Here is a 57,671-nt window from a genome sequence, read left to right on the forward strand (position 1 = left end):
CTTCGGGTGGCTACCAGGGCAACCGCGACGGCGAGAGCCGCGGCGGATACCAGGGTGATCGCTCGAGTGGTGGTTACCAGGGCAACCGCGACAGCCGCCCCTCGACCGGATACCAAGGAAACCGCTCTTCGGGTGGCTACCAGGGCAACCGCGACGGCGAGAGCCGCGGCGGATACCAGGGCAACCGCTCTTCCGGTGGATACCAGGGTGATCGCTCCAGCGGTGGTTACCAGGGCAACCGTGACAGCCGTCCGTCCTACGGAGACCGCGACAGCCGCCCCTCGACCGGCTACCAAGGAAACCGCTCTTCGGGTGGTTACCAGGGCAACCGTGACGGCGAGAGCCGCGGCGGATACCAGGGCAACCGCTCTTCCGGTGGATACCAGGGTGATCGCTCCAGCGGTGGTTACCAGGGCAACCGTGACAGCCGTCCGTCCTACGGAGACCGCGACAGCCGCCCCTCGACCGGCTACCAGGGCAACCGCTCCTCCGGCGGATACCAGGGAAACCGCGAAGGCGGCGACAACCGTGCAGCCTCGACCAGCGGTGGCGGCTTCCGCAGCCGCACCGACCGTCGTAGCTATGACGGATTCGACGGCCCGAAGCGCGATCAGCGGTAATACCTGGGCTGAGCTGCGGCTCGACAACTGAACACTGAGAACCTTCCGGCTGTGCCGGAAGCTGTATCGAGACGGATGCAGGTCACTGCAATTAAAGTGATCTGCATCCGTGTTTTGTATGCACGGTCTGATGTTCACGCGCGTCGCGGCCGCACCGTTTTCGGCTGCGCACAGCGCAGGATTTCACAGCCGCGGACCGAGAGGGAAAGCTGTAAGCATGTCAACCACTAGCACCGAATCACCCCGAGCTCAGATCGGCGTCACCGGCCTGGCCGTCATGGGTTCGAATATTGCCCGCAATTTCGCCCGCCACGGTCACACCGTTGCCCTGCACAACCGCAGCATCGCGAAGACCGATGCCCTGATCGCCGAGCATGGTTCCGAGGGCGATTTCGTGCGCACCGAGACCGTCGAGGAGTTTGTTGCCGCACTTCAGAAGCCGCGACGCGTCCTGATCATGGTCAAGGCCGGCGCCCCGACCGATGCTGTCATCGAAGAGCTCGCAAACGCCATGGAGCCCGGCGACATCATCATCGACGGTGGCAACTCGCTCTACACCGACACGATCCGTCGTGAAGCGGCGATCCGCGCCCGCGGACTGCACTTCGTCGGCGCCGGTATCTCCGGTGGCGAAGAAGGCGCACTCAACGGTCCGTCGATCATGCCGGGCGGCCCGAAGGAGTCCTACGAGGCTCTCGGCCCGCTTCTCGAGTCCATCTCCGCTCACGTCGACGGCACCCCGTGCTGCACCCACATCGGCCCCGACGGCAGCGGTCACTTCGTCAAGATGGTGCACAACGGCATCGAGTACGCCGACATGCAGCTCATCGGCGAGGCGTACAACCTCTTCCGCGACGCTCTGGGCTACGACGCCGGTCAGGTTGCCGACGTCTTCACCGAGTGGAACAAGGGCACCCTCGAGTCCTACCTGATCGAGATCACCGCCGAGGTGCTCCGCCAGGTCGACGCCGAGACGGGCAAGCCGTTGGTCGACGTCATCGTCGACGCTGCCGAGCAGAAGGGCACGGGCCGCTGGACGGTCAAGTCCGCTCTGGATCTGGGCGTGCCGGTCACCGGTATCGCCGAAGCCGTGTTTGCTCGCGCACTGTCCGGTAGCCGCAATCAGCGCGCTGCAGCTCAGGCGCAGGGTCTGGCTGCCGGCTCTCTCGGCGACAAGCCTGCTGACGCCGAGCAGTTTGCCGCCGACATCCAGGCCGCGCTGTACGCGTCGAAGATCGTGGCGTACGCGCAGGGCTTCGATCAGATCGCTGCCGGCAGCGCCGAGTACGACTGGAACCTCAAGCCTGCCGACCTGGCGACGATCTGGCGCGGTGGCTGCATCATCCGTGCGCAGTTCCTCAACCGCATCAAGGACGCGTTCGACGCCGATCCGAGCCTGCCGAGCTTGATTCTGGCGCCGTACTTCCGCGAGGCCATCGAGGCAGGCATCGACAGCTGGCGCCGCGTGGTCGCCACCGCGACGATGCTCGGCATTCCGGTACCTGCGTTCGCGTCCTCGCTGTCGTACTACGACGGTCTCCGCGCGGAGCGTCTGCCGGCCGCCCTGACTCAGGGTCAGCGCGACTTCTTCGGCGCGCACACCTACGAGCGCATCGACAAGCCGGGCAAGTTCCACACACTGTGGAGCGGTGACCGCAGCGAAATCGAGGCCTGATTCACAGCGGGTATCGGTAGATGCGGTCATCTGCGTCTACCGATACCCGGTAGCCTGGACAAATGCAGGAATCGACGATCGACTCGCCCACCTCGACCGAAGGGCGTTCGTTCGTCGACCTCGGAATCCCCGCCGTGATGGTGCACGCGTTGCGCCGAAGCGGCATCGATGCCCCCTTCCCCATTCAGTCGGCAACCATCCCCGATGTTCTTGCCGGTCGGGATGTACTCGGGCGCGGTGCGACGGGTTCCGGAAAGACTCTGGCCTTCGGGCTTCCGATGCTGGTGCGCCTCAAGGGTGGGGCGAGCAAGCGGAATCGTCCGCGCGGTTTGGTGCTCGCTCCCACCCGTGAGCTGGCGATCCAGATCCACAAGGCACTCGACGACGCCGCTACCGAGATCGGTTTGCGTGTGGCAAATGCGGTCGGGGGCGTTCCGATCAAGCGTCAGGCCGACATCCTTGCCCGCGGCGTCGATCTGCTGATCGCGACCCCCGGGCGCCTACTCGACCTACTCGACCAGAAGTCGGTGATTCTCGACGACGTCCTGATCACGACCATCGACGAAGCCGACCACATGGCAGACATGGGTTTCATCGACGAGGTTGCGAAGATTCTCGACACGACTCCGAAAGACGGTCAGCGTCTTCTCTTTTCGGCGACACTCGACGGCAAGGTCGACGATCTGGTCGCGGGTTACCTGCGCAATCCGGCGTCGCACTCGACTGCTCCCCCGGTTGCGACCGTCTCGACCATGGAGCATCACCTGCTTTTCGTCGACCGCGACGACAAGAGATCCGTTGTCGCACATATCGCTTCGCGCGCGGGGCGGACCATCATGTTCGTCAAGACCAAGCACGGTGTGGATCGTCTTGCGCAGCAACTGCATTTGATCGGCGTCTCGGCCGGGGCTCTGCACGGCGGCAAGACGCAGAACAATCGGACCAAGACCCTCGCGTCGTTCTCCGACGGGACAACACCGGTCCTGGTCGCCACCGATGTCGCCGCGCGCGGAATCCATGTCGACGACGTGACGCTCGTCGTTCACGTCGATCCCCCGGCCGAGGCGAAGGACTACCTGCACCGGGCCGGCCGGACGGCACGCGCCGGGGAATCAGGCGTCGTCGTCACCATCGTCACCGACGAAGAACGTGACTCGGTCGAGAAGTTGACCAAGCAGGCAGGCATCAAGGTTCACGGTGTGCGGGTTCGTCCTGACGATCTTGAACTCACGCGCATCACCGGTGCGATGGAGCCGACGGGAATTCCGGTCGAGGCTCCCGATACGACGGTTGCCGTCAAGCACACCGCCAAGCGTGGCCGTCAGGAACACGACACTGCAGGCCGGACCGCTGCCGGAGGCCGGATGAAGAAGGACGGCGACAAGCGCGCCGCCTCCTCGCGGCGCGTCACCGATCCGAAGAGTGTGAAGAAGATCCGTGCGGACGGCACTCCGGTCCCGACCCGTTCGGAGCGTCTGGCGTCCAAGGGCTTGACCCCGCGTCGCGGCGCACCCGGCGCAGGAAAGCCGTCTGCCGGAAATCGGGCGGGCAAGCGCGCACACTGAGGGAATGGGTGATCTTCCACTGATCTCGGTTCTCTGCGCACTTCTCGCTGCACTGCTCTTCGCGTGCGCTTCGGTCGCTCAGCAACGGGCGGCGTCCGCGGTTCCCGAGGGCGAGGCGTTGGTGGCGTCGTTGATTCGCAGTCCTCGGTGGTGGGCCGGGTTGATCGGTGACGGCGGCGGGTACGTCATGCAGGCCGTTGCACTGTCGTTGGGTTCGGTGTTGGTGGTGCAGCCGCTGATCGTGACCTCGTTGCTGTTCGCGCTGCCTCTCTCGGCCAAATTCTCGGGAATCCGCATCACCCGTTCCGCGTGGTCACTGGCGATCATGCTCGCGATTTCCTTGGCGATCTTCCTCGTCGTCGGCGATCCCACCGAGGGAGACAGCAATGCTCCATGGTCGGATTGGGCTGTGCCCCTGACGATTACGGTCGCAGTGGCCGTGGCCGCAACTGTCGGCGGCTTGTCCAAACTCGACGGCGGCTGGCGCGCACTGCTTCTCGGCTCTGCGGCAGGCATCTTCTACGGCGTCGCCGTCGCATTCACCAAGTACGTCACCGACCTACTCGGCCACGGCGTCGTCGGGGTGATTTCGGCATGGCAGACGTGGGCGCTGATCGCCTCGGGCGCAATCGGGGTCTACCTGCAACAGCGCGCGTTCCAGGTCGGGCCGCTGTCGGCGTCGCTACCCGCCCTGACGATCGGCGAGCCGATCGCGGCCATCTTCCTGGGGATGACAGTGCTCGACGAACGCCTTCGCGTCGACGGTCCCGGAATTGCTCTCATCGGGTGCGCCGTCGCCGTCATGATCATGACCACGATCGCCCTCTCCCGCTCACAAGCGCGCGATACCGAGGGCGCTACGGCGGAATCGACGGTAGGCTCGTGAAACGTGCAGTTCCTCGAAGGGCAACGCCCCCCATACGACCTGACCTACGACGACGTCTTCCTCGTCCCTAACCGGACCGAGGTCACCTCTCGATTCGACGTCGATCTCAATTCTTCCGACGGATCCGGAACGACCATTCCCGTCGTGGTCGCCAATATGACCGCAGTCGCCGGCCGCCGCATGGCGGAGACTGTCGCCCGCCGCGGCGGACTGGTCATCATTCCGCAGGACGTCCCCACCGAAGCTGTCGCCGAGACCGTGGCGTTCGTCAAGAGCCGCCACCTCGTCGCCGATACGCCGGTCACGCTGAGTCCGGACGACGCCGTCTCCGATGCGCTGGCGCTGCTTCCCAAGCGCGCTCACGGCGCGGTCGTGGTGGTCGAGGACGGTAAGCCTCTCGGTGTCGTCACCGAGGCTGCCTGCGCGGATGTCGATCGGTTCACTCGCCTCCGTACCGTCGCGATCACCGACTTCGTCACGGCCCCGGTCACCGCCACACCGCGTGAGGTCTTCGAACTGCTCGAAACCAAGCATGATCCGCTGGCGGTCATCGTCAACGAAGACGGGACTCTTGCCGGCGTCCTCACCCGCACCGGCGCGATCCGTGCCGGCATCTACGACCCCGCAGTCGACGAGCGCGGCGCACTCCGGGTCGCTGCGGCGGTCGGTGTGAACGGTGACGTGGGCGCCAAGGCCAAGGCACTCGTCGACGCCGGTGCCGACGTGATCGTCGTGGACACGGCTCACGGTCACCAGCAGAGAATGATCGATGCACTCACCACCCTCAAGGCGCTCGATCTCGGCGTCCCGTTGGTCGCAGGCAACGTGGTCTCCGCACAGGGAACCCGTGATCTGATCGCCGCAGGCGCGGACATCGTCAAGGTCGGCGTCGGACCCGGAGCCATGTGCACGACTCGCATGATGACCGGCGTCGGACGCCCGCAGTTCTCGGCCGTCGCGGAATGTGCTGCAGCGGCACGTGAGCTCGGCAAGCACGTCTGGGCCGACGGCGGCGTTCGACACCCCCGCGACGTTGCACTCGCCCTCGCGGCGGGCGCGTCGAACGTCATGATCGGCTCGTGGTTCGCCGGCACATACGAGTCCCCCGGCGATCTCAAAGTCGATCAGGCGGGCAACGCGTACAAGGAGAGCTTCGGTATGGCCTCCAAGCGCGCTGTTGCCGCTCGCACAGCCACCGAAACGGCTTTCGATCGCGCCCGTAAGGGATTGTTCGAGGAAGGCATCTCCAGTTCGCGGATGCGTCTCGATCCCGAGCGCCCCGGAGTCGAGGACCTGATCGATCAGATCTGTTCCGGCGTGCGCAGTACCTGCACGTACGCGGGTGCGCGCTCTCTCGAGGAGCTGCACGAGAAGGCCGTTCTGGGCGTGCAGTCCGCCGCCGGATTTGCCGAAGGACGGCCGCTTCCGTCTGGTTGGTGAACCACGTTCTGTGACTGTCGGCGGGTGCTCGGGTCCCTACTCCTGGGCACCCGCCGGTATCATTGGATCCGTAAACAGAAAACAAAACTCGGTCGGGTGCCCTTCGGCGACCCGACCGAGCCCGCTACAGCCGAGAACTACTCGGCTCTGACGAAAGGAACCCGGTGCCCGAGGCACCCACACACTTACCCGGCGCTACACCCGTCGTTTTATCCGAGGAATCTTCTGATTCCGCCGGTTCGGAGGGCTCCTCTAGCGAGCCGGGAGACAAACCCGGCGGCCCCCGTGCACATCTCAGGTGGCGATGACACATGGACATCGTTTTCACCATTCTCAGCCTGGTCGGCTTCATCGCGCTGACTGCAGGCACCGCCCTCTTCGTGGCGGCCGAATTCTCACTGACCGCGCTCGAACGCAGCACCGTCGACGAAGCTGCTCGTGGCGGCGACCGACGCTCGCGGCAGGTTCAACACGCGCACAAGACTCTTTCGTTCCAGCTCTCCGGCGCTCAGCTGGGCATCACGATCACAACCCTGATCACCGGTTACCTGGCCGAGCCGGTCCTGGCACGGTTCATCACACCGGTCACGAAGGCCGTCGGGCTCAGTGAATCCGCGGCCTCGACAACGTCTTTGATCCTGGCGCTCGTGATCGCGACCTCGTTCTCCATGATCTTCGGTGAGCTCGTACCGAAGAACCTCGCAATCTCCAAGCCGATGCCCACCGCCCGCGCGACTGCGGGCCTGCAAGCAGGGTTCTCGCTGATCTTCCGGTGGGCCATCAACGGCCTCAACGGAACCGCCAACTGGATCGTGCGACGCCTGGGCATCGAACCCGCGGAGGAATTGCGCTCCGCGCGATCACCGCAGGAACTCGGGTCCCTCGTGCGGACGTCCGCGCAGCGCGGGTCCATCGACAAGGGCACGGCGATGCTCGTCGACCGTTCACTGCAGTTCGGTGACCGCACGGCAGAAGAGCTGATGACTCCGCGAGTGAAGATCGAATCGCTGGAACTCTCGGACACCGTCGCAGACCTGATCGTGACGGCGTCGCGGACCGGCTATTCGCGCTTCCCGGTCGTTCGCGGCGATCTCGACGACACGGTCGGCGTCGTACACATCAAGCACGCGTTCACCGTTCCGGCCGAGCGCAGGCGCACGACGCGCGTCGACAGTCTGGCTCAACGTGTTCCCGTCGTGCCGTCGAGCCTGGACGGAGACACCGTCATGGAGCGAATCCGCTCGGACGGTATGCAGGTTGCGCTCGTCGTCGACGAGTACGGCGGAACTGCCGGCATCGTCACGATGGAAGACCTCATCGAGGAAATCGTCGGCGATGTGCGCGACGAACACGACGAACCCGAACTCGACGTGCAGCGCGTCGGCGACGGATGGTCGTGCTCCGGCCTCCTGCGCATCGACGAGGTCACTTCGGCTACCGGGTACACCGCTCCCGAAGGCGACTACGACACGCTCGGCGGTTTGGTGCTCACCGAACTGGGCCGCATCCCCGACGAGGGTGACGAGGTGGAATTGCCCGACGTCGACTCGTCCGGTGATTCGCGCGGAAAGTGGATTGCACGAGTGACCGGCATGGACGGCCGCCGTATCGACCGGGTGACCATCACGCCGGTCCCCGCTTACGTCGAACCCGAATCCGCAGACGACAGCAAGAAGGAGTCCGACGATGAATAACCTCTTCGGTGTACTCCTCACCGTCGTGCTGCTCGCCGGCAATGCATTCTTCGTCGGTGCGGAGTTCGCACTGATCTCCGCACGACGTGACCGTCTCGAAGCACTGGTCGCGCAAGGCAAGAAGCGGGCGCTCACAGTCATCAAGGCCGGTGAGAACCTCTCGCTCATGCTTGCGGCGGCTCAGCTGGGCATCACGATCTGCTCGATCCTCCTCGGTAAGGTCGCCGAGCCCGCCATTGCGCACCTCCTCGAGGTGCCGATGGAAGCCGTCGGCCTGCCCGACGGATTGCTGCACCCGATCTCGTTTGCCATCGCGCTGTCGCTCGTCGTCGTGCTGCACATCCTGCTCGGCGAGATGGTGCCCAAGAACATCGCGTTGGCCGGCCCCGAGAAGACGGCCATGCTGCTCGTTCCCGTGCATCTGGCGTTCATCAAGATCGCTCGCCCGATCATCGCGTTCTACAACCTGTGCGCGAACGGAGTGCTCAAGCTCCTGCGCGTCGAACCCAAGGACGAACTCGACGTCACGGTCTCGGCGGTGGAGTTGTCCGCGATGATCGGTGAATCGCGATCCGAAGGTCTGATCGACGCCGAAGAACACCGGCGGTTGAAGCAGGCACTCGAATCGACCGATCGGACCGTCTCCGAGGTCCTGATCACTCTCGACAAGGTGCGGACCATTCCCCTCACACCGTCGGGAACAACACTGGGTGAGATCGAGCGTGCGGTCATCGAGACCGGATACTCGCGTTACCCGGTGCGAGCGAGCGACGGATCGCTGGCTGGGTACGTGCACCTCAAGGACGTGCTCGACGAGGTGCTCGACGAGGCCGCTGGACCGGACACCGTCGTTCCGACGTCGGATATCCGGCCGCTGCCCATCGTTCCGCTCAGCACACCGCTGGCCGAAGCGTTGGCCGGCCTTCGTCGGGCCAGCTCGCACCTCGGCGCTGTCACGGACGCTGACGGAGTGGTGATCGGTATCGTCGCGCTCGAGGATCTCCTCGAGGAGTACGTCGGAACGGTCCGCGATGGCACGCATCGCGGCACGGATGCTGTTCCCGGACAAAGAAACAGCTGATCGATGACACGTTCGGTGCATTCACTCGCACTCGCGCAGAGCGAGTGGACGGCTCGGCGGGCACTTCACCTCGAGGAGGTGGAGAAGCTCGTCGAGCCGCACCGAGCGCGTCGTAGCGCCGGTATCTCTCACCCGGTGCACGACTTCCTCTTCACGTACTACAACTTCAAACCCGCCCAACTGCGCCGCTGGCACCCCGGGTACGGAGTCGCGCTCGAGAACGCCGCCGAATACGCAGCCTTCTCCGGCTACCGCGTCGACGAGTCGGGTACCGCGACGGTCGAGGCCTCAGTGCTGGAGCGTCGGCGTCACACAGTCGAATTCGTGTGGAATCTGTTGAATCAGACGTCTGCGCGGCCCGCTGTGCTGGGTTGCTTCGGCCTCCACGAATGGGCGATGGTCTATCGCGGGGGCGAGGACGCAATCCGTCACCAGTCGGTGCCGCTGCGACTCGGGTTCGCCGGTACCGACGCGGTCGTCGAATCCCTGCCACTCAAATGCACGCACTACGACGCGTTCCGGTTCTTCACACCGGACGCGGCCCCCAAGAACTCGCTCCCGCTTGCACGCGAAACTCAGATCGATCACGAACAGCCGGGCTGCCTGCACGCCGGTATGGACCTGTACAAGTGGAGCTTCAAATTGTTGCCACTCGTCGATTCCGACCTGGTGATGCGGTGCTTCGAACACGCGCTCCTGGCCCGTGAACTCGACATGCGCGCGAGCCCATACGACCTCGCCGAGTACGGGTACTCCCCCATTCGTATCGAAACTCCCGCGGGCCGCGCCGAATACGTGCGTCAGCAACAACAGTTGGCGGATCGTGCTGCGCCGCTCCGCGATACGCTGGCAGAGAAGTGCCGGGAGCTTCTCGGCCACTGAACTGCCGAAAGGCGTCGCATGGATCACGGGTACGGGTTCTATCTCGACGAATACCAGCGTGACGTCGGGGTGCACAGCGACGACCGACGCGGGCACATCGAATGCCCGGACTCGGCGGGTTTCCTTGCGGCGCACTTGCCGGTGTTCGACCTCGCTGCGGGCTCGGTAGCGGCGTTCGCCTCGGCGATTCATCGGTCAACCGGCCCGGGCGACGGATACTGGACCCTCGATCCCGAGCGCATCGCCGCGTCCTTCTCGAGCGATCGACTGTTCCGGATCGGCGGCGAGCCGATCAACGGGTTCTCCGAGCACTCGGGGTTCTTTGCCGCCCGCGACGGTTGGGTCCGCACGCACGGCAACTATCCGCACCATCGCGACCGCCTGCTCGCCGTCCTCGAGCTCGATCATGGATCACCCAAAGATGCAGTGGCGCAACGTATATCCGAACTCAGCGCCATCGAGATCGAGCAGCAGGCCGCCGAGATCGGAGCCATCGCGGTCCGTGTTCGTACCGAGACCGAGTGGCGCCTGAGTGAGCAGTGCGCAGCTGCGAGGTCTGAGCCTCTGGTATCCATCCGAGTACGCGACGAGGGAAAACCCCGCACGCATCCGACGCGCCCACGTGTTCTCGACCTGACCCGCGTCATCGCCGGTCCGGTCGCGACGCGTGCCCTGGCGTTGGTCGGCGCTGACGTTCTGCGGATCGACCCTCCGGCGATCCCCGAGATCGGATGGCAGCACCTCGACAGTGGACAGGGCAAGCGGTCGGCGCTTCTCGACCTGAAGTCCTCGGCGGGAGCGACAGCGTTCCGAGAACTCCTCGAAACCGCAGACGTACTGGTCACCGGCTACCGGCCGGGTGCACTCGAAGCGCTCATCGGGCAGGATCTTCCCGCCCACCTGATTCACGGGCGCGTCAGCGCATGGGGATGGGAAGGTCCGTGGGCGAATCGCCGCGGCTTCGACAGCATTGTGCAGGCCGCGTCCGGCATTTCGTTCCTCGAGGGCGGTGAGAACCCTGGCGCACTTCCGGCGCAGGCACTCGACCACTCGACCGGATACTTCCTGGCAGCGGGGATCCTCGACGCGTTGACGCTGCGCTCGCAGGACGGCCGTGGCCGCGATGTCGACGTGTCATTGGCCAGCACCGGGTCCCGTCTTCTCGACGCACCCGGCCGAACCGCCCATCCTGGTCTGCCGACGGCTCCCGGCCTGAATGTTGTTGTCAACCATGCCGACGTGACCACCGCACGACCCGCGCTGGCAGAGTTCGAGGACTACCCCGAACCGGCGCATCCGTGGGGATCGGATCGCGCGGAGTGGGCACACTGAGGGACCGGCACATTCAGGGCAAGATGGACCTGTGAAGTCACATACCTACACACTCGACCTTCAGTGGACGGGCGATCTGGGAACCGGAACGTCCAGCACGCAGGGATATTCGCGCAATCATGCAATATCCGCGGTCGGAAAGCCGGAACTTCTCGGCAGCTCCGATCCCTCGTTCCGCGGTGACGCGCAGCGATGGAACCCCGAGGAACTGCTCGTTGCCTCCCTCGCCCAGTGCCACATGCTCTGGTACCTCGGGCTGGCAGCTGCCGCTGGGGTCGTCGTTCTCGACTACAGCGATCAGCCGGTCGGCAGCATGATCGAGGAATCCGATGGCGGCGGCCAGTTCATCGAAGTGACGTTGAATCCGACGGTGTTGGTCGCGGAGGCGTCGATGGTCGAGAAGGCCCAGGAGCTTCACGGCCCCGCACACACGAAGTGCTTCATCGCTCGGTCGGTGAACTTCCCCGTCCTGCATTCCCCGACGATCCTGGTGGCCACCGATGAGTGACATGCACAAGCTCATCGTCGACGTCGACACCGGTATCGACGACTCGTTGGCGCTTCTCTATCTCCTTGCCAGCCCCGAAGCCGAGATACTGGGGATTGCGAGCACCGCCGGCAACGTTCCGGTGGAACAGGTCGCGGCCAACAACTTGAACTGGCTTGCGCTCTGCGGCGCCCCGGACATCGAGGTTGCACTCGGCGCCCGCGAGCCATTGGTCATACCGTTGCGCACCACCGAGGAGACTCACGGTCCGCAAGGAATCGGCCATGCGGTCCTCCCCGATTCGTGTCGCAAGCGCTCGGTCCGAACCGCCACCGACCTCTGGGTGGATCTCGTCCGGGAGTACCCCGGACAACTCACCGGGCTGGTGACGGGGCCGCTCACCAACCTGGCCTTGGCGATCAGACGTGAACCCGATCTGCCGTCTCTGCTGAAGCGACTGGTAGTGATGGGTGGGTCGTTCAACTATCCGGGCAACACGACGCCGACCGCGGAGTGGAACGTCTCGGTGGATCCGCACGCCGCCAAGGAGGTGTTCGACGCGTTCTCCGTCGTACCCGCGCACCGGCGCCCGATCATCTGCGGCCTCAACGTCACCGAATCCATCGAGATGTTCCCCGAACATGTGCGTCGGCTCGCCGAAGCTGCCGGGAGCACCCCGGAAGAGATCATCTCGCCTGACGACGGTCCCGACGTCCGCAGTTCCGCGTCCAACAGCGTGATCAGGCATATGTCCGACGCAATCCGGTTCTACATGGAATTCCACCGTGAATACGACCAGGGATTTCTTGCTCACATGCATGATCCCTTCGCTGCTGCCGTCGCGCTCGATCCGAGCCTGGCGACGCTGAAACCGGCAACGGTAGATGTCGAAACCGAGAGTCCACTGCTGATCGGAACGACGGTCGCGGACTGGGTCGGGCACTGGCAGCGTGAGCCCAACGCGGATATCGCGGTCAGAACCGATCCGGCGGAATTCTTCGATCGACTTGTCCACCGAGTGGGAAATTACGCCCGCGTCGTGGGTTGACCGAGCCGGTCACCGGCTATGCTCGCATGGACAGAACACCAACGAACGAGAACAAAGGACCTGACGTGCAGATTTCCAGCCACGATGCCTCCCCGGCATTTGCGCTCGGATTGATGGCGTTCTGGCCCACTCGTCGTAGCGCATGCTTCGATCAGGCGTGTTGCTGAGCGGCGATTTCTCGCTGCCTGCACCCCTGACTTTGTCGCTTCTTCGCTCGGAGTCTGTCTTCTCATGTTCAACCTTCTTTTGTTCACCCTTGTCGGCGTCGGCGCCCAGCTCGTCGACGGCGCCCTCGGTATGGCCTTCGGTGTCACCGCAACCACTCTGTTGATGATCGGTGGCCTCGGTCCGGCTCAGGCCAGCGCCGCTGTTCACCTGGCCGAGGTCGGCACCACCCTCGCTTCGGGTGTGTCGCATTGGAAGTTCAAGAACATCGACTGGAAGCTCGTCGCCAAGCTCGGTGTGCCCGGCGCAGTCGGTGCATTCATCGGCGCAACTGTGCTCTCGGGTCTGTCCACCGAAGCGGCAGTCCCCATCACGGCGACGATCCTGCTGGCCATCGGTATCTATGTGGCACTACGCTTTTCGGTCCGCCCACCGGCCGTCGCGGACGCTCGTACCACCCCGCACACTGCACGTTTCCTGTCCCCACTCGGCCTGTTCGGTGGTTTCATCGATGCATCCGGCGGTGGTGGTTGGGGTCCGATCACCACCAGCACGCTGCTCTCACGAGGAAAGACCGCGCCGCGCACCGTGATCGGCTCGGTCAGCGCCTCGGAGTTTCTGGTCGCGTCAGCCGCGTCGCTGGGATTCCTTGTCGGATTGGGACGTGAGTCGGCGGGAAACCTCCTCGTTGTCGCCGGTCTCGCGCTCGGCGGTGTCATCGCAGCTCCGTTCGCGGCGTGGCTGGTCAGCCGCGTACCTGCAACCTTGCTCGGAACGGCGGTGGGCGGCGTCATCGTGTTGACCAACGCACAGAAGCTGTTCAAATCTTTCGACATCACCGGGGCGGTCACAGTGGCCGGTTACCTGACCATTCTCGGCGCGTGGGCAGCGCTGCTGTTCTACGCGTGGAAGCGGTCCACGCTCACCCCGGCCGAGGCAGAAGGCGATTTCACGGGAGTCGAACTCGCTGTCGAGACCGAACTCACCGAGCCTGCAGTCAAACGCGAACGATAGCTCGTCACAGAAGAAATCCCGGGTATCCGCGCTCGGATACCCGGGATTTTGTTCTTTCCGCGCTAGTTGCTTCCGTCGAACGCGTCGAGAATTCGCCCCGCCGCCAACGCTGCCGTCAGCGAACCGTCACGCACGCTCTGCTCGACGTCGGCCCGGATCGCACGCACCCGATCGTTGCTCGAGAGCCTGCGTAGCAGCTGATCGTTGACCATCGTCCAGGTCCAATCGACCTGTTGCTTGCGACGCTTCTCCTCGAACTGTCCTGCTTCGGTGAGCACCTCACGGTGTTTGGTGACAGTTCCCCAGAACTCGTCCAGCCCGACACCTTCGAGACCGCTCATCGTGATGACGGGCGGCTTCCAGATGGCGTCGTGCGGGTAGATCAGGCGAAGCGCACCCGCCAATTCGCGGGCAGCGCCCTTTGCCTCGCGCTCATGCTTGCCATCGGCCTTGTTGACCGCCACCAGATCTGCGAGCTCGAGGACACCCTTCTTGATGCCCTGGAGCTGATCACCGGTACGAGCGAGGGTCAGGAACGTGAAGCAGTCCACCATGTTGGCAACAGTGACTTCGGACTGGCCGACACCCACCGTTTCCACCAGGATGACGTCGAAACCGGCAGCTTCGAGAAGCACGATGGTCTCGCGGGTTGCCTTGGCAACACCACCGAGCGTGCCGGACGTCGGTGACGGCCGGATGTACGCATTCGGTTCGACGGTGAGCCGAGCCATGCGTGTCTTGTCGCCGAGAATCGAGCCGCCGGTGCGGGTGGACGACGGATCGACCGCCAACACCGCAACCCGATGTCCCTTGCTCAGCAAGTACATTCCGAGCGCGTCGATGAAGGTCGACTTGCCGACGCCGGGAACGCCGGTGATGCCGATCCGGTGCGCTCCCCCGGCCTCCGGCAGCAACTTCAGTAGAAGTTGCTGCGCGAGGGCCCGGTGGTCGTCGCGAGTGGACTCGACGAGGGTGATCGCCCGAGCGAGGCCGGCACGCTGATTTCCGCGCACCGCCTCGGCGAGGGAATCAATGTCGATGGGCTGACGTGCCATCTTCAGTGACCCCCTTCTCAGCTGTTGTCGTGACCCAGTTGGGCGGAGAGCTTCTCCAACAATCCGCTGGCAGCGTCGGCGATGACGGTGCCGGGCGGGAAGATGGCAGCAGCGCCGGCCTCGTAGAGTTCGTCGAAGTCACCGGGCGGAATGACGCCGCCGACGACGATCATGATGTCGGGACGACCGGCCGCAGCCAGAGCCTCCCGCAGCGCCGGCACCAAGGTGAGGTGACCGGCGGCCAACGACGACACACCGACTACGTGGACGTCGTTGTCGGCCGCCTGATTGGCGACCTCTTCGGGGGTCTGGAACAGCGGTCCGACGTCGACGTCGAATCCGATGTCCGCGAAGGCCGTGGAGATGACCTTCTGGCCACGGTCGTGACCGTCCTGGCCCATCTTCGCGACGAGGATGCGGGGACGACGTCCCTCGTCCTCGGCGAACTTCTCGACCAGTTCCATCGCCTTGCTGATGTTGCTCACCGTTCCTGCCTCGTCGCGGTACACACCACTGATGGTGCGGATCTCGGCCTGGTGGCGTCCGTACACCTTTTCGAGGGCGTCGGAAATCTCGCCGACGGTAGCCATCGCGCGGGCGGCGACGACAGCGAGGGCGAGGAGGTTGTTCTCCATGCCGCCTTCGGTGGATGCGGCAGCGCGAGTGAGGTTCGCCAGTGCGGCCTCGACGGCTTCCGGATCACGTTCCGCGCGAAGACGAACCAACTTCTCGAGCTGTTCCTTGCGGACCTTGGAGTTCTCGACCTTGAGAACTTCGATGGTGTCGACCTCGTCGGGAACGTACTTGTTGACGCCGACGAGCGGCTGCCGACCGGAGTCGATGCGTGCCTGGGTGCGGGCGGCAGCTTCCTCGATGCGCAGCTTCGGGATGCCTTCGTTGATGGCCTGAGCCATTCCGCCGGCTTCCTCGACCTCTTCGATGTGCTTACGAGCCCGGTTGGCGAGTTCGTTGGTGAGCCACTCGACGTAGTACGAGCCACCCCACGGGTCGATGGGACGCACGGTGCCGGATTCCTGCTGCAGCAGCAACTGGGTGTTACGGGCGATGCGGGCGGAGAAGTCCGTCGGCAATGCGATCGCTTCGTCGAGTGCGTTGGTGTGCAAGGACTGAGTGTGGCCCTGGGTGGCAGCCATGGCTTCGACGCAGGTACGCGGAACGTTGTTGAAGACGTCCTGCGCGGTCAGGGACCAGCCGGAGGTCTGCGAGTGGGTACGCAGCGAGAGAGACTTCGCGCTCTTGGGATCGAACTTGGCAACAAGCTCGGCCCACAGGAGGCGTCCGGCGCGGAGCTTGGCGACCTCCATGAAGAAGTTCATGCCGATGGCCCAGAAGAAGGACAGGCGAGGTGCGAACTTGTCGATGTCCATACCGGCGTCGAGGCCGGCGCGGATGTACTCGACGCCGTCGGCGAGGGTGTACGCCAGTTCCAGATCGGCCGTCGCTCCGGCTTCCTGGATGTGGTAGCCCGAGATCGAGATGGAGTTGTACTTCGGCATTTCCGCGCTGGAGTACGCGAAGATGTCCGAGATGATCCGCATCGAGGGCTTCGGCGGATAGATGTAGGTGTTACGAACCATGAACTCTTTGAGGATGTCGTTCTGGATCGTTCCGGCCAGCTTGTCCGGAGTGACACCTTGCTCGCCTGCCGCAGCGACGTACAGCGCGAGAATCGGCAGCACGGCGCCGTTCATCGTCATCGAGACCGACACCTGCGAGAGGTCGATTCCGTCGAAGAGCTGACGCATGTCGAGGATGGAATCGATTGCGACACCGGCCATTCCGACGTCACCGGCAACGCGAGGATGATCGGAGTCGTAGCCGCGGTGTGTAGCGAGGTCGAAGGCGACCGAGAGGCCCTTCTGACCGGCCGCGAGGTTACGACGGTAGAACGCATTCGACTCCGCGGCAGTGGAGAATCCGGCGTACTGGCGAATGGTCCACGGCTGGTTCACGTACATGGTCGGGTACGGACCACGCAGGAACGGCGCTGCGCCCGGGAAGCTGTCGAGCGGGTAACCCGACTCGGCGGCGGCCGTGCGGTCCGCACCGGTGTACACCGGCTTGACGTCGATGCCTTCCGGGGTGGACCAGACAACCTGCTCGGCGGCGTAGTTATTGGCGTTGGCGCCCTCTTCGATGAGCGCCTGGGCCTGCTCGACCGACGGCGGTGTGGGTGCCGGAGACTGCGGGTCCTCGAGTGGGACCTCGGCGAAACTGCCGATCACGTGCTTGACCTCTCGTGTCGTCACTTGGAGCTTCCCGTCTCGATGAAGTCGAGCAGTTCGGTCAGAGCCGACACTGCGTCGATGCGGGCGGTGAGGAATCCGTCCGGGCGAGAATCGCCGGTCGCGTCGGCGACTGCCTTCTCCGGTCCTGCGAGCAGCACCTTGGCGATGCCGGCGGCGCGAAGTTCGGCGACGGCCGCTGCGGCGCTCTCGCCGTAGCGCTTGTCCGTGCCGCACAGCACGGCGACGGTGGCACCGGAAGCCTTGACTGCAGCGGAGATGGCTTCGGCGCCCACCTCGAGCGGGCCGGGGTTGACTGCGTCGATACCACCCGAAGCGAGCAGGTTGGACGCAAACGTGGTGCGCACGTTGTGTTCTGCAACCGAGCCCAGCGGCGCGAGAAGCGCAGTGGGACGGGCGCCGCCGGCGGCGAGGAACGCGTCCGAACGGTCACGAAGCGCTTCGAATGCAGCTGCGTAGCGGGCGACGGACTGGCCGGGCTCGACGGCTTCGGCGGACAGCGGCGTTTCGCCGAGGTTCGGGAACTCGTTGACACCGGTGACCGTGGTCTTGCGGTGTGCGATGTCGGAGTCGCGCTTGGCCTTGGTAGCGGCGATGCGACCGGAGACGATTCCCGCTTCGAGTGCCGCCAGATATCCGCCGGCTGCTTCGATTTCCTGGAAGAACTCCCACGCGGTGGCGGCGATCTGCTGTGTCAGGTCCTCGACGTACCAAGACCCGGCCGACGGATCGAGGACACGGCCCAGGTGCGACTCCTCGAGCAGGAGCAGCTGTGTGTTGCGCGCGATGCGCGAGGAGAAGGACTTGCTGACACCGAGGGTGCCGTCGGCCAGGGCGACGTCGAACGGAAGAACAGTCACTGCATCTGCTCCGCCGACGCCGGCGCCGAATGCAGCGAGGGTCGTGCGCAGCATGTTCACCCAGGGATCACGCTGAGCCATCATCGCGGCGGAGGTGACTGCGTGCTGCGGCGCTCCACCAAAATCGGAAGCTCCGCAGACCTGGGCGATGCGTGCCCATACGAGACGTGCGGCGCGGAACTTCGCGATGGTCTGGAACTGATCGTCGGTTGCCGCGTAGCGGAAAGCCAACTGCGACAACGCAGCACCGATGGTCAGGCCGCTCTGGGCGGTGAGTGCACGGAGGTACTCGAGGCCGGCGGCGATTGCGGCTCCGAGTTCTTCGGCGTCGCCGGCACCCGCGTTGTGAAAGGCCGTGCCGTCCACGGTGATCGCGTGCACGGTTTCCGCACGAGCGGCGGCGAGGGCGGCCAACTCGACTGCGCCTGCAAATTCGACGTCGGCTGCGCCGGAGAACGAACTGGTCAGCGGTGCTGCACCGAGGTGAACTCGGATACTGCTGCGATCGCTGACACCGTCGCCGGCTTCGCTGCGTGCATCGAGGAGTGAGATGAGTGCTCGGGCTGCATCGTTTGTCGCTGCGCCTGCATCGAGCGTGAGCGGTGCGAGGTCGAGAAGCACGCCCTCGAGCGCAGCGGCGAGGTCGGTGACCGGAACGCCGTCGGCGCCCACCTTCAACCAGAGTGCGCTGACTCCGTTTTCGAGGGCGTCCAGGATGGCGCGATTGGTCTCGGCCGCCGAGGCGGTTCCGAATGCAGCGGAAACCAACCAACCGGCATTGACATCACGGTGAGCGTCGACGCCACGCACGTACGGAAACGTGCCCGGCAAGCTCTGCTCGGGACGCTCGTCGCGTGGGCTGTAGAGCGGTGCGACAGTGACACCGTCGTAGGTGACGGTTTCGAGCAGTTTCTGTGGCTCGGGGCCCAGTTCTGCCGCATCGACTCTGCGGGACTTGGCGAGCACACCGGCTACGGAGCGCTGCCACTCCGCGTACGCCTGCTCGACAGCCTCGGCTTCTGAAGCTAATGACACTGTGTCCGCTCCCTCTCATTTTTTGCGTGAGCGCTTTACCGATAATCGGATTTGTTCGTTAGTTCTGTGATGCTAACCCGCGGTTGAGCCCAGATATCGTGAGGATCACGTCATGTTCTTCACAGGGCTGTTCGCGGCCACTTTCCGACCGGTCAGACGACGTGCAGATTCGGTCGTTCGTGCACGTGTGACCGGCCCTTACCTAGCGATTGTTCAGCATGTTTACGGGTTACCCGCGAGTTCGTTTCACTGGCCGGGACTGCAGGTGAAGGCCACTCCGAAAGCCTAGTGGTTTTCGTCACAGCGCCGTTTCATTGTCGCCTGGAGCACGTCGCTTTCCCGCCCCCGTGGCGATGTTCGACTCACGATTGCGGGTCGGCAGTCGGCCCGGTTCACCGTTCACAGGTAGCCTTGTGACCTGTGATGGGACGCCTGCTGGACCGAAGATTGATCGCAATAGTCCTGGTAGTGCTCGCTTTGTTCCTCGCAGCCCTCCTCGCCCCACATCCCACGGTGTCCCAGGTACGCGAGTGGGCGGACTCGGTTGGCCCGGCGTTTCCCCTCGTGTTCTTCCTGGTTCATTCGATAGTCACCGTCGCGCCGTTCCCGCGCACCGTCTTCACGCTCAGCGCGGGGGTTCTCTTCGGCTCGGCAACCGGCATCGCCCTTACTGTGGCGGCAACGACTGTGAGCGCCGTTCTGGCCCTCTACCTGGTCCGCGCCATCGGCCGCGACGTCGTGTGGCAACGGATTTCGAGTCCGACGATCCGGCGGGTGGACGAGCGGATCGAAAAGCGGGGGTGGCTGGCCGTCGGCTCTCTGCGCTTGATCGCGTTTGTCCCCTTCTCGGTGGTGAACTACTGCTGCGGCATTTCGTCGATCCGGATCGTGCCCTACATCCTTGCCACCGTCGTCGGCATCTTGCCCGGCACTGTTGGGATTGTCGTTCTGGGCGATGCGCTCTCCGGCGAAGCCGATCCTCGTCTCCTGATTCTGTCCGGGATCTGCATTGCGATCGGCATCGCCGGTCTGGTGTTCGACGCTCGCCGTCAGCCTTCACCGGGCGAAACCATCGTTGACAACGGTCAACCCCAAGAGGTTGATTTGATTGAGTCAACCCAAAACGATTGACTATTGAAAGTCAACTATCTAGCATTGACTAATGTTTGTACTGACGGTGGATCAGCGAGGTAGCCGACGGGATGTCGACCGCGTCGGGGACATCATCGACGACATGGCCGATTGCAGGCTCCTGCGGCCGTTCGAGCGCACAGCGGGCGACGAGATTCAAGCGGTGACCGACGATCCGGCGCTACTCGTCCTCGTCGCACTCGAGCTGATTCGGCGCGAGCACTGGAGTGTCGGGATCGGGATCGGTCCCGTCGAGCAGCCTCTCCCACGGCAGACCCGGGCCGGACGCGGACCGGCATTCGAAGCTGCTCGGATCGCCGTCGAGCGAGCCAAGCGAGCTCCGGCCAGAATTGCCGTCGAACAGGCGCCGGCGGATAGCTCACGCGACGAACTCGCCGCAGATGTCGATGCCGCGTTCACCTTGCTCGGAACGATCGTCACGAGACAGACGAAGGACGGACGCGAAGCCATCGCCCTGATGGACAGCGGACTCACTCAGGTCAGCGCAGCGGCCCACCTCGGAATCACCAAACAGGCCATGTCCAAGCGACTCCTGACAGCCGGGTGGCACGCAGAACTCGCCGGGCGCAGACTCGCAGAACGACTTTTGGTCAGACTCCAGCCCTAGACTGCTCACGCTCGCACCGGTACAAACTCGTCGACACAGCAGGGGGCTCGAATACATGGTCGTTCTGGCGTTGATCGCGCTCGCCGTCGCCGCCGCGGCACCAGCAGTTGCAGCGGCACTGGGACCGCTCAGTCGTGGTCGACTCGAAGTCCCCGAATGGGCGTCGTCCGTGGTGGCTCTTCCGGCGCTGGGTGTTGCCGCACTGGCATCGACCCGAACGACCCCGGTCACCGGTTTCGCTCTCGGGGCGACGCTTGTCCTGTGCGTACTTGCCGCCGCCACGGCCGGTGCACCGTTGGTACTTGCCACCTTCAAGATCGCGCGTCGCCAACCGGACGGGAGCCCGGCACCGGACGCCGGACCTCTTCGCGGCGGACGTGTGATCGGCATCCTCGAACGGCTCGCGGTGGCGGCATCGATTCTCGCAACCTGGCCGGAAGGCATCGCGATCGTCTTGGCAGTCAAGGGGCTCGCGCGGTACCCGGAACTTCGCGAACCTCATGCGTCCGAGCAGTTCATCATGGGAACCTTCGTCAGTGTCCTCTGGGCGATCGCCGTATGCGGAACGGGACGGGCACTCATCACGTAGGTGATGAGTGCCCGTCCCGATCAACGTTCGCTACGAGAGGCGTCTACTGGCGCTGGCCACCCTCGGGCGGCTGCCCCTGGTACGGGTACTTCTGCTGGAAATCTTCACGCTCGGGCGGCAGCGGCAACTGACCCGGCCAAGGATTTTCGCCCTGCTGTGGCAACGCGGGATCTACGAATCCAGGCTGCTCGGGCGCACTCTCACGGCGGTGCCTGACCGCAGCTGCCGGGTCTTCGACCGGTGTGCGTGCAGCAACTTCAGCAGCGCGCACTGCTTCCGCGATAGCCGGATCGGATTTGGTCTCGAACCACTCCGCCACCTCGGCTGAATCGTCCTCAGGATTGGGAAGATTCTCTTCGGCGGCCGGCGGCTCGTACCGGAAAACGCCATCCTGCCCTTGCGCGCCAAGCGTTTTGGCAAATCCCTTCAGCGCGTCACCGAAGTCGCTGGGTACGAGCCACACCTTGTTCGCATCGCCTTGCGCCATCTGCGGCAACGTCTGAAGATACTGGTATGCAAGCAATTCCGGAGTCGGCTTACCGGACTTGATTGCAGCAAAAACCTTCTCGATGGCCTTGGCCTCGCCTTGAGCCTGCAAGTACTTGGCCGCGCGGTCACCTTGAGCACGAAGGATCTGGGACTGACGCTCACCCTCGGCGTTGAGGATCGAGGCCTGCTTGTTTCCCTCGGCAGAAAGAATCTGGCTCTGCTTGGCACCCTCGGCGGTCTTGATAGCGGATTCGCGGTGACCTTCAGCCGTCAGAATCATCGCGCGCTTCTCGCGGTCCGCCTTCATCTGCTTTTCCATCGACTCCTGGATCGAGGGCGGCGGATCGATGCTCTTGAGCTCGACGCGGGCCACTCGCAGGCCCCAGCGACCGGTCGCCTCGTCGAGGACACCACGAAGCTGACCGTTGATGGAATCACGCGAGGTAAGCGTCTCTTCGAGGGTCATTCCACCGACGACGTTTCGCAGCGTGGTGGTCGCCAACTGCTCGACGGCAGCGATGTAGTTGCTGATCTCGTACACCGCAGCTTGCGGATTGGTGACCTGGAAGTACACCACCGTGTCGATGGACAGTGTCAGGTTGTCCTGGGTGATCACCGGCTGCGGTGGGAAGGAGACCACCCGCTCACGAAGATCCACCTTGGCGCGCACACGATCGGCGAACGGGATCAAGAACGTGAGCTGCCCGGACACCGTCTTCGAATACCTACCGAGCCGCTCGATCACCGCGGCTTCTGCCTGCGGTACCAGTGCTACCGACTTCGCGACCACCAAGATCACGAATAGCACCAACACACCGAGCACTATGAGTGCTGCCATTAAGGTCCCCTCCAGACGACTGCTGTTGCGCCGTTGATTTCCATCACCGTCACCTTGGTACCCGGCGGGTACACCTCGGTAGTGTCGTACGGCCTGGCAGTCCACACCTCGCCGTCCAACTTGACCTGCCCGGAATGCTCGCCCACTTCTTCCAGAACCAGAGCGTGCTTACCTTCGAGTGCCTGTATTCCGGTCGGGGTCGGCGGCGGACTACCGAAGCGACGCAACATGATCGGTCGCACGCCCAGGACGAGGGCGGCGGAGAACACTCCGAACATGACGGCGTCGACCCACACCGGGAAGTCGGTGACAGCACTGACACCGGCAGTAGCGAGCGCCCCACCGGCGAGCATCAGCAGGAAGAAATCCCCCACCAGTGCTTCGGCCCCGGCGAGCACCAGTGCTCCGATCAGCCAAATAAGTGCAGCCACAACACCATCTAACCAGAATGTGTGACCCAGGCCGCCGCTACGTCAGTTCGGCTCGGTAACGAAATCGACAAGTTGTTCGACTGCACCGATCAAAGGAGCTTCCAGATCGCGGAAGCTCTCGACCGAGTTGTAGACCCGCCGCCAGCCCTCCTGAGGTGTCCCCCAGCCCAGTTCGCGGCAGATTCCCGTCTTCCAATCCTCGCCGCGTGGAATCTTCGGCCAGGAGGCGATTCCGACAGATTTGGGACGAACGGCCTCCCACACGTCGATGTACGGGTGCCCGGTCACCAACACGTCCGGGCCGAGGCCCTGAGTCAGTTGGGTTTCCTTAGAACCGGTGACCAGGTGGTCGACCAAGACCCCGACGCGGCGGCCGGGACCAGGCCCGAATTCGGCAAGCCGCTCCCCCAGATTGTCGAGTCCTTCGAGATGTTCGACGACAACACCTTCGACGCGAAGATCGTGACCCCACACCCGCTCGACGAGGGCAGCATCGTGTACTCCCTCCACCCAGATCCGGCTGGGCAGTGCCGTGCGGGCGCGTAAGCCTTCGACTCGCGTCGAACCCGAAGCCGACCGTGCGGGTTTGGTGGACACGGGCTTGGGGGCCGGGCGTACGAGGGTGACCGGTGAGCCGTCGATGAGGAAGGCCGCCTCGCGCATCGCGAACAACCGCGTCCGGGAACGACCGTCCTCGAGTCGCACGAAATCGCCGTCGTACGTGCGCTCGAAACCGACTACCGCACCGCAGAATCCCGTCGCCGCATCCTCGACGACAAGATCACGCTCGGCCGCCACTTCAGGCGTCACGCGCTTCTGTTTGCGGGTATGACCCGCAAAAATGTCACCGTATCCGTTGCCACCGCTCACGCCGGATCACGCTAGGTCACAACGCCGGGGCCGCGCATGTCGCCACGCCGAACTAAACTTCACGGTCATGAGTTCTCCCAGCGCAACCCTCACCGTGTGGGCAGCGTCATGGCTCGCCGGCGACGCTGCGCCGGACGACGTCATCGACGCCCTTGCCGCGTGGGCACCGATGCACCTGATCGGCGCCGCCGATGCGGAAACCGCGGTCCGCCACGATCTCGAATGGCCGGGAGTCACGGCTTCCGGTGTGCCCACCCTGCTCAGAATCGCGCGCTCGGAGGCTGCCGAGGTCCGCCTGGTCCTTCCCACGGCCGGTGACGTACGTGGTCTGCCCACCGGGACCGAGTTCGCGCGCGCTGCGATCGCAACGGGTGAAGGGATACAGATCGGCGCCGTCGGCAAGCCGGGAGTCGGACTCGTGCCGTCGAAGGAAGGCCCGGACGTCCTGCGATGGACGGTCTTCTCCATTCCCACTGTGGCGGGCAGCGCCGAATCGATCGGACTCCGCGAAGCCGAATACGAACTGCGCCAAGCTGTTCGGGACGCAGCCGAGGTGCTCGGCGGGCTTCCGACCGTAGCCACCGGAATGCCTGGAAACGACGCTCGTACGCTGGTCGCCGAAGCCCTGCAGGCCCAGGCCGGACACCGCTGGCCGTCGACACTGTCACCTCGGCATTTACAGGTGATCGACACCGCCGACAACGTGGCAGCCATTCTCACCGTGGCTGCGTCGATATCGACCAATCAGGCCCCGAGCGTGTCCACTGCGCAGAGGCGTGACGACCTGCTGCGACGACTGTGGGACGTTGTTCGCATTGCCCGTGTCGCGTCGGCGAACAGCGTGTCGATCAGAGCTTGAGCACGAAGTTCCGGCGTTTCTCGGCAAACCCGTTGCGGTCACCGAACATGTCGATCTTCATCTCTTCGAGCTCACGCTCCTCGTAGGGCTCCACCGGATCACGTTCCAGTCGAAGACGTTTGCGCTCCAGCATCGATTCCAGCCGATCTCCTTCGAGCAAGTCGGTGGCGACCTCGCGCAACCACGCCTCGAACAGATCCGGCCGCCTGGGGCCGATCGCGTCGACAAGTCCGATGTCCAAGGCTCGACGGATGCCTATCGCACTGCACTCGGCCAGCAGACTGCGGGCCTGCTGCTCGCCGACCCGAGCCGGAAGTGTGTACGTGTGCAGTTCCGAGCCGAACAGGCCCATCGTGGCGTAATGAGGATTGAGAACCACACCGTCCCTGGCCACGACTACGTCGGCTCCAAGCGGGAGCATGACCCCGCCGGCACCGGCGTTGCCTGTGAATGCCGCCACCACAACCTGTTCCGTACAGGTGACGATCGCTTTCGCGATCTCGTTGATGGCTTTGATGTTGGCCCACGCTTCTCCGGCTTGATCCGACGCGGCCTCGATGACGTTGAGGTGGATACCGTTGCTGAATCTGTCGTAGTCACCCGTCAGGACAAGGATCTTGGTGTCCTGCGCGATCGCCCAGCGGAGCCTGGCGGCCAGTCGCGCGCATTGCTTCGTACTCATCGCACCGTTGTAGAAGCGGAACGAGAGATATCCGATATCGCCGTCGCGGTGATAGTCGGTCTCGGGGTAACGACCCTCCCAGACCTGTGGAACGAACACGTCCGGACGTACGACCGCGGTCGACGGAAGTTTGACATTGCCGGCGCCGACGAGCCGCGCATGTCCGATCCAAACGGAGCCCGCACCGGTGGCAACACGTATTGCCTGGTGGAAGTACTCGACGATGGTGCCGGGCGCTGCATCGACGTGGGTATCGAGGTGAGCGTCGTAGACGTAGACCCGGTCGAGCCCCAACTGAACGGCGACGCCGGGAAACCCGTCGGCGGCGTTGACGGCGCGGACGATGCTCGGCGCGTCTTCCTCCCAGCTGAAAACGCGATCGGCCTGTTTCATGCTCGGCCGCGATCGGGTCGAAGCCACGGGCCGCGCAACTCGGTCCGATGGAATCGGCTGGAAGTCAGGAGTACGGAAATGTTCGACGACCTCTCCAATGCACTCCATCGCCGCGTCGGTGACTTCCTCGTTGTATACCGAGGATTTGGTTGCCCCGTTCCGGAGTTCGAACGTCCGCCACGCCCACACCGGCCCGGCATCGAGTTCCTCAGCGGCCTGCAATGCCGTGACACCCCAGATCGGTTCGCCATCCGTTATCGCCCAGTCCAGCGACGACGGCCCGCGATCTCCGGGCGGGCCGGGATGGATGATGATCGTTGTCCACCGCTGCCAAACAGATTCCGGGACATAGGCTTTCAAGAACGGGCAGATGACGAGGTCAAAATCTCCCGAAGAAGTCGCGGCCAGCACTGCGTCCGCGTCGGCGACGACGGCTGTACGGACTTGGTGTCCCGCCTCGCGAAGAACAAGACCGGCCCGCTGCGAGAGACCGTTGTCGGAGGTGACGAGAAGAAGCACGCTCAACGGTGGCGCGAAGGTCGTACGTGGGCGTGAGCGCCGGAACAGCGCCGCCGTCGCCGCTCGCAGACGGCCCCTGCCCGATACACCTTCACGTAGCTTAGCCGTTGCTACATCGCTGGAAATAGCCACAGAAGTCGTGAGCGCGGCCGATTTGGGAATCGGTCGTACTTCGGGGGTCGAAACCATGAATTCCTGCTCGCATGCTCGGGTATCTGCAGCGCAGACCAGACTCCCCCCAGAGCAGGACCGACGCACCGATAGATTGATTGAGGTATTTAGGGACTTTATACCTACCGTCGGTTTGTTTCAATAGCTATTTTCAAGCAAACCGTTTGATCGATCAACCCACAGTCTTGTGATTGATCGCGATATGGCGGTCGATGCGAATATGTTCATCCAGCGTCGGGTAGCGCAAACCGGTGTCCTGGCTGTACCCCTGACGGCGCAACCAATCCAGGACGTCGCCCCAGAACCAGATCCCCCCGGCAACCGAGTTGTACGGAATCGGGAAAGGCGTAGCCGCCTGCCGGACCCCTCGCACCCACTGCCCGACAGCTTGCCGCGTCACCCCCGCACGGTCGGCAATGTCCTGACGTGACACCAGATCGGGATGTGTCCGCTGGGGACGCACGCCTGCAGCCACCAACTGGTCCACCACGGTGATAGCCGTTGTCGCCGCTCGCATGCCTTCCGAGGTGAGCGTCAGCAGCTGCAGCCCGCGTCGGTCCTCGACCCTTCCGCCCAAGCTCTCTTCGATCGCCTGCTCTTGCGAGACTGTCAGCATCTGAACGATGAATGTGAATTCGTAACGGTGATAGAGGTCTTCGGCCACGCAATGAACATAGCCGTAAGCTGCACTGTTTCCACATGGACACACCCGGATCCCGCCCCCGCACGCACAATGGGCAGATGATCGACGTGGACGACAGCCAGTTCGAGGACATGGTCAAGCGGGCGCTCGACAGCCTGCCACCGAAATTGGGTGCGGAGATGGCCAATGTCGCAGTGACCGTTCAACTCGAAGGTGGACGACCGGGGCTACTCGGGCTGTATCAGGGCATCCCACTGACCAAGAGGACCACCACGTACGCCGGCGTCCTTCCCGACCGCATCACGATCTACCGCAGGGCCATCTGTGCGATCTGCAGCACCGAAGACGAGGTGATCGAGCAAGTTCGCCGAACCGTGATCCACGAAATCGGCCACCACTTCGGGATCGGAGATCCCCGGTTGCGTGAACTCGGATGGTGACAACCGACTCATCTACAAGTCGGAAATCAGCTAGAGGTTGATAAACGGCGAATTGTCATGTCAGCTGTACCAAGCCCGCAACAATTGAACACTTACAGGAGTTCGCATGGTCAATTTGATCCAGATCGCCCCGAAGAATGCCCCGACGTTCGCGATGAGCCGACAGAAGGCCGCAGAACTGCTGGGCATCTCGGTCGACAGCGTCGCGTTTCTCCTCAAGTCTCGCTATCTCCCGGATCTGGACGCCGGTCGGTTGATCAAGATGGCCAACCAGCCTTGGTTGTACTCGGACGGCGACTTTCCCGTCCTTCAGCAGGGCGCATCCGAACTTGCCCCCAAGAAGATGCTGCCCGCACGTAAGTACATCGGCGAGAGCGCAATTCACTCCGACGCCGAATGCGTGGAGGCCAACCAGGGGCAGTGGGCGGGATTCAACGTCGACCATGTGCTCGGCGCCCGCTTCCTGCCTGTGACGCTGCGCAAGTTTCCGGTGTCGGTGCTGCAGATCCACGACGTCAACGACGACGACGAAGAACGCGTCTCGTTTGTCGCGACCCTCGCCGGGCGAGTCCGCGAACTGGGCGCGCCCGAACTCAACTACATCGACCCGTCACTGAGCCCCGAGGATCGACAGATCGTCGAGACGCTCCTCACCTCGCGCAGCACGTCCACCGTTCCCGGGCCCTGCGGAAAACTCAAGCATCCGAACACCTGAGCGTCGGACCGTCAGCGGGGACGCTGAACGGCCGCGCAGCAATTGACTGCACACGAGAGACCGTTGGTGGTCGAGCCGAGCAGCGGCTCGACCCCCAGTCGCAGTGGCTGCTCGGCCTCGGCCAGTTCCCGAACGAGCGTGGGCACCAGCTGCGCGAAACGCTGATCGCGGCCGGGCGTTGCTGCCCGAACGAAATCCATCCCGAGTTCGGCTGCCTTGTCCTTGGCCTCGGTGTCCAGGTCCCACACCACTTCGAGGTGATCGGAGACGAAACCGACGGGGCACACGATTACGGCGCGAACATCCTTGGCGGACAACGTATCCAGGTGATCACAGATGTCGGGGTCCAGCCACGGAACCTGCGGCGGGCCTGATCGCGACTGCCACACCAGATCGAAATCCTCGACGCCGACGGCCTCGGCAACCAACTTCGCGGCCTCGGCGACCTGTCGACTGTAGAGGTTTCCGCCCTCTGCCGGCGGCCCTGCATTGCGGTCTGCGGCACTCGGTACCGAATGCGCGGTGAACACCAGGCGCGCAGTATCGCGAGTCGCTTCGGGCAACTCTGCGCGGGCCGCGCGCACACCGTCGGCGAACGCGCCGACGACCAGCGGATGGTCGTAGTACTGGCGAAGTTTTGTCAGCGTCGGTGCGCCGTCACCGACCGCCTCACGGGCACGGGCGATGTCCTCGTGGTACTGCCGACATCCGGAGTAACCACCCCACGCCGACGTGGCGAACACGGCGGCGTTGCGGACACCGTCCTCGCGCATCTTGGCAACGGTGTCTTCGACCATCGGGTGCCAGTTGCGGTTGCCGAAGTACACGGGCAAATCCACGCCGGCTGCTGCCAGCTCACCTTCGACCCGTTCGATCAGGTCTCGGTTGAGCGCGTTGATGGGCGAAACTCCACCGAAATGCATGTAGTGCTCGACGACAGCGTCGAGCCGCTCCGGTGGCACTCCCCTACCGCGCGTGACGTTTTCGAGGAACGGCCGTACGTCTTCGGGTTTTTCGGGACCGCCGAACGACAAAACGAGAAGAGCATCGAACTGCATGTCCATACTTACGGTCATGAGTTCAATCTTGCGCGATGCCGTTCGGCGGGAGTCACCCGGGTACTCACCTGCGTAGTAGAAGGGGTGCTACTAGCCGACCATCGCGTGGAAGCCGCCGTCGACGTAGATGATCGACGCGGTCGTGCCGGGCAACCAATCCGAGAGAACGGTGCAGACCGTTTTGGCGACCGGCTCGCGATCGTCGACGTCCCAGCCGATGGGCGCAGCACCGTCCCATGCGGTGTTCAGCTTGTCCAACTCCGCGCCCGGACCGGTGCTGTCACCGGCAATGGCCTTGGCGGCCAAGGTCTTGATCGGGCCGGAGGACACCAGGTTCGAGCGGATGCCGCGGACGCCGACCTCTTTGGCCACGTACCGATTGACGGCCTCGAGGGTCGCCTTGGAGACACCCATCCAGTTGTAGAACGGCATCGCGCGCGCCGGATCGAAGTCCATACCGACGATGGACGCGTTGTCGTTGAGCACCGGCAGCAAGGCCTTGGCCAGTGCGCTGTACGAGTAGGCGGACACCTCGAGTGCGACCGCCACGTCTTCCCACGGCGCGTCCATGAACGGGCTTCCCAGGCAGGAGCGGGGAGCGAAGCCGATCGAGTGGACGACGCCGTCGATACCCTCGGGAGCCAGCTCGCGCACACGCTCGGCGAGAGAGGCGAGATCCTCCGAGCTCTGGACGTTGAGCGAGATTGCCGGCGGCACGGGCTGCGGCAGGCGCTGGGCGATGCGGTCGATGAGGCGCAGACGATCGAATCCGGTGATCAGTACCTTCGCGCCCTGCTCCTGCGCGACCTTGGCCACGTGGAACGCGATCGACGAATCGGTGATGATGCCGGTGACAAGAATGGTCTTACCCTCGAGCAAGCCGCCCATGAGATGTCCTCCTGATTTCAGACGTACGAGAAAGGTGTGTGTACGAAAAGCGGGTCAGTGCCCCATGCCGAGTCCACCGTCGACGGGGATCACCGCACCCGAGACGTAGGCCGAATCGTCGGAGGCGAGGAAACTGACAACTGCTGCAACATCTTCCGGCTTTCCGGTCCGCTGCAACGGGATGAACTCGGTGGCCTTGTCCTTGACGTCGTCGCCCAGTGCTGCCGTCATGTCGGTCTCGATGAACCCGGGAGCGACGACGTTGGCGGTGATCGAACGTGAGCCGAGTTCCCTTGTCAGGGAACGAGCGATACCGACGATGCCTGCTTTGGACGCGGCGTAGTTGACCTGGCCGGCTTGTCCTGCCAGACCCACCACAGAGCCGAGGAAGATGAACCGTCCGAAACGCGCGCGCAGCATCGAACGGGTCGCACGCTTCGAGAGGCGGAACGTACCGGTGAGGTTCGCGTCGACGACGCTCGTGAACTGCTCTTCGCTCATTCGCATGATCAGTGTGTCGTCGGTGACGCCGGCATTGGCGACGATGACCTCGACCGGCCCCTGGTGCGCTTCGACCTCTTTGAACGCACGGTCGATCGACTCGGTGTCGGTGACGTCGCACACGACGCCGAACAACCCTTCGGGGACACCGGAACCGCGGTGCGTGACGGCTACCTTGTGGCCGTCTGCGGCGAGCCGCTGAGCGACGGCCAAGCCGATTCCGCGGTTACCGCCGGTGACGAGCACCGAGCGCGGTGTGGTGACGGTCCGTTCGGAAACCACTGTCGTGGGAGGGGTAGACATGGCGATCAACCTATCAATTCTCTGCGGGCCGCGTACCAGCGGTATTTGGACAATTCGGAACTGCTCTCGATCAGGGCAGACGCTGCCTGCGTACCAGGGCAATCGTCAGACCAGCGGTCGCGAACACGACGCCGAGGACCAACCACGGTCGACTCGCGTCTCCTCGTGTCGTCTCGAAACCGATCTGCTCTTCGAGCGTGTCGTACACCTGGCGCAGTTCTTCGAGGCTCGATGCCGTGAAGAAACTTCCGCCGGAAAGGTTGGCGATCTCCTTCAATGACGCGTCGTCGACCGGGACGGGGATTCGGTCTCCTTCGATCTCGACTCGCCCGTATGTCGTTCCGAAGGAAATGGTCGAGATCGGAACGCCCTTGTCCTTGGCCTGACGGGCAGCAGTGAATCCGCCCCGCGGATCGTCCGAGCTCTCGGGAACGGTCTGCTTACCGTCGGACAGCAACACGATGCGCGCCGGTGGCGCCTGGTCGCTGCCGCCGAGAACAGCCGACAGCGTGTCGATCGACTGCAACGAGGTGAAGATCGCTTCGCCCGTCGCCGTTCGCTCACTGAGCTTGAGGTTGTCGATGGCGACCTTCGTCGCGTCACGATTCGTGGTGGGCGACACCAGAACCGAAGCCGTTCCGGCAAATGCGACCAACCCGAGGTTGATGCCGGGAGTCAGACCGTCGGCGAACGACTTCGCAGCTTCCTGCGCTGCTGCCAATCGCGTCGGCTCGACGTCGGTGGCCTGCATCGACAGCGACACGTCGATCACGAGGATCACCGTGGCACGGTTTCGCGGGACCTTCTTGTCTGCCGTCGGACCGGCAAGGGCGACGGTGAAGAACACCAATGCGATGACCATCAGAATCGCCGGAATATGACGCCACCGCCCGGGCCGCGAAGGCGCGACCTTCTCCAACAGTGCGAAGTTCGTGAACCGAAGTGTGTGCTTGGCTCGCTGCTTCTGCACGAGTACGTAACCGACCACCAACGCGGCGATGACAGCGAGGAACAGCAGCCACCACGGTGCGGTGAATTGAGAAAGACTCACGAACGAACGCCCCCAGTTCCGGCGCCGGCACCATAACTGTGTCGGCGTGCCGAGATGAATCTCACGACGTCGGCGATCCAGTCCCGATCGGTGTGCAGGGACATGAGCGGTGCGCCGCAACGACGTAGAGCTTGCCTGACCTCGACGCGGTGCTCGGCGGCGACTCTGGCGAAGTCGGCGCGCAATTGCGGCGTCGTGGTGAATTCTCTGGTCCGGCCGGACTCGGGATCGTGGAGCACCACGTCGCCCACGTCGGGCAGTTCGAGGTCTCGCGGATCGACCACTTCGACACCGAGCACGTCGTGCCGTCCTGAAATGGCGCGCAGCGAGCGTTCCCAGTCGATCGGTCCGAGGAAGTCACTGATGACCACCGCGAGTCCGCGTCGACGCTGTGGGCGTCTGAGCGCTTCGATCGCGCCGACCAGATCACCGCGTACCCCGTCCGGCGCGTGCGGAGTCGTCGCGATCTTGCGGAGCATCGCCTGTGCGTGAATTCGCCCACCGCGGGCCGGAATTCGAGTTGTCTGTGCGCCGGTCGAGATGATGGCGCCGACGCGGTTACCGCCCGAACTGGTCAGGTGAGTGATGGCCGCGGCTGCGGCGACGACCAGGTCGCGCTTCTCGCATCCGGCGGTCCCGAAGTCGAGACTTGCGGACAAGTCGATGACGAGCCACGTCTCGAGCTCACGATCTGCGACCGACTGACGCACGTGTGGGTGCGTCGTCCGTGCGGTGACGGACCAGTCCATCTGCCGCACGTCGTCGCCCGGCTGATACTCGCGGGCATCTCCCGGCTCCGAACCCGGACCGGGAATCAGGCCGAGATGATCGCCGTGCAGCACACCGTCCAGGCGGCGGCGAACCGTCAGCTCGAGAGTGCGCAGCGCAGCGGTGAGTTTGGGGTCGCTGAGCTCGCCGGATCGGAACGACGGCGGAGAACCGGTGGATCCGGCGGGTGTCGCCTGGCCACCGTCGCGGCCTTCGGTCACTGCGGGCGACTCATCGTCTCAGCGGTCGCGATCGGCGCGCCGTTTCCCTGTGGATTGACTGTGCCCTGTGGATTCGCGGTGCCCTGTGCGTTGAACTGAGGTGCCTGCGGTGCGCCCTGCTGAGGCGGACCGGGAACGTTAGGAACCGGCCGCGCGGCGATCTGCGGCAGTCCGACGGTCTGCAGCACCCGGGCGATGACGGCGTCGGGAGTCACCTCGTCGGCCATGGCGTCGTAGGAAAGAACGAGGCGGTGACGCAACACGTCCGGGATCACCTCGATGACGTCCTGCGGCACTACGTAGTCGCGCCCGCGGACGAGAGCGAGAGCTCGCGACGCGGCGATGATGCCGAGCGTCGCGCGGGGTGAGGCGCCGTACGCGATCCAGCCTGCGACGTCCTCGAGTCCGACTTCAAGCGGCGTACGAGTAGCGGCGATGACCCGGACAACGTAATCGACGAGCGCGTGGTGAACGAAGACGTTGCTGGCGACGCGTTGGAGCCTGACCAACTCCTCCGGACCGAGGATCTGGTGCGGCTCCGGGGCCGCGACGCCCATCCGGTAGACGATTTCGCGTTCTTCCTCCACTGTCGGGTAATCGACGAGGATCTTGAACAGGAAGCGGTCGCGCTGCGCTTCGGGGAGCGGGTAGACGCCCTCGTTCTCGATGGGGTTCTGCGTCGCCATCACCAGGAACGGATCGGGCATGTGGTATCGCTTGCCACCGATCGAGACGTGGCGTTCTGCCATCACCTCGAGGAGCGCGGACTGCACCTTGGCCGGGGCACGGTTGATCTCGTCGGCCAACACGAAGTTGGCGACGACGGGGCCGAGTTCGGTGTCGAACTCCTCGCGGCCCTGACGGTAGATGCGCGTGCCGATCAGGTCGGTGGGCACCAGGTCCGGGGTGAACTGGACGCGGGAGAACGAACCGCCGACGACCTTCGCGAAAGTCTCGACGGCCAGCGTCTTGGCGACACCGGGTACGCCTTCGAGGAGGACGTGCCCCTTGGCGAGAAGTCCGACGAGAATGCGCTCGACAAGCCGGTCCTGCCCGACGATGACTCGCTTGACCTCGTAAATCGCTCGTTCCAAGGTCTGAACGTCGGCTGCCAGGGAAGGTGCTGCTCCGTCCGCACTTCCACTCGCCTTGCTTACGTCGACCGTTCCGACCGAATCTTCACGTGAGGTCACCAAGAATCCATCGCTTTCACCTAGAAAAGTACCGACAGTAACGTGTTCCCCGTCAACTATTCCAGGTAGTTGCGCTCGATGCCGTAACACCACGTCGGGAACTTGATACTTCCCTGACAATGCGGGTGTCAGCGGCATTTCCTCTGACGGTCAGGACACCAGTCGGACGGCGTACGGCGTCATTCCGCCCCACCGAACCGGTGAGACCATGACACTCGAACCGGATTGTGGTGCCTCGAGCATCTGACCGTTACCGAGGTAGAGCGCCACGTGTTGGCTGGCGTTGGGGCCGTAGAAGATCATGTCGCCGCGCTTCATCTCCGAAGACGGAACCTGAGTGCCTGCGGTGTACTGATAGCCGGTGTAGTGCGGCAGCGAGATCCCGATGCCGGCAAAGGCATAAATCATCAAGCCGGAGCAGTCGAACCCGACCTTGTTGAAGTCGCCGTAACTGTCAGCGACGCCGCCGTCACGGATGCCTCGCGTCGGACCGTTCTCGTCGCCGCCGCCCCAGGCATACTGCACGCCTAGCTGAGACATTCCGCGGTCGATGACGGATTCGATTGCAGCGCTTCCGGTGACGGAAGGCTTCGGAGTGGTGGGTTTCGGCGTCGTCGGCTTCGGGGTGGTGGGCTTGGGCGTCGTGACTGTTTCCTCGTCGGTGCCGGTCTCTTCGTCCGTGCCTGTTTCCTCGTCGGTCCCTGTTTCTTCGTCAGTCCAGGTGTCGTCGTCGTCCGGGATGACGGTCGGAGTCGGGTCTTCGACCGCGGTGTGCGGACGCTGGGCTGCTGCCAATGCGGCAGCTCGATCCTTGGCTGCCTGGTCGGCAGCGGCACGGGCGGCGGCCTGAGCGGCCGCTTCCTTGGCAGCGGCTTCGAGAGCCTTCTGATGAGCTTCCTCGGCGCGGCGCTGTTCGTCCCAGGTCGCGTATGCCTGGCGTTGACCCTGCAAGCCGGCGACGGCGTTGCGGGCGGCGTCGAGCTGAGCCTGGGCAGAGTTGCGCTCGGCTTCGATCGCGGCCTTCTTGGCTACCTGCTGATCGAGAGCGTTGCGCGCGATCTGAATCGCCTGCTCCGCCAGCTCCTTCAGCTGCGCGGCGACCTCGGCGGCGGCATCGGCCTGCTGCTTGGCCTGGCGGGTCGCGGAATCCTTGTTCGCCTGCTCGGTACGTGCTCGCTGGAGACCGTCGAGCACTGCACTCTGCGTATTGGCGAGAAGCTTGAGGACCTGCGCGCGGTCGAGAACGTCGCCAGGACCCTTGGCGTCGAGGAACGACGAGATCGACGCAGTATTGGTGCCCTTGACGTAGCTCGAGCGTGCGTACTTGTCGAAGTCCGTCTGAGCGACCTCGATCTGCGCCGACGCGTCCTTCAGAGCTTGTTTCGTGACTCCGACGGCCTGCGCTGCGGAGTCTGCGGCGCCGCGAGCGTTCTGCAGATCCACGAGAGTCTTGTTGACGTCTTCACGCTTGATCGCAACTTCGTTGTCGAGTGCCGACAACTGTTCGTTTGCCGATGCGACTTGATTGATGAGCGCGCTGACGGTGCCGACGCTCGACGAGACCTGCGAATCTGCCGCGGCGATATCCGAGTCACTCGGATTCGGCGGCGGTGGCGGTACGGCCGAGGACATGGCCGGCGTCCCGACGATCAGGGATCCGACGACGCCGAATCCGATGACCAGTTGCGCCAGGCGCATCGATTTACGGGAAGGACCACGACGGGACTCGCCGCCACGTGTTACTTGCCTCACAAATAACTCTCCCTCGCGTGTAACGCCACGGCCCGCTGGGTCGCCGATCCGTGCGGGGAGGGAATGCGCAGACCAAGCACCGGTCGCCCACAGCCCGAGAGCTGCTCGTCGACCTGGACGTGCCGTACGAACGCCACCGTCGACACCTCGAGAACGAGGCAACCGACAAGTACGCGTCGAACAACATCAGCCTGTCTGCGACACTTCTTCCCCAAAAAGTGCCAGTTGTACCGTACGACACTCAAGCGCTCTTTGGAAACTTTAGCCACAAATAACACAAACGGTATTTGAGCTGGTCGAATGGCATGCAGGCACCAAAAAGGGCAGGTACTCACCGCAAACAGCGGTGAGTACCTGTTTTCGACGAGTTACTGAAAATCTCGCAAGAGGACCAAGGTCAGACGGAATCGGCCCGGTGGTCGGATGGTGCTGGCGTTTCCGAAGGCGAGGCGATATGTCTGGTTTGCGCGTTTTCTGGCTCTCGCCGCCACTTGACGGCAAAGGTAATTCCGGCAATAACCGCCACCACTGCGATGACAAGGACCGTGTAAAGCGTCCACGGCGGACCTGGCGCCACGATCTCGTGCGAGAAGCGGTCCGCGGTCACGCTTGCGCTTTCGCCGAAAGATCGGTCCTGTGCAGTTTCGAGCTGCACTCGACTGATCGAATCGCTGTAGCTACCCATCCAGTCAGGGCTCAGAACGAGAACCGTTCCGCCTTCTGTTTTGCCGACCGTCGTGGCCAGGTCTCGAAGATCGGACGGCCGGCCCGGATTTGCGTCGACTACTACGACGCTCAAGTCGACACCACGTTCACGAGCGTCGGTCACCACCGCGGTCAGCCCCGCAACATCATCCGCGGGGGCGGAGACGCCGTCCGTCGAAATGTCCGCGAGCACGTCGTCGAGATCGACGTCCGACGGAACAGCGACGTGCAACGGGGACTTCGAGTGCACAGGCGCAAAAGCGTGATTTGTAGGAGCAGACATCTCTCATCCGGGTGCTGTTCGGATTCCGTCCACCGCTGAGATGCGGGGAGTTCTTCCGAGGTCGTTTTTCGGCGGCCGACCCGCGACGGGCCTGCATGCACCCTACTTCAGGTCGACTGCCACCAGGCGTCACACACAACCGCCGCGCGTGCCGCCCGAGCGGTAGCTGTGGGTGCGGTCACCCAGCCAAGCCTGCGTTGCGCAGGCCCGCAGTCTGCATGAAGATTGTTTCGGTCAACTTGCCCTGAATTCTCACAGGACAAGCGTACTGTTAGACTTGGACCAAGAGGTACCACCGGTCAGGACAGGTTCTACTGCAGCTCCGATGTTCGGACAGTTCTCACGCGAACTGTGCGATTGGCGTGAGCTACGGAGGATCTTCCCGGCCGAAGTACCTCGCTTCAGCTGCCGACACAGCCCCGTCGGTAGCGACCCTCATAGACGAGTGGAGCAGACGTGAGCACCAGTATCGATTCATTCGGAGCCAAGGGAACCCTCGAGGTCGGTGAGAACTCTTACGAGATCTTCCGCCTCTCGGCCGTCCCCGGCACCGAGAAATTGCCCTATTCCTTGAAGGTTCTCGCCGAGAACCTTCTCCGCACCGAAGACGGCGCCAACATCACCGCGGATCACATCCGCGCAATCGCAAGCTGGGATCCCTCAGCCGAGCCGAGCATCGAAATCCAGTTCACGCCTGCCCGCGTGATCATGCAGGACTTCACCGGCGTTCCTTGCATCGTCGACCTCGCCACCATGCGTGAGGCCGTCACCACCCTCGGCGGCGACCCGAACAAGGTCAACCCGCTCTCCCCCGCCGACATGGTCATCGACCATTCGGTCATCCTCGACGTCTTCGGCCAGGCCGACGCACTCGAGCGCAACGTCGACCTCGAATACGAGCGCAACGGCGAGCGTTACCAGTTCCTCCGTTGGGGCCAGGGCGCATTCGACGACTTCAAGGTCGTCCCCCCGGGAATGGGCATCGTTCACCAGGTCAACATCGAGTACCTGGCACCCACCGTCATGTCGCGTAACGGACAGGCATACCCCGACACCTGTGTCGGCACCGACTCGCACACCACGATGGTCAACGGCCTCGGCGTGCTCGGCTGGGGCGTCGGCGGCATCGAGGCCGAGGCAGCAATGCTCGGCCAGCCCGTCTCCATGCTGATCCCCCGCGTCGTCGGCTTCAAGCTCTCCGGTGAGATCAAGCCCGGCGTCACCGCAACCGACGTCGTGCTCACCGCCACCGAGATGCTCCGTAAGCACGGCGTCGTCGGCAAGTTCGTCGAGTTCTACGGCAACGGTGTTGCCGAGGTTCCGCTCGCGAACCGCGCGACGCTGGGCAACATGAGCCCCGAATTCGGTTCCACCGCAGCGATCTTCCCGATCGACGCCGAGACCATCGAATACCTGCGCCTCACCGGCCGCAGCGACGAGCAGCTCGCTCTCGTCGAGGCGTACGCCAAGGAACAGGGCCTGTGGCACAATCCCGACAAGGAACCCGTCTTCTCGGAGTACATCGAGCTGGATCTGGGAACCGTTGTTCCCTCGATCGCCGGCCCGAAGCGCCCGCAGGACCGAATCCTGTTGTCGGAGTCCAAGACTGCGTTCCGCAAGGACATCCACAACTACGTGGAAGAGAACCACCCGACCGAGCACACCCAGCTCGACGAGGCCGTCGAAGAGTCCTTCCCGGCTTCCGATCCCGCGGTTCTGTCGTTTGCCGACGACGGAGCGGTCGACGTTCTCTCTGCTGCCAACGGTGCAGAAGGCCGTCCGAGCAAGCCGGTCGTCGTCAAGTCCGACGCCGGTGAGTTCGTTCTCGACCACGGCGCCGTCGTCGTTGCAGGTATCACCTCCTGCACCAACACGTCCAACCCGTCGGTCATGCTCGGTGCTGCACTGCTCGCACGCAACGCCGTCGAGAAGGGCCTCGCCACCAAGCCGTGGGTCAAGACCAACATGGCTCCCGGTTCGCAGGTCGTCACCGATTACTACGAGAAGGCCGGCCTGTGGCCGTACCTCGAGAAGCTCGGTTACTACCTCGGCGGTTACGGCTGCACCACGTGCATCGGTAACACCGGACCGCTGCCCGAGGCAGTCTCGAAGGCCATCAACGACAACGACCTCTCGGTCACCGCGGTGCTCTCGGGTAACCGTAACTTCGAGGGACGTATCTCCCCCGACGTCAAGATGAACTACCTGGCTTCCCCGCCGCTCGTGATTGCCTACGGCCTCGCCGGAACCATGGACTTCGACTTCGAGACCGATTCGCTCGGTAACGACACCGACGGAAACCCCGTCTACCTCAAGGACATCTGGCCGTCCACGCAGGAAATCGAAGAGACCATCAAGTCCTCGATCGACCAGGACATGTTCCGCAAGTCGTACGCCACCATCTTTGCGGGCGACAGCCGCTGGCAGAACCTCGAAACCCCGAAGGGTGACACCTTCGAGTGGGACGAGAACTCCACCTACGTGCGGAAGCCACCTTACTTCGACGGCATGACGATGGATCCGGCTCCGGTCAAGGACATCAAGGGCGCTCGCGTCCTCGCACTGCTCGGCGACTCGGTCACCACCGACCACATCAGCCCGGCAGGTCCGATCAAGGTCGGTACCCCCGCTGCGCAGTACCTCGACTCCCATGGCGTCGAGCGTGCGGATTACAACTCGCTCGGCTCGCGTCGCGGTAACCACGAGGTCATGATTCGCGGAACGTTCGCGAACATCCGTCTGCGCAACCAGCTCCTCGACGACGTCTCGGGTGGTTACACCCGCGACTTCACGCAGGAAGGCGCACCGCAGGCATTCATCTACGACGCGTCGCAGAACTACCAGGCAGCCGGCATCCCGCTGGTCGTCCTGGGCGGCAAGGAGTACGGCTCCGGATCCTCGCGTGACTGGGCAGCCAAGGGCACGAGCCTGCTCGGCGTCAAGGCCGTCATCACCGAGTCGTTCGAGCGCATCCACCGCTCCAACCTGATCGGCATGGGCGTTGTCCCGCTGCAGTTCCCGGTCGGCGAGTCCGCAGGTTCGCTCAAGCTCGACGGCACCGAGACCTTCGACATCGAAGGTGTCGAGAAGCTCAACGAGGGCGTCACCCCGAAGACCATGAAGGTCACGGCGACGCGCGAGAACGGCGAGAAGGTCGTGTTCGACGCAGTCGTACGCATCGATACCCCCGGCGAAGCGGATTACTACCGCAACGGCGGCATCCTGCAGTACGTGCTTCGCAACATGATCCGCGGCTAGTAGGCACTACGTGCCTGTGAGCACTTTCGGCCCCTGACGGGTCACAAAGCGCTCACGACCACTTTCGCCGGAAGGCGAACCAGGTTTCATCGGTGGTCGTGAGCGCTTTGTGCACTGAGTCGACATTCAGCGCCTACGGCCGAAAGTGCTCACAGGCAACCCGACAAAGGAGGGATGCCCGTGCCCAAGGTCAGTGAAGACCATCTCGCGGCACGGCGCAGTCAGATCCTTGACGGCGCCCGCCGCTGCTTTGCGGAATACGGCTACGACGGCGCCACAGTTCGCCGTCTCGAAGAAGTCACCGGTTTGTCCCGCGGAGCGATCTTCCATCACTTCAAGGACAAAGACGGCCTGTTCCTCGCTCTCGCAAGCGAGGATGCGAGCCGGATGGCAGATGTCGTCGCCGAAGAGGGCCTCGTCCAGGTCATGCGGGACATGCTCGCGCAGCCCGACCAATTCGATTGGCTGGGAACGCGACTGGAGATAGCGCGTCGACTGCGCAACGACGCCGATTTCCGCGAGAAGTGGTCACAGCGCTCCGTAGAACTGACGGAAGCGACCAGTGCGCGTCTCGCCAGACAGAAATCGGCAGGCAGACTCCGTGACGACGTCCCCACCGAAATTCTGATCGGGTATCTGGATCTGGTGATGGACGGCCTGGTCGCGAGAATCGCCTCCGGCCACGGCGTCGACAACCTGTCAGCGGTTCTCGATCTGGTCGAGGAATCGGTGCGGCGGAGAGATTGAGGGGCTTCGCCCCTGTGCGCCTTTTTGGTAGTTCCCACTACCAAAAAGGCGCACAGGGGGTTAGGCGAGCTGGATCAGCTCGAGGTATTCCTGCGACCAGTGGTCCTCGTTGCCGTCGGGCAGGAGGATGACCCGCTCGGGGTTGAGGGCCTCGGCAGCGCCCGGATCGTGGGTGACCAGGACGACGGCACCGGTGTAGCTGCGGAGCGCGTCGAGCACCTGCTCGCGTGAGATCGGGTCCAGGTTGTTGGTGGGCTCGTCGAGAAGCAGAACGTTGGCAGCCGAAGACACCAGACCGGCCAGAGCCAAACGCGTCTTCTCACCACCCGAGAGCGTTCCGGCCGGCTGTTCGAGCTGCGGGCCGGTGAACATGAAGGCACCGAGCAGCGAACGCAGTTCCTGCTCCCCTGTGTCCGGCGCGGCGTGGCGGATGTTCTCCCACACGGACGCGTCGTCGTCGAGGGTGTCGTGCTCCTGAGCGAAGTAGCCGACCTTGAATCCGTGACCGGCGATCAGCTCACCCGCGTCCGCCTTCTCCGCGCCCGCGAGGATGCGGAGCAGCGTGGTCTTACCTGCACCGTTGAGTCCGAGGATAACCACACGAGACCCACGATCGATCGCGAGATCGACACCGGTGAAGATCTCGAGCGAGCCGTACACCTTGGTGAGGTTCTTGCCCATCAGCGGAGTCTTGCCACAAGCGGCGGGTTCGGGGAAACGAATCCGCGCAACCTTGTCCGAGACACGTTCGGCATCGAGGTTCGCCATCAACTTGTCGGCTCGCTTGGCCATGTTCTGAGCCGCGACGGCCTTGGTTGCCTTTGCGCCCATCTTCGCGGCCTGAATCCGCAGCGCACCGGCCTTCTTCTCGGCATTGGCGCGCTCACGGCGACGACGCTGCTCGTCCGTGGCACGAGCGTCGAGGTACTTCTTCCAGTTCATGTTGTAGACGTCGGCCTCACCGCGGACGGCATCGAGGAACCACACGCGGTTGACGACGTCGTTGAGCAGATCGACGTCGTGGCTGATGACCACCAGTCCACCCTCGTGGTTCTGGAGGAAGCCACGCAGCCAGGTGATGGAGTCGGCGTCGAGGTGGTTGGTGGGCTCGTCGAGCAGCAGAGTCGTGTCCGAGCGGGCGCCGCTGCCGTCGGAGGCGGCGAAGAGGATGCGCGCCAATTCGACGCGACGACGCTGACCGCCGGACAGCGTGCTGAGCGGCTGCCCGAGAATACGGTCTTCGAGACCGAGGCTGCTGGTGATGCGTGCAGCTTCACTCTCGGCTTCGTATCCGCCGAGGGCCGAGAACCGATCCTCGAGCTGACCGTACTTCTTGACCGCGCGGTCCTGCGATTCCTGATCGAGCACCTCGCCCATCAGAATCTGCTGCTTCTCCATCTCGCGGAGCATCGTGTCGAGGCCACGTGCGGAGAGAACCCGGTCCTTGGCGAGGACGCTCAGGTCGCCCTCTTTGGGGTCCTGCGGGAGGTATCCGAGTTCACCGGTACGTACGACGCTTCCCGCATATGCCTCACCTTCGCCGGCGAGGATGCGCAGTGTGGTCGTCTTTCCGGCTCCGTTACGTCCGACGAGTCCGATCCGGTCGCCCGGCTGGATGCGCAACGAAGGCCCGGGAGCCGTGAGAAGGGTGCGGACACCGGCACGAACTTCGAGGTCAGTGGCGGTAATCAAGCAAACTCCTCAGGAAAAACGACGAATACGGGTAAACAATGCCTGACTACAGACACAAGAACTATCGATTTTACCGTGACCTGACGGTCGTTCCGACCAGCAGCGTGTGAGTCCGCTAACGTTCGGGACATGACTAGCGAAAACAGCACTCGTCCTCGCGACCTCGAAGGCCGTGCCGCCATCGTCACCGGCGCAAGTCGCGGAATCGGCAAAGCTGTCGCCGCCGAACTCCTCGCTCGCGGTGCCGACGTCTTGATCACAGCCCGCAAGCCGGAGCCCCTCGAGGCCGCCGCATCCGAGCTGTCCGCTCTGGGGCACGGCGGAAAGGTCGTCGCATTCGCGGGCAACGCAGCCGATGCCGAAGCCCGCTCCGGTGCCGTCGACCGCGCCGTGTCCGAATTCGGTTCACTCGACATTCTGGTCAACAACACCGGAATCAACCCCGTCTTCGGTGCGCTCATGGAAGCGGACCTCGACGCCGTGCGCAAGATCTTCGACGTGAATGTGGTTGCCGCCCTCGGTTACGTCCAACAAGCACATCGGGCATGGATGGGCGAACACGGTGGAGCCGTCGTGAACCTGGCAAGTGTGGCCGGGATCCGGTCGACGGGCGTCATCGCGGCGTACGGCGCGTCGAAGGCTGCGCTCATCCGCCTGACGGAAGAACTGGCCTGGCAACTGGGACCGAGGATTCGTGTCAACGCCGTAGCTCCCGGGATCGTCAAGACGCAGTTCGCGGCGGCCCTGGTCGCTGCCGGCGAGGACAAGGCGTCGGCGGGCTACCCGATGAAGCGGCTCGGCACCCCCGAGGACGTTGCCGGCCTGGTCGGCTTCCTCGTCTCCGACGCGGCGGCGTGGATCACGGGCGAAACGGTCCGGGTCGACGGCGGTCTGCTCGCAACGGGATCGATGTAGTGCGCCGGTCGTGAGCACAGACAACTCCTCCGCCGACGTGGTGATCGTCGGTGGCGGCCCGGCCGGGCGGGCACTCGCCACCCGCTGTATCGCCCGGCAACTCACCGTCGTCGTTGTCGATCCGCATCCCCATCGGGTGTGGACGCCGACCTATTCGGCGTGGGCTGACGAGCTGCCGTCGTGGCTGCCGGTCGATGTGATCGCAAGCCGGATCGAACGCCCGAGCGTGTGGACCCGCAGACAGAAAACGCTTGATCGCACATATTGCGTATTGAATACATCTTTACTGCAATCATTTCTCTCAGGCACATCCGTACAGTTCAGAGCCTTGCGCGCTCAGACACTGTCACCGACCGCCGTCCTGTGCGTGGACGGATCGCAGCTGACAGGTTCCGTCGTCATCGACGCCCGGGGTACCGAACTGACGGTGACAACCGCCCAGCAGACCGCCTTCGGAGTGATCGTCGACCGCGCTCTCGCCGATCCGATTCTGGGTGGTGGCGAAGCCTGGTTCATGGACTGGCGAACAGACAACGGCGCCTCCGACGCCGACACTCCGTCGTTTCTCTATGCGGTCCCACTCGATGACGAGCGAGTTCTCCTCGAGGAGACCTGCCTCGTCGGCCGGCCGGCGTTGGGGCTCCGCGAACTCGAAGCGCGTCTGCGCACCCGGCTTCGCAATCGGGGCTGCGAAGTCCCCGACGACGCACCGGTCGAGCGGGTCCGTTTTGCAGTCGAAGGCCCGAAGGAGTCGTTCCCCGACGGTGTCCTCCGTTTCGGCGGGCGAGGCGGTCTGATGCATCCGGGAACCGGATACAGCGTTGCCTCGTCACTCGCCGAGGCAGACGCTGTCGCCAAAGCAATCGCCGACGGTGGAGATCCCAACGCGGCGCTCTGGCCGCGGTCGGCCAAGGCGGTGTCTGCCCTTCGCCGCGTTGGCCTGAACGCACTTCTCACCCTCGGCTCGAGAGAGGTCGCGACATTCTTCGACACGTTCTTCGATCTACCGGTCGAGGCTCAGCGGTCCTACCTGTCCGATCGGCGGGACGCGTCCGCGACGGCGAAGGTGATGGCAACCCTGTTCCGATCGTCACCGTGGCACGTCCGAAAGACGTTGATGCGCGCGCCGTTTCTGAGGTGAGCACTCCGGACCGACTACTGCGCTCCCATCGAGCCGGCGATCATCGGCCAGGAATTGTGTAGGTCGTCCTGCCAGTAGCCCCACGAGTGGGTTCCAGTCGGCTTGAAGTCGAAGGTCGCGGGGATGCCCAGTGCGTTCAGTCGGTCCGCCAAGCCGTGCGTGCACCCGTTGACCGCGGATTCGATGATGCCGCCGACGACGATCTGATTAAGGAGGGCTCCGGGATTTCCGTTCACATCGGGTGCCTGAAGGTTGTCGTGCGGACCTGGCAGCCCGGATCCGGTGGAAACGTACAGTGCGGTCCCCCGCAACTTCTCCGCGTTCACGACCGGATCGTTCTCGCGCCACCCCGGACCGTCGAACGGTCCCCACATGTTTGTCGGATCAGCGCCACCCCGCGCGCCGACCACCAACCGCACATAGTCCTGACCCGGCTGGGTGGAAGTCTCCGCGCACCCGCTGTAGGCCCCGACACTCCGATAAAGCCCTGGTGCCGAGATCGCGAGATTGAGTACCGACGTCGCCGTCATCGAAATCGCCGCGATGGAGTTGACCCCGTTGGTACCGAACTGCGCATCGATGACGGGTGGCAGTTCGCGAGTGAGGAACGTCTGCCACTTGTTGCGCCCGAGTACGGGATCGTCTTTCTGCCAGTCGGTGTAGTAGCTGAACGCACCTTCCAGCGGCGTCACGACGTTGACGTTCTTGTCGGCGAAGAAGTCCAGGACATCGGTCCGTCCTTCCCACGTTGCACTGTCCTCGCCACCACCGGCGCCGTTGAGCAGATACAACGTGGGCCGTGGGGCGCTCGTGTCGGCGGGGAGGATCACCTCGAGTGGAATGTCGCGGCCCATCGCATCGGAGTGGACGCTGATGGTTACGGTGCGTGCCGGATCTGCGTTCGCGGGCCAAGGCGCAAACAGCAGTGGAACCAGTGAAATCGCCAGCGCCGCGGTGACGCGTCGACGGTAGGTTCGGATTCTCATCGGAGCGTCTCCCCAGGTGTGCGAGTCGGGTTCTCGAAGCGGATACCCGCTCGATACGCCCCGAACCGACCCATCCACACGCAACGGTTCGGGATCAACCGTGATCGTTTGCCTCGCGCAAACGGCCGGCGGCGACCATCATGGGAGGCATGCGCTCGATTTGGAAAGGCTCGATAGCCTTCGGTCTGGTCAACGTCCCGGTCAAGGTGTACTCGGCGACCGAGGACCACGACATCCGATTTCACCAGGTCCATGCAAAAGACGGTGGCCGCATCAAGTACAACCGTGTGTGTTCCGAGTGCGGAAACACGGTTCAGTTCGCCGACATCGACAAGGCGTACGACTCGGAAGACGGATCGCGCGTCATCTTGAACGACGAGGACTTCAACAAACTCCCGGCTGCGGAGAAGCACGAGATTCCGGTGCTGGAATTCGTGCCGAACGATCAGATCGATCCGATCTTGTTCGAGAAGAGTTACTTCCTCGAGCCCGATTCGGCGTCGCCGAAGGCGTACGTCCTGCTTTCGACTGTGCTCACCGAGAGTGATCGAACGGCACTGGTGCATTTCACGCTGCGACAGAAGACGCGCCTGGCCGCGATGCGCGCTCGCGATGGTGTTCTGGTGATCCAGACCTTGCTGTGGCCCGACGAAGTGCGTGCAGCAGAGTTCCCTTCCCTCGACGACGTGGAGAAGCCGAAGGCGAAGGAACTGAAGATGGCGCAGACGCTCGTCGAGAGCATGGCGGGCGATTTCGATCCGACCGAGTTCACCGACGACTATCAGCTCCAACTAAGGCAGTTGCTCGACGAGATGATCGAGAACGGCGGCAAGAAGGTCATCCCGGCCGCCGAGGTCGACCAAGAGGGCACCGACGCAGAGGTGGTGGACCTGGTTGCCGCACTGCAGCGCAGTGTGGACGAAGCGAAGTCGAACGCCTCCAAGGCCGGCTCGTCGAAGTCGACTACACCGAGGAAGAAACGAGCCTGAGTCAGCCGCGCACGTCTTGGATCTCGATCAGAGCGTCCAACTCTGCGTCGACGTCCGGGGCCGCGTGACGACCCGTTCCGACCGCAAGGTTGATCACGGGTCCGATCGCCTCCAGACCTGCCTCGGTGAACATTTCGGCGTGTGACGTGGGCACCGGACGGTCGATGATCACCCCGGAGACGAACGGTCGCCACGCCGACGCGGTTCGCAGCGGGTCGAAGGTGTCGGCGTGTGCCGAGAAGAACAGCAGATCGCCCACGAACTTGCCCGGGCGGTATCGGTGAGCCAGTTCGGCGCCGGCGGAGTATTCCTCGAACAGTCGCTCGATCCGATCGCTCGAGACCAAGGGGTGATCGCCGATGGCTTCGCGCAAGAGTGCTTCGGCGTCCTCGGGTGTCAGATCACGCTCGCCGGTGTCCGGGACCGAGATCCCCAACCCGCCGATCAGTTCGGCGAGAGAAGGCTGCGCACCCGCCATCGTCGGGTCTTCGAGAACGAAGCTGTCGAGCAGAATCAGGTCGGCGACGCTCTCACCCGCGGCTTGCAACTGCACCGCCGCCGCGTGAGCGATCAATCCGCCGATCGACCACCCCAGCAGGTGATACGGACCGTGCGGCTGAACTCCGCGAATTTCCTCGACGTACCGCGCCGCGAAGTCCTCGATCAGCTCCGCCCGAAATTCGGAGTCCGTCAGGACCGGCGACTGCAGGCCGTAGAGCGGCCGGCTGGAGTCGACGTAGCGATCGAGCGCTCCGTAGCACCAGGCCAATCCGATGGCCGGATGGATGCAGAACAGTGGCTCGGCGCGGCCTTCCGGACGTAGTGGCAGGACTACCGCAAGTGCGGAGGTATCCGCGTCACTTGTCACAACTGTTGCCTCGAGTTCGAAGAGTCTGCGCGCCAATGCCTCCGGAGTCGGGTCGGAGAATATCCACGCGACGGGGACGGTCATGCTGGTGCGTTCTTTGATGGCAGCGACCAAACGCGTTGCCATGAGTGAGTTGCCGCCGAGTTCGAAGAAACTCGAATCGGCGTACGTGTCTACGTCGGCCAGATCGAGTACCTCTGCGAAAGCAGCGCAGATCGCGATCTCGTCGCTGCCTTCCGGACTGCGTCCACTCGGCGACTCCCAGTTGGGAGCAGGCAGAGCGCTGCGATCGAGCTTGCCCGCCGGTGTGGTCGGGACTGCGCCGATCACGACAACAGCGGACGGGATCATGTGCGCAGGCAGCGATATACCTGCGTGACGGCGTAGCGCGGCGGCGTCGAAGTCCGCATGTGCCGGGACGACGTACGCGACGATCCGAGCGTCGATGCCCTCCCCGACGACGACGCTGACAGCCGAATGCACGGAGGCTTCCGCTGCCAGCACCGCGTCGATTTCTCCGAGTTCGATTCGGAACCCTCGGATCTTGACCTGGTGGTCTGCGCGTCCGAGGTAGATCAGTGCCCCTGAGCGATCTTCGCGCACAAGATCCCCGGTGCGGTACATGCGAGCGCCTTCGGGTCCATGCGGGTCGGCGACGAAGCGCGCGGCTGTGAGTGCGGGGTTGCCGAGGTACCCGCGGGCGAGACCGTCGCCGCTGACGTAGAGCTCACCGACGACCTGGCCGGGAACCGAGTGCAGTCGGGAATCGAGAATCATCGCGTCCACGCCGCGGATCGGGCCGCCGATCGTCACGGGCTCCCCCGCGACCAGCGAATCACTGATGGTGACGGCGACGGTGGCCTCGGTCGGGCCGTACGCGTTGAACATTCGGCGCCCCGGTGCCCACCGAGATACGAGGTCGGCGGAACAGGCGTCGCCGCCGACGACGACGGCTTCGAGATGGTCGAGCCCGGCGGGATCGACAGTCGCCAAGGCGGCTGGAGTCACGAAAGCATGGGTGATCGTCTGCTCGTCGAGCAGTTCGTGCAATTCGACACCGCCGAGAACTGTCGGAGGCGCTATCACCATCGTTGCGCCGGCGCCGAAAGCCAGAAGGAGCTCGAGAACCGACGCGTCGAAGCTCGTCGAGGCGAAGCTCAGAGCGCGAGAGTGCGCGGTGACGCCGAAACGCTCCCGCTGTTCGTCGGCAAACGCTGCCAGTCCCGCGTGAGTGACCAATACGCCCTTGGGTTTTCCTGTCGAGCCCGAGGTGTAGATCAAGTAGGCCGGGTTGTCGAACTCGAGTGGCGCGTCCGGCAGTGTCTCGGAATGGACTGCCTCGATTTCGGTGGTGAATTCGATCGCATCCAACTCGATCCACGATGTGACGCCAGGAAGGTCGGCCGCATACTCGCCCCTGGTGATACCGAGTACCGCTCCACTGTCGGTGAGCATGTGCTCGATCCGCTCGGCGGGGTACGCCGGATCCACGGGAAGAAACACTCCGCCGGCTTTCGCTACGGCCCAGAGCGCGATCACATAGTCGGCCGACCTCGGAAGCGCCAGTGCCACCATCATTTCCGGCGCTATTCCGCGAGCGATCAACGCAAACGCCATAGCGTCGGAGCGTCGGTCGAGTTCGCCGTACGTGAGCGTGACGGATGTGGCGACGTCGACGATTGCCGGAGCGTGCGGATCGGCAGCGCCGCGAAGCAGCAACTCCGGCAAGGTCAAAGCATCGCCGGCCGGACGTCCGGGCAACGCACGCAGGCGACGTCCCGCAAGATCCACGTCACCGACGACGGCGGAGGGCTGGGCAGTCAGTGTCTCGACGATCGTTTCCAGCATCACTGCAAACGACGCCGCCGTATCGGTGTCGAAGAGATCCTTCGCGTAGGTGAGGGAGGCCTCGTAGCCGCCGCCTTCCTCCGCGGTCTGTTCGACAACGGTGAACTGCAGGTCGTACTTGGCGATGTCCGGTGTGATCTCGTGGGCACGAACGGCAAGTCCAGGCAGGTCCCACGTCGTCGGGTGGGCGCCGTGGAACGAGATCATCGTCTGGAACACCGGATGACGGTCGGTACTCCGGGTCGGCGCCACCACGTCCACGACCTGCTCGAACGGAATGTCCGCGTGGGCGAAGGCGTCGAGATCGACGGAGCGGACAGTACGCAGAACGTCGACGAACGTCGACCCGGGGTCGACCGTCGTGCGCAGTCCCACCGTGCCCACGAACATTCCCACGAGGTCGTCGAGAACTCGGTGTCCTCGCCCGGCGACCGGAGATCCGATCACGATGTCGGTGCTTCGACTCAGCCTGGACAGCAGGACGGCATAGGCAGCGTGCAGCACCATGAACGGCGTCGCCGCATTGGCTCCGGCAACCGCCTCGACCGCGATCCGGGTGTGCGCCGGAAGCGAGACCGCGGTGTGGGCACCGCTCAACGACTGGGTGAGCGGACGCGCTCGATCGCTCGGAAGGTCGATCAATTCAGGTGCGCCCCGCAACGTCTCCCGCCAATACGACGCCTGTGCCCCGAGCACGCTCGCGGATTCGTTCACCGCGCCCAGCGCTTCCCGCTGCCAGATCGCGAAGTCCGCGTAATGCACCTCGAGCGGGGTGAACTCGGGAGCGTGTCCCGAACTTCTCGCGACGTAGGCGGTGAGCACGTCCTTCATCAACGGCGCGATCGACCATCCGTCCGCCGCGATGTGGTGGATCACGATGACAAGTGTGTGGTGCTGCGGCGTCGATTCGAGCAGGAGCGCGCGAACGGGAGCTTGGGTCGTGATGTCGAATCCACGCGACGCGAATTCTCTGGCGAGCTCTGCCGGTTCACGGGTGTCCGCATTTCCGTACTCGAGCGAGGTGAATGCATCCTGGATCACCTGGTGTGGACCGGTGCCGGAGTCGGGGAACACCGTGCGCAGGATTTCGTGCCTTTCGATCACGTCGAGGACCGCAGCTTCGAGGGCCGGCACGTCGAGTGCACCGTCGAGGGAGATCGCAGCAGGGACGTTGTACGCGGGTGAGCCGGGATCCATCTGGTTGAGGAACCAGATGCGTGCTTGCGCGTAGGACAGCGGAATTCGCTCGGGGCGGTCTACGGCGGTGATCGGTGGAAGCGCCTTCGCCCCGGCGGATGTGTCGAGCGCGGTGGCAAGTTCCCGAATTTCGGGGTGCTCGAACAGCATTCGGACAGGCACCTGCCTGCCCAACGACTCGCCGAGTCGCTGGGCCAGTCTGGTGGCGAGCAGTGAGTTGCCGCCGAGTTCGAAGAAACTGTCCGACGCACTGATCTGTTCGATACCCAGCAGTTCCGCCACGACGCCGGCAACCTGGAGTTCGGTCGCGGTCGTCAGCGGCTCGACACTTCGCTCGGACGAACGCAGTGTCGGCGCCGGCAGCGCCGATCGGTCGAGCTTCCCGACGGGGGTCAGCGGTACGTGATCGATCGGGGTGATCGCCGACGGCACCATGAAGGCGGGCAGTGAGCGGCGCGTATGGCTCAGCAACTCGTCCATCTCGACCGCATCGGCGCCGAGCACTACGTACGACGCCAACATCGTCTCACCGGAAGCTGCGTCGACGCCCACGGTGACCGCGAACTCGACGCCGGGGTAAGTGCTGAGGACGGAGTCGATCTCGCCCAGTTCGATGCGGAATCCGCGCACTTTCACCTGGTGATCGGAGCGTCCGACGTATTCGATCGTCCCGAGCGGCGTCCACCGAACCAAGTCACCGGTCCGGTACATGCGGGTGCCGGCCGGGCCGAACGGCGCTGCCACGAATCGCGTCGCCGTCAAGGCGGGTTGGTCGAGGTAGCCGCGGGCAAGTCCCAGGCCGGCGATGTAGAGCTCACCGGTGACCCCGACGGGTACCGGCTGAGCCGAGCCGTCGAGAATTACCGCGGACACGCCGCGGACGGGCCCGCCGATGGTCACGGTCTCCCCCACGCTCAAGGCATCACTGATGCAGACCATGACGGTGGTTTCCGTCGGCCCGTAGCCGTTGAACAATCGGCGACCCGGTGCCCACTTACGGACCAGTTCGGGTGGGCATGCCTCGCCACCGACAACGATCGACTGCAAGACGTCCAGCCCGGTGGGATCGACCGAGGCCAGCGCTGCCGGTGTGATGAACGCGTGGGTCACCTGGTGATCGGTGACCAATTCGGCGAGGTCCTGGCCGCCGTAGACGTCGGGAGAGGCGATCACCATCGTCGCGCCTTCACCGACTGCGAGCAGCAGTTCGAGGATGGATGCGTCGAAGCTCGGTGAGGAGAAGTGCAGCGTCCGCGACTGCGCCGAGATGCCGTAACGCGCCGTCTGCTCGGCCGCCAACGCGCTCAGGCCACGATGAGTGATGCTGACGCCCTTGGGCTTTCCCGTCGATCCGGAGGTGTAGATGATGTAGGCGAGGTTGTCGATTCGGATCGGCGCGGCCGGAACCGGCTGCCCGACACCGTCGCCGTGGATGTCGTCCATTGTCATCCACGGAACCGGGCGGGGCAGTGATTCGATCACCGCTTCCGTCGTCACTCCGCGAGTGGCTCCGGAGTCGGTGAGCATGTGCAGAATGCGATCGGCGGGGTATCGCGGATCGACCGGAACAAACGCGGCGCCGGTCAAGGAAACGCCCCACAAGGCGACGATCGAGTCGATCGAGCGCGGAATCGCGATCGCCACAATGTCTTCGGCACCGATCCCTTCCGTGGTCAGACGGCGGGCAAGCGCCGATGCACGGGCGAAGAGATCTCGGTAGAGCACGGTGGTGTCACCGGATCGAAGGGCCACCGAATCGCCTGAACGGGTGGCGGTCCGCGTCAATATTTCGGCCAAGGTGCGCGAACTGGTCCACGCCGGACCTCGTACCGGCATCAGCGACGCCCGCTCGAGGGTGCTGAGGAAATCTAGGTCGTCGATCGCGGCGTCCGGATCTGCGGCGACGGCGCGGGCCACCGACTGCACACGCGCGGCGATCGTTTCCGCGGTGGCAATGTCGAAGAGCGCCTCGGCGAACCTGAGCGACCCGGTGATCTCGGTCTTCTCGGAATCGCCTGCCAGCAAGGTGAACTCGAGGTCGAACTTCGCGACGGACGGTTCGAGTGCTTGCGCTTCGAGATGCGCGTCGTGGACCGTGACCTGCGGCAAGACCACATTCTGGTGGTACGACAGCATGACCTGAAACAGGGGGTGTCGCGTCGTCGACCGGTCGAGATCGAGGGCGTCGACCAGCACCTCGAAGGGCAGCTCGGGGTGCGCAAAGGCGGCAAGGTCGCGTTCACGGACGACCTCGAGCAGGGAGGTGAACGGCGCTCGGTGATCGACCGGCGTGCGAAGCGGTACCGAATTGACGAACATCCCGATCAGGGAATCCAGCTCGGGTCGCCCGCGGCCTGCCACCGGGGTGCCGACCACCACGTCGTCGGTTGCACCGAGACGCGCGAGAACAACCGCCAGGATCGCGTGTACGACCATGAACTGCGTCGAGCCACTGCGCCTCGCCAAGGCGGCGAGACGCTCCCCGGTCGCCGCGTCGATGACGATCGGCACCGATCCGACGGCGGTCGTGGAGACAGATCCGCGTGGGCGATCGACCGGTAGCAGTACCTCGTCCGGGGCACCAGCCATGGCAGTGGTCCAGAAGGTCAGTTCGCGGGCAACCAGAGACTCCTGGTCGCCGACCTGTCCGAGCGAGTCTTGCTGCCACACCGCGTAGTCGGCGTACTGCACGTCGAGCGGTGTGAAAACCGGGGCGTCTCCAACGACGCGTGCGGAGTACGCCGCGACGAAATCTGTCGCAAAGGGAGTCAGGGACCAGCCGTCGAAGGCGATGTGGTGGATGACGACGACCAGTACGTGAGCGCCGGCGTCCTCGCGCACCAGCATGGCCCGAATCGGCAGATCCGAACCGAGATCGAACCCACGCGCCGCGAACTCCGTCGTCGCCGCGTCCACACCTTCGGATCCGCAGTAGCGCTCGACGGAGAACTGCACGTCGGAGAGCGCTCGGATGACCTGGCTCGGGCCGTCGGCGCTGTCGACGTAGATCGTTCGAAGCACCTCATGGCGTGCAATGACGTCCGCAAGCGCCTCCTCGAGTGCATCGCCGTGGATGTCTCCGGTGATGCGGATCGCGAACGGAATGTTGTAGACCGCGGACTGGGGGTCGAAGCGATTGACGAACCACAGGCGCTGTTGCGCGGCGGAGAGCGGTAGGCGGTCCGGCCGAGCGCCGGCGCTCAGGGCAGGTCGATCGTCTGATTCTTCGGCGCTCGCCGCCAGACGTGCAGCGAGCGCTTCGACGGTCGGCGCTTCGAAGATCGAGCGAACGTCCACCGTGAGTCCCGTCGCTGCGCTCAACCGCGCGGACACCTGCGTCGCGACGAGCGAGTTGCCCCCGAGATCGAAGAAGCTGTCTCCGGCCCGGACCTCGGGCACGTCGAGCAGTGAAGCGAACACGTCGGAAACGGTTCGTTCGAGTCCGGCCTCGGGTTCACGGCCCGTTCCGAGGATTTCGCGCGGTATCGGCGTCGGCAACGCTCTGCGATCGAGTTTGCCGACCGGAGTCAACGGAATGGCGTCGATCGGGGTGATCGACGACGGAATCATGTACCGCGGCAGCGTGTCGGCGAGTCCCACGAACAGCGACTCGATATCAGCGTCGCCGCTCAGCAACACGTACGACGCCAGACTGGTACCCGCGGCGGATTCGACGGGAATCGTCGTGGCGAACTGGACGAGAGGGGAATCCATCAGAGCAGCGTCGATCTCGCCGAGTTCGATGCGGAACCCGCGGATCTTGAGCTGATGATCGCTGCGGCCCACGTAGCGAAGGGTCAGGTCCTTGGTCCAGCGGACCAGGTCACCGGTTCGGTACATCCGGGCACCGGGCGTCGAGTACGGATGCGCGACAAACCGATCCGACGTCAGCGCGGGACGAAGGTGGTAACCACGTGCAAGGCCCGGCCCACCGATGTACAGCTCGCCGACGCCGCCGATCGGGACCGGTTGCAGCCGAGAGTCGAGCACCACGGCGTCGATTCCGCGGATGGGACCGCCGATGGTGATCGGCTCCCCCGGTGAGAGTGGGTCACTGATGGCAACCATGACAGTGGTTTCGGTCGGACCGTATCCGTTGTGCAGTCTGCGCCCGTTGCCCCAGCTCGAGACCAATTCCGGCGTGCACACGTCGCCGCCGACGACTACGCATTCCAGTGACGTCACGCCCGCCGGATCGACGGTCGCCAGCGCAGCCGGAGTGATGAAGGCATGAGTGACCTCGCGGCTTCGGAGGAACTCGCTCAACGCCTCCCCTCCGTAGATGTCGGGAGGGGCGATCACCATCGTCGCGCCGGTCGAACCGGCGAGCAGTAGCTCGAGTACGGCGCCGTCGAAGCTCGGTGACGCAAAATGCAGAGTTCGCGACCCGGCGGTGATCCGGTACCGATCCTGTTGTTCGCGAGCAAGATTGGCCAAACCCGCGTGAGTGACGACGGTGCCCTTCGGCACTCCGGTCGAGCCGGACGTGTAGATGACGTACGCAGCCGACGCCGCAGTGATCGACGCTGTTCTGTCAGCGTCGTCGATGGCAGCGTCGGAGTAGGCGGCACATTCTGCAACCGTGTCCGCGTCGCCGAGGTCGATCCAGACTGCGACGTTCCCACCGACTGCCGGACCAGCCGCAACCTCGGCGGACCGAATTCCGATCCGCACACCCGAATCCTCGAGCATGTGCGCAACTCGATCTGCGGGATAACGGGGATCGACCGGGACGAAAACGCCACCGGCTTTGGTGACCGACCAGACTGCGAGCACGGAGTCGACCGATCGGGCGACGGCCAGTGCGACCGGTGTCTCGGGGCCGACTCCCAGGTCCATGAGGTATCGAGCGATCCGATTCGATCGACGCTCCAGCTCCCCGTACGAGAGTGAGCGCTCGGAGTCTTCGAGGGCGATCGCGTCGGGATACGTCCTCGCGGTATCCCCGAGGATCTGCGCCAGCGTCGATTCGCCCACCGAAGCCACGCCGCGCCGCGGCAATATCGTGGCACTCTCCCGGGATCCGAGTACACGAAGATCACCAACCGGTGCAGTCGGTTCCGACACTGCCGATTCCACGAGGGTCACGAAGTTTCGCGCCAAGGATTCGACGGTCGCGTTGTCGAACAGGTCGGTGGAATAGGTGAACGTGGCATCGATTCCAGCTGCGGTCCCGGACTCGTGACGTTCGGTGACGGTGAGCTCGAGGTCGAACTTGGTCAGCCCCGTCTCGACTGCCCGCGCCGTCATCGACACCCCGGCCAGTTCGGCAGTGTGGGTGGTGGCTATCCGCGAGGTGATGGCCGCTTGAAAGACCGGGTGGTGCGCAGGCGAGCGGTCCAGTTCGAGCGCGTCCACGACGACGTCGAAAGGCACGTCCGCATTGTCGAAGGCATCCACGTCGACGGCCCTGACCTGTGACAGGTGTGCGGCAAACGTTACGTCCCGATCGACGACGGTCCGCAGGGCAAGAGTGTTGACGAACATGCCGACGAGCAGATCGAGAGATCTGTCCCCTCGCCCGGCCACCGGTGTTCCGATGACGATGTCGTCCGTGCCGCTGTACCTGGCCAGAAGCAGGGCGAAGCACGCGTGCAGGGCGATGAACGGCGTGGCGTCGTGATCGGCGGCAAGTACAACGAGCTTCTGATGCGTGGAAGCGCCGATTCTGATGTCGACTCCGGCTCCGCGCATGGTCGGGTCGAGTGCGCGCGGACGGTCCGTCGGCAGGTGGAGCTGCTCGGGTGCTCCTGCCAGCTGCCGCTTCCAGAACGTGATCTGTGAGTGGGCAAGCGATTCGGTGGATGCCGTGTCCCCGAGGTGTTCTCGGTGCCAGAGCGTGTAGTCGGCGTACTGCACTGGAAGCGGTGCCCACTGCGGGCTGTTGCCGCCGACGCGAGCGGCGTAAGCGCCGGTGAGATCAGCAGCCAACGGGGCGAGTGACCAACCGTCGGCCACCATGTGATGCAGAACCACTACGAGGACAGCTTCCTCCTCATCGCCTTCCTTCTCGGCGGCGACAGTGATCAGCAGGTAGCGCACCGGACGTTCGCGGACCAGATCGAAACCGGCCGAAGAGAATTCGAAGATCACTCTCTCGAGGCTTCCGCGTTCCACGTCGATCGACTCGAGCCCTGCGATCCCCTCGCCCAGGCCCAGAACCTTCTGCGTCGCGTTGTCACCGACCTGAGGAAACACGGTGCGTAGTGACTCGTGACGTGTCACGACGTCCACGATCGCGGCACTGAGTGCGTCGGGATCGACGGCGCCGCGCAACGACACCGCCAGTGGAATGTTGTACGCACCTGATTCCGGTGCCACGCGGTTCAGGAACCACAGTCGCTGCTGCGCGGGAGCGAGAGGCAGTACAGCCGGCCGGGCCACGACCTGAATACCGTCGGCGTCCGGGGTCTGTGCCGCACGCTCGATCGTCGCCGCGATCCCAGACACCGTGGGATGGTCGAAGAGTGCACGCAGCGGCATTTTAACCCCGGTGGCTTCGGTCAAGCGCGCTACCGCCGTCGTCGCTACCAGCGAGTTTCCGCCCAGATGGAAGAAATTATCGTCGAGTCCGAGCGGTCCACTACTCAGGATGTCAGCCAGAACCGCCGCAACCTTGCCCTCGGTCGGGGTCGTCGGGGGTCGGAAGACCTTGGTGGAGGCCAGGATAGGCGAAGGCAGCGCACGCCGGTCCAGTTTTCCGTTGGTGGTCAACGGAATCGAATCGAGGACCATGAAGGCATCGGGAACCATGTAGGTCGGGAGGGCTTCGGCGGCGTGAGCTCGGAGGGCGTCGGCGTCCA

Annotated in this window: 41 protein-coding genes and 1 pseudogene (1 of these 42 running past the window's edge); 23 read left to right on the plus strand and 19 right to left on the minus strand. The window is 64.1% G+C overall.

What is annotated here, in order from left to right; genetic code table 11:
- The 12 genes and pseudogenes from QRN54_RS16975 to QRN54_RS17030 all read left to right on the plus strand — a co-directional run.
- Window positions 1–620 (plus strand): annotated as a pseudogene (locus tag QRN54_RS16975) (DEAD/DEAH box helicase); the annotation flags it as partial.
- Between the two features lie 217 nt (window positions 621–837).
- On the plus strand, window positions 838–2,295 hold the full coding sequence (gnd, locus tag QRN54_RS16980; protein WP_007730904.1) for an NADP-dependent phosphogluconate dehydrogenase: 1,458 nt from the start codon (window positions 838–840) through the stop codon (window positions 2,293–2,295).
- Window positions 2,296–2,357: 62 nt separating this feature from the next.
- The gene (locus tag QRN54_RS16985; RefSeq protein ID WP_214514290.1) at window positions 2,358–3,860 is read left to right on the plus strand and encodes a DEAD/DEAH box helicase; all 1,503 of its coding nucleotides are present in this window, start codon (window positions 2,358–2,360) and stop codon (window positions 3,858–3,860) included.
- 4 nt (window positions 3,861–3,864) lie between these two features.
- Window positions 3,865–4,746, plus strand: a complete 882-nt coding sequence (locus QRN54_RS16990) for a DMT family transporter (protein ID WP_003944968.1) — start codon at window positions 3,865–3,867, stop codon at window positions 4,744–4,746.
- A 3-nt stretch (window positions 4,747–4,749) separates the two neighbouring features.
- Window positions 4,750–6,186, plus strand: a complete 1,437-nt coding sequence (locus QRN54_RS16995) for a GuaB1 family IMP dehydrogenase-related protein (protein ID WP_020969620.1) — start codon at window positions 4,750–4,752, stop codon at window positions 6,184–6,186.
- 311 nt (window positions 6,187–6,497) lie between these two features.
- Window positions 6,498–7,880 (plus strand): hemolysin family protein, encoded by a 1,383-nt coding sequence (locus QRN54_RS17000; RefSeq protein ID WP_003944847.1) that lies wholly within the window; start codon window positions 6,498–6,500, stop codon window positions 7,878–7,880.
- On the plus strand, window positions 7,873–8,961 hold the full coding sequence (locus tag QRN54_RS17005) for a hemolysin family protein (protein WP_003944826.1): 1,089 nt from the start codon (window positions 7,873–7,875) through the stop codon (window positions 8,959–8,961). The genes QRN54_RS17000 and QRN54_RS17005 overlap by 8 nt, the downstream gene beginning before the upstream one ends.
- 3 nt (window positions 8,962–8,964) lie before the next feature.
- Window positions 8,965–9,843: a hypothetical protein gene (locus QRN54_RS17010; protein ID WP_030536382.1), complete on the plus strand. Its 879-nt coding sequence runs from the start codon at window positions 8,965–8,967 to the stop codon at window positions 9,841–9,843.
- A gap of 18 nt (window positions 9,844–9,861) precedes the next feature.
- Window positions 9,862–11,175 carry a CoA transferase gene (locus tag QRN54_RS17015; RefSeq protein ID WP_081557870.1) on the plus strand — a complete coding sequence of 438 codons (1,314 nt, stop codon included), beginning with the start codon at window positions 9,862–9,864 and terminating at the stop codon, window positions 11,173–11,175.
- Between the two features lie 31 nt (window positions 11,176–11,206).
- Complete coding sequence (locus tag QRN54_RS17020; RefSeq protein WP_007727816.1) at window positions 11,207–11,683, plus strand: OsmC family protein; 477 nt, start codon at window positions 11,207–11,209, stop codon at window positions 11,681–11,683.
- The gene (locus tag QRN54_RS17025) at window positions 11,676–12,710 is read left to right on the plus strand and encodes a nucleoside hydrolase (protein ID WP_285182516.1); all 1,035 of its coding nucleotides are present in this window, start codon (window positions 11,676–11,678) and stop codon (window positions 12,708–12,710) included. The genes QRN54_RS17020 and QRN54_RS17025 overlap by 8 nt, the downstream gene beginning before the upstream one ends.
- Before the next feature lie 231 nt (window positions 12,711–12,941).
- Window positions 12,942–13,889 (plus strand): sulfite exporter TauE/SafE family protein, encoded by a 948-nt coding sequence (locus QRN54_RS17030; protein ID WP_007727818.1) that lies wholly within the window; start codon window positions 12,942–12,944, stop codon window positions 13,887–13,889.
- Window positions 13,890–13,951: 62 nt separating this feature from the next.
- Here the strand turns inward: QRN54_RS17030 and meaB are convergent, their stop codons facing one another.
- The 3 genes from meaB to mutA are packed head-to-tail and all read right to left on the minus strand — an operon-like array spanning window position 13,952 to window position 19,106.
- On the minus strand, window positions 13,952–14,944 hold the full coding sequence (gene meaB, locus QRN54_RS17035) for a methylmalonyl Co-A mutase-associated GTPase MeaB (RefSeq protein WP_007727819.1): 993 nt from the start codon (window positions 14,942–14,944) through the stop codon (window positions 13,952–13,954).
- Between the two features lie 17 nt (window positions 14,945–14,961).
- The gene (gene scpA, locus QRN54_RS17040) at window positions 14,962–17,214 is read right to left on the minus strand and encodes a methylmalonyl-CoA mutase (protein ID WP_003944912.1); all 2,253 of its coding nucleotides are present in this window, start codon (window positions 17,212–17,214) and stop codon (window positions 14,962–14,964) included.
- Complete coding sequence (gene mutA, locus QRN54_RS17045; protein WP_047270407.1) at window positions 17,211–19,106, minus strand: methylmalonyl-CoA mutase small subunit; 1,896 nt, start codon at window positions 19,104–19,106, stop codon at window positions 17,211–17,213. Before mutA ends, scpA begins: the two co-directional genes overlap by 4 nt.
- A gap of 423 nt (window positions 19,107–19,529) precedes the next feature.
- On the opposite strand from mutA, the gene QRN54_RS17050 reads away from it, so the two are divergent.
- Genes QRN54_RS17050 through QRN54_RS17060 form a run of 3 tightly spaced genes read left to right on the plus strand, consistent with a single transcriptional unit; the run spans window position 19,530 to window position 21,454 of the window.
- Window positions 19,530–20,237, plus strand: coding sequence for a TVP38/TMEM64 family protein (locus QRN54_RS17050; RefSeq protein WP_058038785.1), 708 nt, complete (start codon window positions 19,530–19,532; stop codon window positions 20,235–20,237).
- Window positions 20,238–20,268: 31 nt separating this feature from the next.
- On the plus strand, window positions 20,269–20,865 hold the full coding sequence (locus tag QRN54_RS17055) for a hypothetical protein (RefSeq protein ID WP_042449124.1): 597 nt from the start codon (window positions 20,269–20,271) through the stop codon (window positions 20,863–20,865).
- A gap of 55 nt (window positions 20,866–20,920) precedes the next feature.
- Window positions 20,921–21,454 carry a hypothetical protein gene (locus QRN54_RS17060; protein WP_003944797.1) on the plus strand — a complete coding sequence of 178 codons (534 nt, stop codon included), beginning with the start codon at window positions 20,921–20,923 and terminating at the stop codon, window positions 21,452–21,454.
- A gap of 43 nt (window positions 21,455–21,497) precedes the next feature.
- Here QRN54_RS17060 and QRN54_RS17065 read toward each other — a convergent pair whose 3' ends face one another.
- Genes QRN54_RS17065 through QRN54_RS17075 form a run of 3 tightly spaced genes read right to left on the minus strand, consistent with a single transcriptional unit; the run spans window position 21,498 to window position 24,082 of the window.
- Window positions 21,498–22,781 (minus strand): SPFH domain-containing protein, encoded by a 1,284-nt coding sequence (locus tag QRN54_RS17065; RefSeq protein ID WP_030536387.1) that lies wholly within the window; start codon window positions 22,779–22,781, stop codon window positions 21,498–21,500.
- Window positions 22,781–23,212, minus strand: a complete 432-nt coding sequence (locus QRN54_RS17070) for an NfeD family protein (RefSeq protein WP_003944877.1) — start codon at window positions 23,210–23,212, stop codon at window positions 22,781–22,783. The genes QRN54_RS17065 and QRN54_RS17070 overlap by 1 nt, the downstream gene beginning before the upstream one ends.
- A gap of 42 nt (window positions 23,213–23,254) precedes the next feature.
- Window positions 23,255–24,082 (minus strand): DUF3097 domain-containing protein, encoded by an 828-nt coding sequence (locus tag QRN54_RS17075; protein WP_065455737.1) that lies wholly within the window; start codon window positions 24,080–24,082, stop codon window positions 23,255–23,257.
- A gap of 67 nt (window positions 24,083–24,149) precedes the next feature.
- On the opposite strand from QRN54_RS17075, the gene QRN54_RS17080 reads away from it, so the two are divergent.
- On the plus strand, window positions 24,150–24,941 hold the full coding sequence (locus QRN54_RS17080) for an Rv1486c family protein (protein WP_165639260.1): 792 nt from the start codon (window positions 24,150–24,152) through the stop codon (window positions 24,939–24,941).
- Here the strand turns inward: QRN54_RS17080 and QRN54_RS17085 are convergent.
- Both QRN54_RS17085 and QRN54_RS17090 read right to left on the minus strand, forming a co-directional pair.
- The gene (locus tag QRN54_RS17085) at window positions 24,931–26,724 is read right to left on the minus strand and encodes an enoyl-CoA hydratase-related protein (RefSeq protein WP_285182528.1); all 1,794 of its coding nucleotides are present in this window, start codon (window positions 26,722–26,724) and stop codon (window positions 24,931–24,933) included. The genes QRN54_RS17080 and QRN54_RS17085 overlap by 11 nt on opposite strands.
- A 154-nt stretch (window positions 26,725–26,878) precedes the next feature.
- Window positions 26,879–27,370 (minus strand): hypothetical protein, encoded by a 492-nt coding sequence (locus QRN54_RS17090; RefSeq protein WP_003944993.1) that lies wholly within the window; start codon window positions 27,368–27,370, stop codon window positions 26,879–26,881.
- A gap of 77 nt (window positions 27,371–27,447) precedes the next feature.
- Between QRN54_RS17090 and QRN54_RS17095 the strand changes: the two genes are divergently transcribed.
- Both QRN54_RS17095 and QRN54_RS17100 read left to right on the plus strand, forming a co-directional pair.
- Window positions 27,448–27,789: a metallopeptidase family protein gene (locus QRN54_RS17095; RefSeq protein WP_003944783.1), complete on the plus strand. Its 342-nt coding sequence runs from the start codon at window positions 27,448–27,450 to the stop codon at window positions 27,787–27,789.
- A gap of 106 nt (window positions 27,790–27,895) precedes the next feature.
- Window positions 27,896–28,504, plus strand: a complete 609-nt coding sequence (locus QRN54_RS17100) for a transcriptional regulator (RefSeq protein ID WP_007727873.1) — start codon at window positions 27,896–27,898, stop codon at window positions 28,502–28,504.
- Window positions 28,505–28,515: 11 nt separating this feature from the next.
- Here QRN54_RS17100 and QRN54_RS17105 read toward each other — a convergent pair whose 3' ends face one another.
- From QRN54_RS17105 to QRN54_RS17140, 8 genes are all read right to left on the minus strand, one after another.
- Window positions 28,516–29,568, minus strand: a complete 1,053-nt coding sequence (locus QRN54_RS17105; protein WP_007727874.1) for a ferrochelatase — start codon at window positions 29,566–29,568, stop codon at window positions 28,516–28,518.
- A gap of 84 nt (window positions 29,569–29,652) precedes the next feature.
- Entirely contained in the window at window positions 29,653–30,450 is a 798-nt protein-coding gene (inhA, locus tag QRN54_RS17110; RefSeq protein ID WP_003944803.1) for an NADH-dependent enoyl-ACP reductase InhA, read from the minus strand.
- Between the two features lie 54 nt (window positions 30,451–30,504).
- Entirely contained in the window at window positions 30,505–31,254 is a 750-nt protein-coding gene (fabG1, locus tag QRN54_RS17115; protein ID WP_007727875.1) for a 3-oxoacyl-ACP reductase FabG1, read from the minus strand.
- A gap of 70 nt (window positions 31,255–31,324) precedes the next feature.
- A complete protein-coding gene (locus QRN54_RS17120) occupies window positions 31,325–32,305 on the minus strand; it encodes a VWA domain-containing protein (RefSeq protein ID WP_166502284.1) in 981 nt (326 codons plus the stop codon).
- On the minus strand, window positions 32,302–33,294 hold the full coding sequence (locus QRN54_RS17125) for a DUF58 domain-containing protein (RefSeq protein WP_003944991.1): 993 nt from the start codon (window positions 33,292–33,294) through the stop codon (window positions 32,302–32,304). Before QRN54_RS17125 ends, QRN54_RS17120 begins: the two co-directional genes overlap by 4 nt.
- Complete coding sequence (locus QRN54_RS17130; RefSeq protein WP_502944056.1) at window positions 33,291–34,487, minus strand: AAA family ATPase; 1,197 nt, start codon at window positions 34,485–34,487, stop codon at window positions 33,291–33,293. The genes QRN54_RS17125 and QRN54_RS17130 overlap by 4 nt, the downstream gene beginning before the upstream one ends.
- A gap of 150 nt (window positions 34,488–34,637) precedes the next feature.
- Complete coding sequence (locus QRN54_RS17135) at window positions 34,638–36,185, minus strand: NlpC/P60 family protein (RefSeq protein ID WP_285182537.1); 1,548 nt, start codon at window positions 36,183–36,185, stop codon at window positions 34,638–34,640.
- Window positions 36,186–36,636: 451 nt separating this feature from the next.
- On the minus strand, window positions 36,637–37,227 hold the full coding sequence (locus tag QRN54_RS17140) for an Rv1476 family membrane protein (protein WP_285182540.1): 591 nt from the start codon (window positions 37,225–37,227) through the stop codon (window positions 36,637–36,639).
- Window positions 37,228–37,683: 456 nt separating this feature from the next.
- Between QRN54_RS17140 and acnA the strand changes: the two genes are divergently transcribed.
- The gene (acnA, locus tag QRN54_RS17145) at window positions 37,684–40,485 is read left to right on the plus strand and encodes an aconitate hydratase AcnA (RefSeq protein ID WP_007727883.1); all 2,802 of its coding nucleotides are present in this window, start codon (window positions 37,684–37,686) and stop codon (window positions 40,483–40,485) included.
- A gap of 180 nt (window positions 40,486–40,665) precedes the next feature.
- Window positions 40,666–41,232, plus strand: a complete 567-nt coding sequence (locus tag QRN54_RS17150; RefSeq protein ID WP_003944970.1) for a TetR/AcrR family transcriptional regulator — start codon at window positions 40,666–40,668, stop codon at window positions 41,230–41,232.
- 60 nt (window positions 41,233–41,292) lie between these two features.
- On the opposite strand, the gene QRN54_RS17155 is transcribed toward QRN54_RS17150, so the two are convergent.
- A complete protein-coding gene (locus tag QRN54_RS17155; RefSeq protein ID WP_285182546.1) occupies window positions 41,293–42,924 on the minus strand; it encodes an ABC-F family ATP-binding cassette domain-containing protein in 1,632 nt (543 codons plus the stop codon).
- A 129-nt stretch (window positions 42,925–43,053) separates the two neighbouring features.
- Here QRN54_RS17155 and QRN54_RS17160 point away from each other — a divergent pair, with 129 nt between their 5' ends.
- Window positions 43,054–43,839 (plus strand): SDR family oxidoreductase, encoded by a 786-nt coding sequence (locus QRN54_RS17160; protein ID WP_285182554.1) that lies wholly within the window; start codon window positions 43,054–43,056, stop codon window positions 43,837–43,839.
- 10 nt (window positions 43,840–43,849) lie between these two features.
- Window positions 43,850–44,980: a lycopene cyclase family protein gene (locus QRN54_RS17165; RefSeq protein WP_211920187.1), complete on the plus strand. Its 1,131-nt coding sequence runs from the start codon at window positions 43,850–43,852 to the stop codon at window positions 44,978–44,980.
- A gap of 14 nt (window positions 44,981–44,994) precedes the next feature.
- Here the strand turns inward: QRN54_RS17165 and QRN54_RS17170 are convergent, their stop codons facing one another.
- Window positions 44,995–45,966 carry an alpha/beta hydrolase gene (locus tag QRN54_RS17170; RefSeq protein ID WP_003944869.1) on the minus strand — a complete coding sequence of 324 codons (972 nt, stop codon included), beginning with the start codon at window positions 45,964–45,966 and terminating at the stop codon, window positions 44,995–44,997.
- Window positions 45,967–46,115: 149 nt separating this feature from the next.
- On the opposite strand from QRN54_RS17170, the gene ku reads away from it, so the two are divergent.
- Window positions 46,116–46,955: a non-homologous end joining protein Ku gene (gene ku, locus QRN54_RS17175; protein ID WP_174519487.1), complete on the plus strand. Its 840-nt coding sequence runs from the start codon at window positions 46,116–46,118 to the stop codon at window positions 46,953–46,955.
- Window position 46,956: 1 nt separating this feature from the next.
- Here the strand turns inward: ku and QRN54_RS17180 are convergent, their stop codons facing one another.
- On the minus strand, window positions 46,957–57,671 hold the 3' portion of the coding sequence (locus tag QRN54_RS17180) for a non-ribosomal peptide synthetase (RefSeq protein WP_285182564.1). It continues 3,571 nt past the right edge of the window; the window shows 10,715 of its 14,286 coding nt (coding positions 3,572–14,286); the start codon falls outside the window, past its right edge; the stop codon is at window positions 46,957–46,959.

Source organism: Rhodococcus sp. MEB032 (assembly GCF_030208925.1).
Lineage (GTDB): Bacteria > Actinomycetota > Actinomycetes > Mycobacteriales > Mycobacteriaceae > Rhodococcus_F > Rhodococcus_F qingshengii.

What these genes read in the sequence shown, in the direction of transcription:
- gnd (WP_007730904.1), top strand. Translation starts at nt 838, where the DNA reads ATGTCAACCACTAGCACCGAATCACCCCGAGCTCAGATCGGCGTCACC.
- QRN54_RS16985 (WP_214514290.1), top strand. Translation starts at nt 2,358, where the DNA reads ATGCAGGAATCGACGATCGACTCGCCCACCTCGACCGAAGGGCGTTCG.
- QRN54_RS16990 (WP_003944968.1), top strand. Translation starts at nt 3,865, where the DNA reads ATGGGTGATCTTCCACTGATCTCGGTTCTCTGCGCACTTCTCGCTGCA.
- QRN54_RS17000 (WP_003944847.1), top strand. Translation starts at nt 6,498, where the DNA reads ATGGACATCGTTTTCACCATTCTCAGCCTGGTCGGCTTCATCGCGCTG.
- QRN54_RS17005 (WP_003944826.1), top strand. Translation starts at nt 7,873, where the DNA reads ATGAATAACCTCTTCGGTGTACTCCTCACCGTCGTGCTGCTCGCCGGC.
- QRN54_RS17010 (WP_030536382.1), top strand. Translation starts at nt 8,965, where the DNA reads ATGACACGTTCGGTGCATTCACTCGCACTCGCGCAGAGCGAGTGGACG.
- QRN54_RS17015 (WP_081557870.1), top strand. Translation starts at nt 9,862, where the DNA reads ATGGATCACGGGTACGGGTTCTATCTCGACGAATACCAGCGTGACGTC.
- QRN54_RS17025 (WP_285182516.1), top strand. Translation starts at nt 11,676, where the DNA reads ATGAGTGACATGCACAAGCTCATCGTCGACGTCGACACCGGTATCGAC.
- QRN54_RS17030 (WP_007727818.1), top strand. Translation starts at nt 12,942, where the DNA reads ATGTTCAACCTTCTTTTGTTCACCCTTGTCGGCGTCGGCGCCCAGCTC.
- meaB (WP_007727819.1), bottom strand. Translation starts at nt 14,944, where the DNA reads ATGGCACGTCAGCCCATCGACATTGATTCCCTCGCCGAGGCGGTGCGC.
- QRN54_RS17050 (WP_058038785.1), top strand. Translation starts at nt 19,530, where the DNA reads ATGGGACGCCTGCTGGACCGAAGATTGATCGCAATAGTCCTGGTAGTG.
- QRN54_RS17055 (WP_042449124.1), top strand. Translation starts at nt 20,269, where the DNA reads ATGTTTGTACTGACGGTGGATCAGCGAGGTAGCCGACGGGATGTCGAC.
- QRN54_RS17060 (WP_003944797.1), top strand. Translation starts at nt 20,921, where the DNA reads ATGGTCGTTCTGGCGTTGATCGCGCTCGCCGTCGCCGCCGCGGCACCA.
- QRN54_RS17065 (WP_030536387.1), bottom strand. Translation starts at nt 22,781, where the DNA reads ATGGCAGCACTCATAGTGCTCGGTGTGTTGGTGCTATTCGTGATCTTG.
- QRN54_RS17080 (WP_165639260.1), top strand. Translation starts at nt 24,150, where the DNA reads ATGAGTTCTCCCAGCGCAACCCTCACCGTGTGGGCAGCGTCATGGCTC.
- QRN54_RS17085 (WP_285182528.1), bottom strand. Translation starts at nt 26,724, where the DNA reads ATGGTTTCGACCCCCGAAGTACGACCGATTCCCAAATCGGCCGCGCTC.
- QRN54_RS17095 (WP_003944783.1), top strand. Translation starts at nt 27,448, where the DNA reads ATGATCGACGTGGACGACAGCCAGTTCGAGGACATGGTCAAGCGGGCG.
- QRN54_RS17100 (WP_007727873.1), top strand. Translation starts at nt 27,896, where the DNA reads ATGGTCAATTTGATCCAGATCGCCCCGAAGAATGCCCCGACGTTCGCG.
- QRN54_RS17105 (WP_007727874.1), bottom strand. Translation starts at nt 29,568, where the DNA reads ATGGACATGCAGTTCGATGCTCTTCTCGTTTTGTCGTTCGGCGGTCCC.
- inhA (WP_003944803.1), bottom strand. Translation starts at nt 30,450, where the DNA reads ATGGGCGGCTTGCTCGAGGGTAAGACCATTCTTGTCACCGGCATCATC.
- fabG1 (WP_007727875.1), bottom strand. Translation starts at nt 31,254, where the DNA reads ATGTCTACCCCTCCCACGACAGTGGTTTCCGAACGGACCGTCACCACA.
- QRN54_RS17135 (WP_285182537.1), bottom strand. Translation starts at nt 36,185, where the DNA reads ATGCGCCTGGCGCAACTGGTCATCGGATTCGGCGTCGTCGGATCCCTG.
- QRN54_RS17140 (WP_285182540.1), bottom strand. Translation starts at nt 37,227, where the DNA reads ATGTCTGCTCCTACAAATCACGCTTTTGCGCCTGTGCACTCGAAGTCC.
- QRN54_RS17160 (WP_285182554.1), top strand. Translation starts at nt 43,054, where the DNA reads ATGACTAGCGAAAACAGCACTCGTCCTCGCGACCTCGAAGGCCGTGCC.
- QRN54_RS17170 (WP_003944869.1), bottom strand. Translation starts at nt 45,966, where the DNA reads ATGAGAATCCGAACCTACCGTCGACGCGTCACCGCGGCGCTGGCGATT.
- ku (WP_174519487.1), top strand. Translation starts at nt 46,116, where the DNA reads ATGCGCTCGATTTGGAAAGGCTCGATAGCCTTCGGTCTGGTCAACGTC.